The organism is Bradyrhizobium sp. Bra78 (genome assembly GCF_024519855.1).
Taxonomy (GTDB): domain Bacteria; phylum Pseudomonadota; class Alphaproteobacteria; order Rhizobiales; family Xanthobacteraceae; genus Bradyrhizobium; species Bradyrhizobium japonicum_G.
The window spans coordinates 514,578-572,248 of the sequence record NZ_JALJRE010000003.1 but is presented as its reverse complement, the minus strand read 5'-3'; the positions used below and the strand labels follow the sequence as shown (position 1 = coordinate 572,248).

Annotated in this window: 47 protein-coding genes and 1 pseudogene (2 of these 48 cut by a window edge); 31 read left to right on the top strand and 17 right to left on the bottom strand. The window is 64.1% G+C overall.

The features are described from left to right. The 3 genes from OC450_RS09990 to OC450_RS09980 form a co-directional block, all read left to right on the top strand. Positions 1 to 1,867, top strand: the 3' portion of a protein-coding gene (locus tag OC450_RS09990) for a circularly permuted type 2 ATP-grasp protein (RefSeq protein WP_262047780.1). The gene continues 659 nt to the left of window position 1, outside the view; only the last 1,867 of its 2,526 coding nucleotides appear in the window; the start codon falls outside the window, past its left edge; its stop codon occupies positions 1,865 to 1,867. Beyond that, positions 1,864 to 2,742, top strand: coding sequence for a transglutaminase N-terminal domain-containing protein (locus tag OC450_RS09985; RefSeq protein WP_211382829.1), 879 nt, complete (start codon positions 1,864 to 1,866; stop codon positions 2,740 to 2,742). Before OC450_RS09990 ends, OC450_RS09985 begins: the two co-directional genes overlap by 4 nt. Before the next feature lie 325 nt (positions 2,743 to 3,067). Further along, positions 3,068 to 3,895, top strand: coding sequence for an HD domain-containing protein (locus OC450_RS09980; protein ID WP_211382830.1), 828 nt, complete (start codon positions 3,068 to 3,070; stop codon positions 3,893 to 3,895). 38 nt (positions 3,896 to 3,933) lie between these two features. On the opposite strand, the gene OC450_RS09975 is transcribed toward OC450_RS09980, so the two are convergent. Continuing rightward, a complete protein-coding gene (locus OC450_RS09975) occupies positions 3,934 to 4,266 on the bottom strand; it encodes a hypothetical protein (protein WP_262047779.1) in 333 nt (110 codons plus the stop codon). 105 nt (positions 4,267 to 4,371) lie between these two features. Between OC450_RS09975 and OC450_RS09970 the strand changes: the two genes are divergently transcribed. From OC450_RS09970 to OC450_RS09950, 5 genes and pseudogenes are all read left to right on the top strand, one after another. Then, the gene (locus tag OC450_RS09970; protein WP_262047778.1) at positions 4,372 to 5,271 is read left to right on the top strand and encodes an alpha/beta fold hydrolase; all 900 of its coding nucleotides are present in this window, start codon (positions 4,372 to 4,374) and stop codon (positions 5,269 to 5,271) included. Between the two features lie 79 nt (positions 5,272 to 5,350). Then, positions 5,351 to 6,874, top strand: coding sequence for an FAD-dependent oxidoreductase (locus OC450_RS09965; protein ID WP_256806384.1), 1,524 nt, complete (start codon positions 5,351 to 5,353; stop codon positions 6,872 to 6,874). A gap of 124 nt (positions 6,875 to 6,998) precedes the next feature. After that, positions 6,999 to 7,574 (top strand): HdeD family acid-resistance protein, encoded by a 576-nt coding sequence (locus OC450_RS09960; RefSeq protein WP_211382833.1) that lies wholly within the window; start codon positions 6,999 to 7,001, stop codon positions 7,572 to 7,574. Positions 7,575 to 7,684: 110 nt separating this feature from the next. Beyond that, positions 7,685 to 7,900 (top strand): annotated as a pseudogene (locus OC450_RS09955) (branched-chain amino acid ABC transporter substrate-binding protein); the annotation flags it as partial. 228 nt (positions 7,901 to 8,128) lie between these two features. Continuing rightward, the gene (locus tag OC450_RS09950) at positions 8,129 to 9,346 is read left to right on the top strand and encodes an acyl-CoA dehydrogenase family protein (protein WP_262047777.1); all 1,218 of its coding nucleotides are present in this window, start codon (positions 8,129 to 8,131) and stop codon (positions 9,344 to 9,346) included. Between the two features lie 32 nt (positions 9,347 to 9,378). Here OC450_RS09950 and OC450_RS09945 read toward each other — a convergent pair whose 3' ends face one another. Further along, positions 9,379 to 9,558 carry a hypothetical protein gene (locus OC450_RS09945; RefSeq protein WP_211382835.1) on the bottom strand — a complete coding sequence of 60 codons (180 nt, stop codon included), beginning with the start codon at positions 9,556 to 9,558 and terminating at the stop codon, positions 9,379 to 9,381. Between the two features lie 359 nt (positions 9,559 to 9,917). On the opposite strand from OC450_RS09945, the gene OC450_RS09940 reads away from it, so the two are divergent. Continuing rightward, complete coding sequence (locus OC450_RS09940) at positions 9,918 to 10,880, top strand: alpha/beta fold hydrolase (protein ID WP_262047831.1); 963 nt, start codon at positions 9,918 to 9,920, stop codon at positions 10,878 to 10,880. A 44-nt stretch (positions 10,881 to 10,924) separates the two neighbouring features. Here the strand turns inward: OC450_RS09940 and OC450_RS09935 are convergent, their stop codons facing one another. Together OC450_RS09935 and OC450_RS09930 are read right to left on the bottom strand one after the other, a co-directional pair. Then, the gene (locus OC450_RS09935) at positions 10,925 to 13,480 is read right to left on the bottom strand and encodes a tetratricopeptide repeat protein (protein ID WP_249128940.1); all 2,556 of its coding nucleotides are present in this window, start codon (positions 13,478 to 13,480) and stop codon (positions 10,925 to 10,927) included. Positions 13,481 to 13,536: 56 nt separating this feature from the next. Continuing rightward, on the bottom strand, positions 13,537 to 13,905 hold the full coding sequence (locus OC450_RS09930; RefSeq protein WP_211382836.1) for a hypothetical protein: 369 nt from the start codon (positions 13,903 to 13,905) through the stop codon (positions 13,537 to 13,539). 176 nt (positions 13,906 to 14,081) lie between these two features. On the opposite strand from OC450_RS09930, the gene OC450_RS09925 reads away from it, so the two are divergent. The 6 genes from OC450_RS09925 (at position 14,082) to OC450_RS09900 (ending at position 21,481) form a co-directional block, all read left to right on the top strand. Next, the gene (locus OC450_RS09925) at positions 14,082 to 16,583 is read left to right on the top strand and encodes an arylsulfatase (protein WP_211382837.1); all 2,502 of its coding nucleotides are present in this window, start codon (positions 14,082 to 14,084) and stop codon (positions 16,581 to 16,583) included. Between the two features lie 85 nt (positions 16,584 to 16,668). Next, complete coding sequence (locus OC450_RS09920; protein WP_211382838.1) at positions 16,669 to 16,812, top strand: hypothetical protein; 144 nt, start codon at positions 16,669 to 16,671, stop codon at positions 16,810 to 16,812. Positions 16,813 to 16,847: 35 nt separating this feature from the next. Further along, positions 16,848 to 17,207 carry a hypothetical protein gene (locus tag OC450_RS09915; RefSeq protein ID WP_256806378.1) on the top strand — a complete coding sequence of 120 codons (360 nt, stop codon included), beginning with the start codon at positions 16,848 to 16,850 and terminating at the stop codon, positions 17,205 to 17,207. Between the two features lie 112 nt (positions 17,208 to 17,319). Then, complete coding sequence (locus OC450_RS09910) at positions 17,320 to 17,559, top strand: hypothetical protein (protein ID WP_256806377.1); 240 nt, start codon at positions 17,320 to 17,322, stop codon at positions 17,557 to 17,559. Positions 17,560 to 17,837: 278 nt separating this feature from the next. Continuing rightward, on the top strand, positions 17,838 to 20,348 hold the full coding sequence (locus tag OC450_RS09905) for an arylsulfatase (RefSeq protein ID WP_211382840.1): 2,511 nt from the start codon (positions 17,838 to 17,840) through the stop codon (positions 20,346 to 20,348). 134 nt (positions 20,349 to 20,482) lie between these two features. Then, positions 20,483 to 21,481, top strand: a complete 999-nt coding sequence (locus OC450_RS09900; RefSeq protein WP_249128942.1) for a transporter — start codon at positions 20,483 to 20,485, stop codon at positions 21,479 to 21,481. Between the two features lie 207 nt (positions 21,482 to 21,688). On the opposite strand, the gene OC450_RS09895 is transcribed toward OC450_RS09900, so the two are convergent. Next, entirely contained in the window at positions 21,689 to 23,419 is a 1,731-nt protein-coding gene (locus OC450_RS09895) for a methyl-accepting chemotaxis protein (RefSeq protein ID WP_211382842.1), read from the bottom strand. A gap of 331 nt (positions 23,420 to 23,750) precedes the next feature. Between OC450_RS09895 and OC450_RS09890 the strand changes: the two genes are divergently transcribed. The 4 genes from OC450_RS09890 to OC450_RS09875 all read left to right on the top strand — a co-directional run bounded on the left by OC450_RS09890 (position 23,751) and on the right by OC450_RS09875 (position 30,242). Then, the gene (locus tag OC450_RS09890) at positions 23,751 to 25,133 is read left to right on the top strand and encodes an ethanolamine ammonia-lyase subunit EutB (RefSeq protein WP_262047830.1); all 1,383 of its coding nucleotides are present in this window, start codon (positions 23,751 to 23,753) and stop codon (positions 25,131 to 25,133) included. A 158-nt stretch (positions 25,134 to 25,291) separates the two neighbouring features. After that, a complete protein-coding gene (locus OC450_RS09885) occupies positions 25,292 to 26,878 on the top strand; it encodes a B12-binding domain-containing radical SAM protein (protein WP_211382843.1) in 1,587 nt (528 codons plus the stop codon). A gap of 6 nt (positions 26,879 to 26,884) precedes the next feature. Beyond that, entirely contained in the window at positions 26,885 to 27,670 is a 786-nt protein-coding gene (gene eutC / locus OC450_RS09880; protein WP_262047776.1) for an ethanolamine ammonia-lyase subunit EutC, read from the top strand. A gap of 205 nt (positions 27,671 to 27,875) precedes the next feature. After that, entirely contained in the window at positions 27,876 to 30,242 is a 2,367-nt protein-coding gene (locus tag OC450_RS09875; protein ID WP_262047775.1) for an efflux RND transporter permease subunit, read from the top strand. A 123-nt stretch (positions 30,243 to 30,365) separates the two neighbouring features. On the opposite strand, the gene OC450_RS09870 is transcribed toward OC450_RS09875, so the two are convergent. Next, the gene (locus OC450_RS09870; RefSeq protein ID WP_211382846.1) at positions 30,366 to 30,863 is read right to left on the bottom strand and encodes a hypothetical protein; all 498 of its coding nucleotides are present in this window, start codon (positions 30,861 to 30,863) and stop codon (positions 30,366 to 30,368) included. Between the two features lie 457 nt (positions 30,864 to 31,320). On the opposite strand from OC450_RS09870, the gene OC450_RS09865 reads away from it, so the two are divergent. The 7 genes from OC450_RS09865 (at position 31,321) to OC450_RS09835 (ending at position 38,019) form a co-directional block, all read left to right on the top strand. Continuing rightward, entirely contained in the window at positions 31,321 to 31,554 is a 234-nt protein-coding gene (locus OC450_RS09865) for a hypothetical protein (protein ID WP_211382847.1), read from the top strand. 183 nt (positions 31,555 to 31,737) lie between these two features. Next, positions 31,738 to 32,622, top strand: coding sequence for a squalene synthase HpnC (hpnC, locus tag OC450_RS09860; RefSeq protein ID WP_256806375.1), 885 nt, complete (start codon positions 31,738 to 31,740; stop codon positions 32,620 to 32,622). Next, positions 32,612 to 33,451, top strand: coding sequence for a presqualene diphosphate synthase HpnD (hpnD, locus tag OC450_RS09855; protein WP_256806374.1), 840 nt, complete (start codon positions 32,612 to 32,614; stop codon positions 33,449 to 33,451). The genes hpnC and hpnD overlap by 11 nt, the downstream gene beginning before the upstream one ends. Further along, complete coding sequence (gene hpnE, locus OC450_RS09850) at positions 33,451 to 34,707, top strand: hydroxysqualene dehydroxylase HpnE (protein WP_211382850.1); 1,257 nt, start codon at positions 33,451 to 33,453, stop codon at positions 34,705 to 34,707. Before hpnD ends, hpnE begins: the two co-directional genes overlap by 1 nt. Before the next feature lie 64 nt (positions 34,708 to 34,771). Beyond that, positions 34,772 to 36,754, top strand: a complete 1,983-nt coding sequence (shc, locus tag OC450_RS09845; RefSeq protein WP_262047774.1) for a squalene--hopene cyclase — start codon at positions 34,772 to 34,774, stop codon at positions 36,752 to 36,754. Beyond that, complete coding sequence (locus OC450_RS09840; RefSeq protein WP_262047773.1) at positions 36,751 to 37,500, top strand: phosphorylase; 750 nt, start codon at positions 36,751 to 36,753, stop codon at positions 37,498 to 37,500. Before shc ends, OC450_RS09840 begins: the two co-directional genes overlap by 4 nt. Before the next feature lie 315 nt (positions 37,501 to 37,815). Further along, the gene (locus OC450_RS09835) at positions 37,816 to 38,019 is read left to right on the top strand and encodes a hypothetical protein (RefSeq protein WP_262047772.1); all 204 of its coding nucleotides are present in this window, start codon (positions 37,816 to 37,818) and stop codon (positions 38,017 to 38,019) included. A 554-nt stretch (positions 38,020 to 38,573) separates the two neighbouring features. On the opposite strand, the gene hpnH is transcribed toward OC450_RS09835, so the two are convergent. Both hpnH and ispH read right to left on the bottom strand, forming a co-directional pair. After that, positions 38,574 to 39,734 (bottom strand): adenosyl-hopene transferase HpnH, encoded by a 1,161-nt coding sequence (hpnH, locus tag OC450_RS09830; protein WP_211382854.1) that lies wholly within the window; start codon positions 39,732 to 39,734, stop codon positions 38,574 to 38,576. 35 nt (positions 39,735 to 39,769) lie between these two features. Next, on the bottom strand, positions 39,770 to 40,696 hold the full coding sequence (gene ispH / locus OC450_RS09825) for a 4-hydroxy-3-methylbut-2-enyl diphosphate reductase (protein ID WP_211382855.1): 927 nt from the start codon (positions 40,694 to 40,696) through the stop codon (positions 39,770 to 39,772). 465 nt (positions 40,697 to 41,161) lie between these two features. Between ispH and OC450_RS09820 the strand changes: the two genes are divergently transcribed. Then, on the top strand, positions 41,162 to 43,750 hold the full coding sequence (locus tag OC450_RS09820) for an MMPL family transporter (RefSeq protein WP_211382856.1): 2,589 nt from the start codon (positions 41,162 to 41,164) through the stop codon (positions 43,748 to 43,750). Here OC450_RS09820 and OC450_RS09815 read toward each other — a convergent pair. Beyond that, complete coding sequence (locus tag OC450_RS09815) at positions 43,718 to 44,350, bottom strand: DUF2147 domain-containing protein (protein WP_256806373.1); 633 nt, start codon at positions 44,348 to 44,350, stop codon at positions 43,718 to 43,720. The two genes, OC450_RS09820 and OC450_RS09815, sit on opposite strands and share 33 nt — an antisense overlap. A gap of 141 nt (positions 44,351 to 44,491) precedes the next feature. Between OC450_RS09815 and hpnO the strand changes: the two genes are divergently transcribed. Next, positions 44,492 to 45,883: an aminobacteriohopanetriol synthase HpnO gene (gene hpnO, locus OC450_RS09810; RefSeq protein ID WP_256806372.1), complete on the top strand. Its 1,392-nt coding sequence runs from the start codon at positions 44,492 to 44,494 to the stop codon at positions 45,881 to 45,883. 155 nt (positions 45,884 to 46,038) lie between these two features. Here hpnO and OC450_RS09805 read toward each other — a convergent pair whose 3' ends face one another. From OC450_RS09805 to OC450_RS09785, 5 genes are all read right to left on the bottom strand, one after another. Continuing rightward, positions 46,039 to 46,806 carry an anti-sigma factor family protein gene (locus OC450_RS09805; protein WP_256806371.1) on the bottom strand — a complete coding sequence of 256 codons (768 nt, stop codon included), beginning with the start codon at positions 46,804 to 46,806 and terminating at the stop codon, positions 46,039 to 46,041. After that, positions 46,803 to 47,351: a sigma-70 family RNA polymerase sigma factor gene (locus tag OC450_RS09800; RefSeq protein WP_262047771.1), complete on the bottom strand. Its 549-nt coding sequence runs from the start codon at positions 47,349 to 47,351 to the stop codon at positions 46,803 to 46,805. Before OC450_RS09800 ends, OC450_RS09805 begins: the two co-directional genes overlap by 4 nt. A 127-nt stretch (positions 47,352 to 47,478) precedes the next feature. Further along, a complete protein-coding gene (locus OC450_RS09795; RefSeq protein WP_211382861.1) occupies positions 47,479 to 47,802 on the bottom strand; it encodes a cupredoxin family copper-binding protein in 324 nt (107 codons plus the stop codon). 25 nt (positions 47,803 to 47,827) lie between these two features. Next, the gene (locus OC450_RS09790) at positions 47,828 to 48,772 is read right to left on the bottom strand and encodes a metallophosphoesterase family protein (RefSeq protein ID WP_211382862.1); all 945 of its coding nucleotides are present in this window, start codon (positions 48,770 to 48,772) and stop codon (positions 47,828 to 47,830) included. Between the two features lie 139 nt (positions 48,773 to 48,911). Next, the gene (locus OC450_RS09785) at positions 48,912 to 50,531 is read right to left on the bottom strand and encodes a GMC family oxidoreductase (RefSeq protein WP_262047770.1); all 1,620 of its coding nucleotides are present in this window, start codon (positions 50,529 to 50,531) and stop codon (positions 48,912 to 48,914) included. A gap of 202 nt (positions 50,532 to 50,733) precedes the next feature. Here OC450_RS09785 and OC450_RS09780 point away from each other — a divergent pair, with 202 nt between their 5' ends. Continuing rightward, a complete protein-coding gene (locus tag OC450_RS09780; protein ID WP_211382864.1) occupies positions 50,734 to 51,906 on the top strand; it encodes a M20 aminoacylase family protein in 1,173 nt (390 codons plus the stop codon). A 77-nt stretch (positions 51,907 to 51,983) separates the two neighbouring features. Here the strand turns inward: OC450_RS09780 and OC450_RS09775 are convergent, their stop codons facing one another. The 3 genes from OC450_RS09775 to OC450_RS09765 all read right to left on the bottom strand — a co-directional run bounded on the left by OC450_RS09775 (position 51,984) and on the right by OC450_RS09765 (position 56,404). Beyond that, positions 51,984 to 53,606: an inorganic phosphate transporter gene (locus OC450_RS09775; RefSeq protein ID WP_262047769.1), complete on the bottom strand. Its 1,623-nt coding sequence runs from the start codon at positions 53,604 to 53,606 to the stop codon at positions 51,984 to 51,986. Between the two features lie 120 nt (positions 53,607 to 53,726). Further along, on the bottom strand, positions 53,727 to 55,169 hold the full coding sequence (locus OC450_RS09770; protein ID WP_262047768.1) for a UdgX family uracil-DNA binding protein: 1,443 nt from the start codon (positions 55,167 to 55,169) through the stop codon (positions 53,727 to 53,729). Continuing rightward, complete coding sequence (locus tag OC450_RS09765; protein WP_262047767.1) at positions 55,169 to 56,404, bottom strand: putative DNA modification/repair radical SAM protein; 1,236 nt, start codon at positions 56,402 to 56,404, stop codon at positions 55,169 to 55,171. The genes OC450_RS09770 and OC450_RS09765 overlap by 1 nt, the downstream gene beginning before the upstream one ends. A 164-nt stretch (positions 56,405 to 56,568) precedes the next feature. Between OC450_RS09765 and OC450_RS09760 the strand changes: the two genes are divergently transcribed. Continuing rightward, the gene (locus OC450_RS09760) at positions 56,569 to 57,357 is read left to right on the top strand and encodes an ImuA family protein (protein ID WP_211382868.1); all 789 of its coding nucleotides are present in this window, start codon (positions 56,569 to 56,571) and stop codon (positions 57,355 to 57,357) included. Beyond that, positions 57,254 to 57,671, top strand: partial view of a Y-family DNA polymerase gene (locus tag OC450_RS09755; protein ID WP_262047766.1) — the 5' end (the start) only. Its footprint extends 1,235 nt past the window's final position; only the first 418 of its 1,653 coding nucleotides appear in the window; its start codon is at positions 57,254 to 57,256; its stop codon lies beyond the right edge, outside the window. The genes OC450_RS09760 and OC450_RS09755 overlap by 104 nt, the downstream gene beginning before the upstream one ends.

Below are 57,671 nucleotides of genomic sequence, written 5' to 3'. Positions count from 1 at the left end.
CGTGCCGCGCGTCGCGCCGTTCTTCGAGGCGTTTCGCGACAGCTTGCGTGCGCGCGCCGACCGCGACGAGCCGCGCATCGGCGTGCTGACGCCGGGCGCCTTCAGCGAGACTTTTTTCGAGCACGCGACGCTCGCGCGCTATCTCGGCTTCCTGCTGGTCGAGGGCGACGATCTCGCCGTCAGCGACAACCATATCCACATCCGCACCGTCGCGGGCCTCAAGCGCCTCGACGTGCTCTTGCGCCGGGTCGATTCCAATTCGCTCGATCCGCTCGAGCTCGAAGCCTCGTCGCGGTTGGGGGTGCCCGGCCTGATCGACGTGCTGCGCAAGGACGGCGTCGTCGTCGCCAACATGCCGGGCTCCGGCGTCCTCGAAGCGCGCGCGCTGCTCGGCTTCCTGCCGGCGCTCAGCCGCCGCCTGCTCGGCGAAGAGCTGAAGATGCCGCACATCGCGACCTGGTGGTGCGGCCAGCGCTCGGCGCGCGACGAGGTGCTGTCGCGGCTCGACGAGGTCGCGATCGAGGGTGCCTATCGGCGTGGCGTGCCCGGCTTCGACAGCAACGGTCCGGTGCTCGCGAGCGAGCTCGACGCCGGCGGACGCAAGCGCCTGATCGACGCCATCGCCGCGCGCGGCATGGACTATGTCGGCCAGGAGGTGGTGCGGCTCTCGACGATGCCGGTGTGGGAGCAGGGCCAGATCACGCCGCGTCCCTTCGTGCTGCGGGTGTTCGCGGCTGCGACGCCCGACGGCTGGGCCATCATGCCCGGCGGCTTCTGCCGGATCGCCGAGCAGCCGGATGCGCGCGCGGTGTCGATGGGCGACGGCGCGCGCTCCGCAGACGTCTGGGTGGTCTCGGGCAAACAGGTGCCGACCGCGACGCTGCTGCCTGCGACCGACAAGGTGCGCATCCGCCGCATCGCAGGGGTGCTGCCGAGCCGTGCCGCCGACAATCTGTTCTGGCTCGGCCGCTATCTCGAACGCGCCGAGGCGACGCTGCGGCTGGTGCGGGCGCTCGGCTCGCCGAGCGGGCCCAACAAGGGCACCGCGGCCTCGCTGCAATCGGCCGAACGCATCCAGCGCCTGCTGGTGGCCTGGGGCGCGATCTCGCAAACCTCGCGCGCGGCGCCCGGCCGCATCGTCGCCGAAGCGCTGCAGAGCCCGGAGCGTTTCGGCTCGGCGCTGTCGCTGGTCCGCGCGGCGCAGCGCACGGCGACCTCCTTGCGCGAGCGGCTGTCGCCCGATGCCTGGCAGGTCATCACCGAGATGGCCGAGCGGCTGGCCTGGGAGGTCGAGGACGACGACAGCGTGCTGAGCGCGGCCGAGCTGACCTTGCAGGAGCTGGCGAGCTTTGCAGGCCTGGCGCACGAGAACATGAACCGCGCCGCCGGCTGGCGCTTCCTCGACATCGGCCGCCGCACCGAGCGCGCCATCAACACCACGCGCTTTGCCCGCCAGTTTGCCTATGACGAGGCCGGCGACGAGGATCTCGACATCCTGCTCACGCTGGTGGATTGCCAGATCACCTATCGCTCGCGCTATCTGCTGGCGCCGATCCTGGCGCCGGTGCGCGACCTCGCCGTGCTCGACCCCTACAATCCGCGTTCGGTGGCGTTCCAGGTGGCGACGCTGAACGAGCACATCGCGGCGCTGCCGAGCCTGAAGGAGCACGGTCTGATCGAGAAGCCGCAACGGGTCGCGGTCGCGATGCAGGCGATGCTCGCCACCGCGGAAGCCGAGAAGCTCGAGGTCAAGACGCTGTTTTCGCTGGAGCAGGATCTGCTCAGCCTCGCCGAGGCGGTCGGGCAGCACTACTTCCCGCACGGCCCCAATGCCAGCCGGCCGGAAAAGCTGACGGGGCTGGCGTGATCTACGACATCCGGCACGTCACCACCTACGAATACGAGAGCGCGGTCAGCTTCGCACGCTGCACGCTGCGGCTGGAGCCGCGGAGCGGAGGCGGCCAGGAGCTGATCTCGCACAGCGTCGAGATCCGTCCGCGGCCCGCCGAGCGCCATGTTCGCCGCGATTTCTTCGGCACGCTGACCGAGAGCATCGTGATCGAGGCCGCGCATCGCAATTTGCGGATCGACTCGCGCTCGCGCGTCTCGGTCTCGCGCCGGCCGCCGGCGCGTGATGCCGTCAGCCCGCCATGGGAAAGCATTCGCGACATCGCGTTTGAAGCAACCAGCCTGGGGCCGTCCTCGCCGGTCGGCTATGTCTTCGCGAGTCCGCTGGTGCCCGTGCTGGGTCCGGTCAGCGCCTATGCGGCGGCGAGCTTTGCGCCTGACACCGGCATCCTCGCCGGTGCGGTCGATCTCATGCATCGCATCCGCGACCAGTTTCGCTACGACCCCAAGGCCACCGTGATCTCGACGCCGCTCGACGAGGTCTTCGCCAAGCGCCACGGCGTCTGTCAGGATTTTGCCCATGTGATGATCGCAGGGCTTCGCGGCCTCGGCCTGCCTGCGGCCTATGTCAGCGGATATTTGCGCACCATTCCGCCGGCGGGCCAGCCGCGCCTGCAGGGCGCCGACGCCACCCATGCCTGGGTGTCGCTGTGGTGCGGAGCGGAGCTTGGCTGGGTCGATTTCGATCCGACCAACGACCTTATGGTCGCTGGCGACCATATCGTGCTGGCGGTCGGCCGCGACTTTTCCGACGTCTCGCCGGTCGACGGCATCATCGTCGGCTCGCCGAAGCAGAAGCTCGACGTCGCCGTGGACGTGCTGCTGGTGGAGTGACCGTAGTTTCACGGTCCAGGGCGCACGAGACGATGCAGGCGCATGCGTCCGGCTGCGGTCCGTTCCGGTGATCTCTCATCGAAGTCCGACGAAGCGGATTTGATTTGTGTCCGGCGGCCGCAACCCTGCCCGGTCCGCCCGGGCGGTGTATCGCGCGGTCACCTCAACCGCGATGCCGCAGCACGCAACTGCAACATAATTCCGTATTTTTGTTCCGGGGTTTGGTCACCCGGCCCAAGATGGGCTATGCTGATGCCTGCGTCGAGGACAACAATGAGACGTCGGGAGTTGGCATGGGACACCACCGACAGACGGGGCTGCATCCATGATGACGTTACCGAGACTGGCGGCGGAAACCCTGGAGAAGATGCTGGGCTCGTTCATGCGTCGCCGGTACGACGAGTCCTCTGCCAGGGTGCTGGAGGGCTCGACGCGCACCGCGATGGAATGCATCGGCAACAGCGACGCGTTGTACCACAACATCGAGCATACGATGTTGGTGACTCTGGCCGCTCAGGCCATCCTCACGGGACGTAATCTCCATGCCCATCTTGCGGCGGAGGACTACCTCCATATCCTGATCGCCTGCCTTGCGCACGACATCGGCTATGTCCGCGGCCTGTTTCCGGAGGATGACGAAGACGGTTTCATCATCGACGAGGCGGGGACCAAGGTGTCGCTGCCGCGGGGCGCGTCGGATGCCAGCCTGATGATGTATCACGTTGATCGCTCGAAACTTTTTGTGCGGCGGCGGCTGCCGCCGATCCGTGGTATCGACAGCGAGCGCGTCGCCCGCGCCATCGAGGGCACGCGCTTCCCTGCGCGCGAGGGGCAGGACTACGACGACGAAGCCTCGATCCTGCGCGCCGCCGATTTCATCGGCCAGCTCGGCGATCCCAACTATCTGCGCAAGGCCAATGCGCTCTACTACGAGTTCGAGGAGGTCGGCATCAACCGGCAGCTCGGCTACGACTCGCCCGCCGACATCGTGAACCGCTATCCCCAATTCTACTGGAATAGCGTCGCACCGCACATCCAGACCGAGATCGGCTATCTCAACAAGACCGAGATCGGCCGGCAGTGGATCGCCAATCTCTACAGCAACGTTTTCCGTGCCGAGCGCGACATCACGCTGTCCGGGCCGCAGAAATAAGTCAGCGCCGCGGGCTTCGCAATCGAACGAACGGTCTGTCATACCTCCCGGCCGTGCAGTTTCCAGAGTTCGTAAACACTTTCCCAGTCGGGAATCTCGTCGCAGGCATAGCCGAAAACCCGCCCGGTTCCGAGTTTCCGGGAGTTCTTCATGGCCTGGAGATGCGCGCCGTTCGAAACGAAGCGGCGCATGCTGGCCGGATCCGCCCATGCCGTCAGGGTGAGATAGATACCCCCTGACACTCTGCCTGCGGTGAGCAGATTGCCGGGCGCGCGCCGGGCCTGCACGAAGGACCACGTCGTTCTCCACCAGAACATCGGCAGCTGCACGACGCCTTTCGGGCGAAAGCCGGTCATGGAGACGTAGACCATATCGATCCCCGCGATTCATTCGATTGCAGGCAAAACGAAAATCGCGAGGGGATGGATCACCGCCATCGTTGCCTTTATGCTGGCGCGGTCAACCAGGTGCGCGGCATGCGAGAAAAATCAGTTAGCACCGACGTCCTCGACATCGCCTATCGCGAATACGGCGCACCGGAGGGCTGGCCCTGCATCATGGGTCACGGCTTTCCCTACGATGCGAACGCCTATTCCGAGACCGCGCCGATGATTGCGCAAGCCGGCGCGCGGGTGCTGGTGCCCTGGCTGCGCGGCTACGGGCCGACACGGTTTCGTTCCGCGCAGACGTTGCGCTCCGGCGAGCAGGCGGCGCTCGGTGCCGATCTCCTCGCTTTCATGGATGCGCTTCACATCGCGCGCGCGGTCGTCGGCGGTTATGACTGGGGCGGGCGCGCGGCCTGCGTGGTCTCGGCGCTGTATCCGGAGCGGGTGATCGCCCTCGTCTCCGGCAATTCCTACAACATCCAGAACATCGCCCGATCGATGGAGCCGGCCTCGCCGCCGGAAGAGGCGGCGCTCTGGTATCAATATCTCTTCCACAATGAGCGCGGCCGCCGCGCGCTGGAGCGCAACCGGCGCGGCTTCGCGCGCCAGCTCTGGGCGATGTGGTCGCCGACATGGGCATTCGACGACGCGACGTTCGAGACAAGTGCAATGTCGTTCGACAATCCTGATTTCGTCGATGTCGTGATCCACTCCTACCGCCACCGCTACGCGCTGGTCGCGGGCGATCCGGCCTGTGCGGCGATCGAGGCGAAGCTCGCCGCGCAGCCGCCGATCCGCGTTCCGACCATCGCGATCGACGGCGACAGCGACGGCGTCAATCCCGGCACCGCCCACCATGCGCGCAAGTTCGAAGGCTTTTTCGAGCGGCGCGTGTTCACGGGCGCGGGCCACAATCTGCCGCAGGAGCGGCCGGCCGAATGGGCGCAGGCCGTGCTTGATGGACGGAAGGCTGCGGCCGAACCATCCTGATTTTCGCCGATCGTGGGAACTTTTCGCTGACAACGCCGTCCGAATCCTGAGCTGAGCGTGAGCTGCGAGGGAGATGACCATGAGCCAGGACAGCAAGCCGAGCAGGCCCGACCTGACCAAAGGTGTGCCGCTGACCGGATTCAAGGACGGCAAGCTGCTTGGCCATGTCGGCGACGAGGATGTGCTGCTGGTGCAGGCGGGCAGCGAGATCTTTGCGATCGAGCCCGCCTGCAGCCATTACCACGGCCCGCTCGCCGAAGGCCTGGTGGTGGGCGAAACCATCCGCTGCCCCTGGCATCACGCCTGCTTCTCCCTGCGCACCGGCGAGGCCACCCGCCCGCCGGCGCTGAGCGCGCTGGCGGTCTGGGAGGTGACGCGGGATCGGGACAGGATTTTGGTCCAGCGCAAGCGCGAGATGCCGAAACCCTCGGCGCCTCACCGCACGGCGCCGACGCCGGAAAGATTCGTCATCGTCGGCGGCGGTGCGGCGGGCTTCGCGGCGGCCGTGACGCTCCGGCGCGAGGGCTTTGCCGGCGCCATCACCATGCTGAGCAATGAAGGTGCGATGCCGGTCGACCGGCCGAACCTCTCCAAGGACTATCTCGCCGGCAACGCGCCGGAAGACTGGCTGCCGTTGCGAAGCGAGGATGACTATCGGGATGCCGGCATCGACCTCGTGCTCAACACCAACGTTTCAGCCGTCGATCCGAACGCACGCAGCGTGACGGTGGGCAACGGCGACAGATTGCCGTTCGACCGGCTGTTGCTGGCGACCGGCGCCGAGCCGGTCAAATTGCAAATTCCGGGTGCCGACCAGCCGCACGTCCACACCTTGCGGTCCGTCGCCGACAGCCGTGCCATCATCAGCGCGGCGGGCAGCGCGAAGCGCGCGCTGGTGATCGGCGCCAGCTTCATCGGCCTCGAAGTCGCGGCCTCCTTGCGGGCCCGCAAGCTCGAGGTGCACGTGGTCGCTCCCGACGAGCGGCCGATGCAGCGCATTCTCGGCTCCGACATGGGCGACTTCATTCGCGCCCTCCACGAGGAGAACGGCGTCAATTTCCATCTCAGGGACACGGTGGAGAAGCTCGACGGCACGCGCGCGACGCTGAAGAGCGGCGCCGTGATCGAGGCCGAACTCGTCGTGGTCGGCATCGGCGTCAAGCCGCGCCTTGCACTGGCCGAGCAGGCCGGGATTGCGACCGATCGCGGCGTGTGCGTGAATGAATATCTCGAAACCAGCGTGTCGGGCATCTTCGCCGCCGGCGACATCGCGCGCTGGCCCGATCCGCATTCCGGGCAGAACATCCGTGTCGAGCACTGGGTGGTGGCGGAGCGGCAAGGCCAGTCCGCGGCACGCAACATGCTCGGCAAGCGCGAGCGCTTCGACGCCGTGCCGTTCTTCTGGTCGCAGCATTACGACGTGCCGATCAACTATGTCGGCCACGCCGAGAGCTTTGACGACATCGCGGTCGACGGCAGCATTGCCGGCAAGGACTGCCTGCTGAAGTACCGCAAGGGTGGACGCGTGCTGGCGGTCGCGTCGATCTATCGCGATCTCGACAATCTCAAGGCCGAGCTCGACATGGAGCGGTCGCGCGCCTGAGGCGCCGCATTCGACCTTGATTTGCGTCAATGTTGCTGCAGGCGGGGGCTGCTCTGCTGGCTGTTGTCCCGGCGCGGCCCGTGCTATCGTGGGCGGGCGGGCTTCGCATGCAGGAGTGGCCGCCATGACGAGTGCTTCGGATACGTCCCATCATTCCAGCCTGGGCTCTGGCATCGCGGCGCTGCATGCCAAATGGGGCTGGATCGTCGCTCTCGGCGTCGTCTATCTCATCGCGGGTTTCGTCGCGCTCGGCAGCGTGGTGATGGCAACGGTGGCGAGTGTGATCGTGGTCGGCGCGATGATGATCGTCGCCGGCATCGCCGAGATCATCGGCGCGTTCCAGATGAAGAGCTGGGGCAAATTCGTGATCTGGGCGTTGCTCGGCGTGCTCTATGTCATCGCAGGCTTTCTGACCTTCGAGAATCCGCTGTTCGCGGCAGTGTTGCTGACGCTGTTCCTGGGTGCCTCGCTGCTCGCCTCGGGCGCCGTGAGATTGTTTCTCGCTTTCAGCATGAAGCGCGAAAGCCCGTGGGTGTGGGTGGCGCTGTCGGGTGCGATCACCCTGCTGCTCGGCCTGTTGATCATGGCGCGCTGGCCGGTCAACAGCGTCTACATTCTCGGCCTGTTTCTCGGCATCGACCTGATCATGGCGGGTGCGGGCTGGGTCAGCCTGGGCTTCAGCCTGAAGCGGCGCCACTGACCAGCAACTCGACGCAAGACCATTTTGCGGAACTCCGCTGATCTGACGCGCTGACAAAAGCAGCACGCCGCGTGTCTGCCGCGAGGACGATCATCACCGGGGAGACGCCATTGGTGGTCCTGCTCAAGCAGTGCAAGGACAATCTGACGCGCGGGAACATCATGGCGCAGGCCGCCAATCTGAAGAGTGTGCCGCTGTCGCTGCTGATGCCCGGCATCACGCTCAACACCACCCCGCAGGATTTCCGCCCGATCAAGGACGGCTATATGCTGCAGTTCGACGGCAACGACTGGATCGTGGCAAGCGAGCTGTTGGGCGGGACGTGATGGTGCGGTCGGCTGTCGCGGTTGATGACGGCGCATCCTTCGAGACGCCCGCTTTCGCGGGCTCCTCAGGATGAGGGCGGAATGCGCAGCGGCAGGCTCAACAGGCGCGCATGCCGCTTAGCCTCACCCTGAGGAGACCGCGGAGCGGTCGTCTTGAAGCGCGAGGCGTGCGCTCCACCTACCACGGAAAGCAAAGCGCGATCACCCTCGGCGCACAGGAGAGCAAAAATGGACTTTCAACACTCCGCCCGTTCGCTCGAGCTGCAGGAACGCGTCCACCAGTTCATGCGCACGCATGTCGAGCCGGTCGAGGAGCTCTATTACGAGCAGGTGAAGCCTGAAGCGTCTCGTTACAAGACGCCGCCATTGCTGCAGGACCTGAAACGCCTGGCGCGCGAGCAGGGGCTCTGGAACCTGTTTCTCTCCGGCGAGCACGGTCCCGGGCTGACCAACCTCGAATATGCGCCGGTGAAGGAGATCATGGGCCGCATCCTCTGGGCGCCCGAGGTGTTCAACTGCTCGGCGCCCGACGTCGGCAACATGGAGGTGCTCGCAAATTACGGCACCAAGGCGCAGCAGGAGCGCTGGCTGAAGCCATTGCTGGAGGGCCGCATCCGCTCCGGCTTCTCGATGACGGAGCCGCAGGTCGCTTCCAGCGATGCCACCAACATCCAGTGCGAGATCAGGCGCGACGGCGCCGACTACGTCATCAATGGGCGCAAATGGTTCACGTCAGGCGCGATGAACGAGGATTGCGAGATCCTGATCGTGATGGGCAAGACCGCGCCCGACGATCCCGACCGCCATCGCCAGCAATCCATGATCCTGGTGCCGAAGGCGACGCCCGGCGTGCGCATCGTCCGCGACATGCTCACCTACGGCTATGACGACGCGCCGGCCGGACACCCCGAGATCGTCTACGACAACGTCCGCGCGCCCGCGGAGAACATCCTGCTCGGCGAGGGCCGCGGCTTCGAGATCGCGCAAGGCCGGCTCGGCCCCGGCCGCATCCACCATTGCATGCGGCTGATCGGCTGCGCCCAGCGCGCGCTGGAATTGATGTGCCGGCGGTCGGTCTCCCGTGTCGCCTTCGGCAAGCCGCTCGCCGAGCAGGGCTCGGTGCGCGAGGACATCGCAAACTCCTTCTGCGAGATCGCGCAGGCGCGGCTCTTGACGCTGCAGGCCGCCGACAGAATGGACCGCGAAGGCAACAAGGCCGCGCGCGACCTGATCGCCGCCGCCAAGATCGTGGTGCCCGGCATGGCCGCCCGCGTCATCGACCGCGCCATCCAGATCCACGGCGCCGCCGGCGTCTCGCAGGATACGTTCCTTGCCCGCGCCTACGTCTATGCCCGCTTCATCCGCATCGGCGATGGCCCGGATCAGGTGCATCTCGCCGCCGTCGGCAAGGAGCTGATCAAGCGCGGCGGGGTGATGGCGGGGTAGTGCTGCCAAGGGAAGAGGCCAGGTTGGGGTCTTCAGTCAGATTTGCTGCCAAACTTCGCAACTCTGCGGGCGTGTTCCCACAGCTCGACCTGACTGAAGTCCGTCAGCTGCTCAGCGCGTCTCTTGGCCGCGTCATCGTCGACGCAATCAAGGTCGACAGCTTTAATATGGTGACCGTCCGGAGAGATAAGGTAGGCTTTATAGTTTGACATAACCAATGCTCCTTGATGAGGCGGGAGCATGCAGCACTCTCTGTCACCGATAATAGCCAATAACGGACGGTGATGAGGTCAATGTGCTCCGGCTTTATGTTCAGAACGCGACCGAGCCCGATCGCGGCGCGGCCTGTGGGAGGTTCCCAAGGACGAGCGGAAGATTACCTTCGAAATACTGTCCAGGAATATTCACCCCGCCGATCTCGAGAGGGGTCAGGACGGCCATTGACAAGGCCGTGCAAAAATTGGTGCTCGCATCTGGTCAAAAGGTAGCGTGGTATGCTTTGGTGGACAGGGTTATTTGGTGCGTCTCTGCCGACGTTGTTGCGCTCGGCACATCAGCGAGCAGGTCAACAATGTACAGTTTCGCCCCGAGCAGCCGGACTTCCGGCGCGCGGTCCATCGCGGCAATTTTCGCCTCCATCCTGGCGATCCTGATCATCTGTAGCGGCCGATCCGCGCTCGCGGCAGTCGAGCCCTTTCCCGCGGATTTCAGAATCGAGCGCATTTCTGTCAACGGCGTCACCCTGCATGTCCGCGTTGGCGGACGTGGACCGGCGGTCGTACTCCTGCACGGCTTCGCAGACACAGGCGATATGTGGGCCCCGCTTGCCAAGGCCCTTTACAAGGACCACACCGTGATCGTTCCAGACCTGCGCGGTATGGGGCTGTCGTCCCAGGCCGCAGGCGGTTACGACAAGAAAAACCAGGGCGTCGACATCGCCATGGTCATGGACAAGCTCAATGTCCAGAAGGCCGATCTGGTGACTCACGACATCGGCAACATGGTGGGCTATGCGCTCGCGGCGCAGTTTTCCGATCGCATCACCAAATGGGTCGTCATCGACGCACCGCTGCCCGGCATCGGGCCCTGGGACGAAATCCTGAAAAGCCCCATGCTATGGCATTTCAATTTCCGCGGCCCTGACGTCGATCGCCTGGTCAAGGGCCGCGAGCGCATCTATCTCGACCGGTTCTACAACGAGCTGTCGGCCGATCCCAAGGCCATCGACGAAGCGACTCGCAACCATTATGCGAAACTGTACGCCCGGCCCGGCAACATGCATTACGCCTTCGAGCAGTTCGCCGCATTCGGGAAGGACGCCACCGACAACAAGGTTTTTGCCGGTACCAAGCTGAATATGCCGATCCTTGCCCTTGGCGCCGAAAAGTCCTTTGGCAGTCAGCAAGCGGCGATCATGCGCGAGGTCGGCACCAAGGTCGGCGGCGGCATCATCACCGGCTCCGGACATTGGATCATGGAAGAGCAGCCGGCGCAGACCGTGAGCAAGGTGCGCGCTTTCCTCGACGGGAAATGACCGGCAAGCGCTTCATCCGCATCGGTGACGCTGATCCGAAGCGGTCAAGGCTGCCGAGACTTGGCAGCGTCCCGCAGATCGAGAATCAGCTTTGCAAGGTCACGATCTTCCGGCTCGAGGATCGCAAGCCGCTCTGCGTAGCCGATCGCCGCCGTTCTGTCTCCGGCCATCCGACTGAATGAGACGAGGGCCTGAAGGATCTCGCGATTGTTCGGATGGTCGCGCAACGCTTCCCTCAAGACCGTCATGGCGTCGTCTGGCCGGCCGCCGGAATGCAGGGCGATGGCATAGACATAGGCATAGCGCGGCAGGTCCGGCTCGAGTTCCGTCGCTCGACGCAATTCAACGAGCGCGTCCTGCGCACGCCTCAACCTCGTGAGGGCCAGCCCGAGTGCATGATGAAGAGCTGCATCGCGTGGCGAAGCCGCAATCGCGGTACGAAGGGTGGCTTCGCCTTTGTCGTCCCGGCTGGTTTGCCGATAGAGGTCGGCCAGGTTTGTTGCTGCCGCCGCATTTGTCGGGCTGAGCCTGATGGCGGCCTGGTATTCGGTTTCGGCCGCCTGCATCAGTCTACGCTGTGCCAGGAAATTCCCGAGCGAGATGTGCGCCTCGGGCCGCTCGGCATTGGCATGCTGGGCAGCGATGAACTCGGCCGCCGCTTGATCAAAAGACGCGCGGTCCTGTGGAGGCTGGCTTGCGGTTGGCAGGGCGGCCAGCAGCGAAGCAGCCCTGATGCGAACGCCGCGGACGGGGTCGGATAACAGCCGGGATGCGAACGGCCAGGCCTGATCGGCGGGCACGCTCTCCAGCATGTCGAGCGCGCCGATCCGCACCATCGGATCGGGATCGGCGAGGGCGATGCGGGCTGTTGCGATATTGGCGGGAGTCACGCGCGAGGCAAGTTCGCCGAGCGCGCTGGCGCGCGCCACCGCCGGCGCTTGGCGATCCGACGCAAGACCGGAAAGAAGCGCGGCGGCATCGGCTCGATCGGTGCGGGCGGCATCAAACGCCGGCCCAAAGGTCTGAAAACCCTTTCGGGCAGGCCCGAACCATTCCTCGATCGCCTTGGCCGCCCATTGGGACGGTTTGTCGCGGTGACAGTCGTTGCAAGCGTTCGGCGTTGCCAGTGCGGCGGAAAGGTCAGGCCTCGGAACTCGAAAGGTGTGGTCATGCCTGGTGTCGACCACCATGTAGGTTCGCTGCTGCATATGGCACGACATGCAAGTCGGCGCCGGATCGACACCTGCATGGTGGCGATGCTGCACATCGGCATACTTGTCCCCTGCGTGGCATTGCAGGCAAACGCCCTCGCCCGGGCTGCGCAGTCTTGCGCTATGCGGCTCGTGGCAGTCGCTACAGGTAACGCCGGCCGCAAACATCTTGCCCTGCTTGAACGGCGTATAGTTATATGGCTCCTCGACATCGCGGATCTGACCGTCGGCGTAATAGGTGTGACGCGCCAGCGCTTCGACCGCATGGGTCTGCGACAACGACTGTCCGGGTATCCAGTCTTCATGGAATGCCTCCCGCCGCGCGTGGCAGAGGCCGCAGGTCTCGACTTCCTTGCGCAACGTTGCCGGTGCCGCGGAGCGTTGGGCATTTCCCCTCCTTGGATCGATCGGCCAAGTGACGCCCCGGCGTTCGTCAAAACGCACCAGCAAGCCCTTGCTGTCGTCTTCGCGGCGGCCAAAGGGCCACCAGCTCTGCTGCTCGCGCGCCCAGGCGGTGTGGCGCGAGCCTTGCCCATGACAGCCCTCGCATCCGACACTGATTTCCGCCCAACGCGTCGCGAAGCGATCGGCCTCGGCATCGTAGTTCTTGCGCAGGCCGGTCGAGTGGCATTCCGCGCACATGAAATTCCAGTTCTGGTTCAGTTTCGTCCAATGAAGGATATCGTCGTGCCTGATCTCTTCATTGGGTGAGAGATGAAACCAGCGCTGGCCGCCCCTCTCTGCCGGCCGGCTGTCCCACGCGAGCGACAACGCCTGAACGCGGCCGTCGGGAAATTCCACAAGGTATTGTTGCAGCGGATCGACGCCGAATGTGTACTTCACCTCGAACACGGCAAGCTTGCCGTCGGCGCCATCGGTCTCGACCAAGAACCTGCCGTCCTTGCGGAAGAAGCGGGACCTTACGCCATAATAGTCGAAGCCCGCGTCGTCGAAATTCCCGAGCACGGTCTTGTCGGTGGCGTGCTGCATCGCCGCCTTGTGCTGCGAGGAATTCCACAGCTTTGCTTCGGCTTGGTGGCAGCCAGCGCAAGTCTCGCTGCCGACGAAGCTTACCGCGGACGAGGGCCGCGCCGTCGGCGCCGACGGGCTGCGATTGAGGAGCTGAAAGGCGAGACCAAAGGCAAAGACGGCGATCCCCATGATCGAGGCCATCGCCCAGAGCCGACGCTTCGACAGCGATGCGGCTTCCACATTGCGGTTGGCGGGCTCCCGTGCGGACATAACTTGGGGAATGCCGTCCGCGGAATCCCTCCGTGGCATGGCCTTGCTGCCGGATTTCCGTCGCTTGCGTGCCAACGGATCGCCCCTCAGCGCTGAAATCGCCCAACCACAATCGAGCGAGCCTCGATCGGGCGATTTGCGCATCATCGGCTCGACTTCCATCAAGTCAAGTGCAGCCGGCCAGTAGGAGCGGTGATGGGGACCTATTTGTTGCGGTTCTTGCTCGCGCCTCTCAGCTTGGGCGCGGTCGAAGACGATTTTGCCCAATCGGCCATCTGTATGCAGGTGAGCAGGTCGACGTAACCGTCGCTCCCACCCGCAGTCGCCTCGCCTTCGCATCTGTTCTTGAGTTCGGCCGAATTCGAGAACCAGATGGTGCCGAGTTGCTGCTGAGCGGCGCTCTCGTCGCGCAGGCAATCATCGAAGCTCTGGGAAAGTTTCAGCCCCATCGCCTTGCCGGTTGCCACCGTCGCCTTGCATGTCGCTTCGACATCGAGCTGGGGCACGCGATCGCCGATGGGGATCACCAGTTGACTTCCAAGCATTGCCATCGATGGCAGCGCGATCTTCATTGGGAAGCTCCCCGTGAACGGCTTCTCGTGGAATTCAACTGCTGATCTTCAGCGCAGTCTGACGTTGGGAGATCGAGGCCTCCCGCCGGAGTACGTTGACATGGATCAACGCGAGACCTGCTCGATGCCGAGAGGCTGGCGGTTTCCAGTGCGTACCATCCCACCGGGAGTTCGCCATGAAAGCAATTTGCAGCGCACTCGCGGGTGCATGTCTGATCGCCCTGAATTTTGGCACGGCATCGGCTCAGCAGGTTACCGGCACCCCCGGTTCGGCCGGCGCCACCACCACGATCGACGGCAAGCAGCTCCCGCCGCCAGATCCGAAATTCGGTGGCGTGATCAAGGAGAAAGCCTCGGAGTCGAAGCCCTGGTGGGCCCCACGCGTGGTGCCGCCGAAGGGCGCACCGAACGTGCTGTTGATCATGACGGACGACCAGGGTTTCGGTGCGCCGGGCACGTTCGGCGGCGTTATCCCGACGCCTGCCATGGATCGCATCGCAAAAGCCGGTTTGCGCTTCACGAATTTTCACTCGACTGCACTCTGCTCACCGACGCGGGCGGCACTCATCACGGGACGCAACCATCATTCGGTAGGCTTCGGAGTGGTCGGCGAAATCGCGACGGGATTCCCGGGGTACGACTCGATCATCCCAATCGAGAAAGGCACGGTCGGTACGGTCCTGAAGGCGAACGGGTACGCGACCTCATGGTTCGGCAAGAACCACAACACACCTTCTTACCAGTCGAGCCAGGCCGGACCATTCACTCAATGGCCCAACGGCATGGGGTTCGATTATTTCTACGGCTTTGTCGGCGGTGACGCCAGCCAGTGGCAGCCGAACCTGTTCCGCAACACGACGGCCATCTATCCGTTCGAGGGTAACCCCAAGTGGAATCTCGAGACGGCGATGGCGGACGACGCGATCCAGTACATGAAGCAGCTCAAGGAGATCGCACCGGACAAGCCGTTCTTCGTTTACTACGTCCCGGGGGCAACCCACGCGCCCCATCATCCAACGCCCGAGTGGATCAAGAAGATCAGCGACATGCACCTGTTCGACGACGGATGGAACAAAGTGCGTGAGACCATCTTCGCCAACCAGAAGCGATTGGGCATCATGCCCGAGAACGCCGATCTGACGCCATGGCCGAAAGAGCTGCCGCAGTGGGATACCCTCAGCCTCGAAGAGAAGAAGCTCTTCATCAAGCAAGCTGATGTTTACGGCGCTTACCTCGCCTACGCCGACCATGAGATCGGACGGGTTATCCAGGCCGTCGAAGACCTCGGCGAGCTCGACAACACCTTGATTATCTATATCGGCGGCGACAACGGCGCGAGCGCCGAAGGTATGCTCAACGGCACACCGAACGAGTTCACGACATTCAATGGCATTCCCGTGCCGGTCAAGGATCAGTTCCTCTGGTATCCGTTCTGGGGATCGGAACGGACATTCCCGCACTTTGCGGCACCGTGGGCCTGGGCGCTGGACACGCCATTCAAGTGGGTCAAGCAGGTGCCATCGCACTTCGGCGGCACATCGCAGGGCATGGTCATGTCCTGGCCCGGCCACATCAACGATTTGGGCGGTATCCGCCGCCAGTTCCATCACGTGATTGACATCGTGCCGACCATCCTCGATGCAACCGGCATTCCGCAACCCGACACGATCAACGGCATCAAGCAGATCCCGATCGAGGGGGGCAGCATGACGTACACGTGGGACAAGGCAAACGCCAACGCCCCGACCAGGCACACGACGCAATATTTCGAAATGCTCGGCAATCGGGCGATCTACCAGGACGGGTGGGTGGCGGCGACGACGCCGGCGACGCTCCCCTGGGAGCTCAGCTCGGCCACGCCGCCGGATGTGATCAGCGGCTACAGCTGGGAGCTCTACAACGTCGACCAGGACCCGACCCAGTCCAGCGACCTGGCGGCCAAAATGCCGGACAAGCTCAAGCAGATGCAGGCTCTCTTCTATTCGGAGGCCGCCAAATATAACGTGCTGCCGCTCGACAACTCGTCGCTCGCCCGTTGGAATACGCCGCGACCGAGCCTCACGGCGGGACGGACGCTGTTCACCTATTCGGGCGAACTGAGTGGCGTGCCCGCAAGTGCGGCTCCGAGCATCCTGGGCAAGTCCTACACCATCACCGCCGAGGTGACGATTCCCGACGGCGGTGCCGAGGGCATGATCGTCACGGAAGGCGGGCGCTTTGGCGGTTACGGCCTGTTTCTGAGCAAGGGCGACTTTGGTATCGACCGCGGCAAGGTGGTGTTCCTCTACAACCTGCTCGACCTCAAGCGCACGATCTGGGAAGGCCCGGAGCTGGCAGCCGGCAAGCACACCATCGTCTTCGATTTCAAATCCGACGGTCCGGGTTTGGGAAAAGGCGGGACGGGTGCCCTCTCTGTGGACGGAAAGGAAGTGGCCAGGAATTCGATGGAGCACACCATCCCTGTCACCTTCCCGGAGGACGAAACCTTTGACGTCGGCCTGGACACGCGCACCGGCGTCGCAATGGTCGAGTATCGCTACGAGCCTCCGTTCAAGTTCACCGGAAAGATCGACAAGCTGACCTTCAAGCTCGAACCCTTCACACCGGAGCAGGAGGCGAAGGCAGCAGCGGCCGACCAACCAGTAGGGTCCGCCCCATCGGTGGGGAAGGCGAAATGACGTGGAGGGCCGTCGGCGGCTCTCCGCCGGCACCGTCCACGACCTGGAATGACCAATTGGCCGTCTTGATCGATAGGAGACTTCGATGACCACGAAGGACGACCCCGGCGCATTGCTGTGTCGGCCTTGCGTTGGTGCGCTCGCATTCGGCGCAAGCGCCTTTCTGCCGAGCCCGCTCGGCCAATTCAATCTCACGATTGATGTAACCGTTGGGAAGGGAGTGCGCTGACGAGTGCGTTGCAGGTTGCCCTGAGGTAAAATGTGATGAAGTGGGTTACCACAGCCGTCGCAGTTGAAATCGCCGCTACGGGGTTGATCCTGCTGATCGGACCGGGGCTGTTCGGGCGGCTGATTTTCGGAACCGAATTGTCCGAGCCAGGCCAGGCGCTCGGCAGACTCACGGGCATTGCACTGCTGGGCTTTGCGTTGACGTCCTGGCCGCCCCCCTCCGCGCGACCCGTCGCGAAAGCCATGCTCACCTACAATCTGCTCGCGACCGTCTATCTTGGCTGTATCGGCCTGGCGGGACAGTTGGTCGGTGCGCTGCTCTGGCCCGCTGTTGCTCTGCACTTCCTCTTCACGGGTCTGCTGGCTGCAGAGCGGATCACGGGCGGAGGAGCCTGACGATTGGCGAGCGGAGCCGGTACACGACGCTCCGACCGCGACGCATGATCCATATCAATGTGAGGGGCGCGATTGAGCATAGCGTCGGAACCAAACAAGGGAGGGAAATGAGATGAAAATGTCGATCGCAATGTCGGCGCTTCTCGTCGCTGGCTTCGTTGCCATGAGCACTGAAAAAGCGGCCGCGATAGTTTACTGCCAGTATGTCGAATATCCCGTCGGATGCGTCGCCCGGGCCGGCGTCGTCCTGCGGCCCCGGCCAGTGGCACGCGCCGTCGCAACGCCCGGCGTCGGCGTCGCCGGAACGCCGATGAATCGAGGCGGCCCGGTCAATCGCGTTGGCAGGCGCTAACTGAATTCTTTTCATCGATATTCGCCACACAGAGCAGAAGAAGCCAATGACGATTATCCTGGCGCTCTAGTTCTCGTGGTGTCGCTTCGCTGACATTGTTTTCAACTTTGGAAGGGGGGCCAAATGGCGAAGTTCGAGTCGGAAATTGAAGACGTGACCAGTGATGTTGGTCAATCGCGTGCCGCCCGCGACGGCGGCGGATGCAGCTTTTTTTGGCGCGGAATGAGTCGCACGTTTTCTCAAGGTTGCCGATCGCAGCAACGCCAGGGAGTGTCTCCATGAAAGCGCATTTGTCCGCCTTGATCGTCTCAGGCGCCGCGTTGCTGGTTTCGGTTTCTGCGCCCGCTCAGCAGGTCAATGGCGTCCTCGGTTCTCCCAGCGCCAGCTCCACCATCATTGGAAAGCAACTCCCGCCGCCCGACCCGAAATTCGGCGGCGTCATCAAGGATGATTCACTGCAGTCGAAGCCGTGGTGGGCCCCGCGGGTCGTGCCGCCGAAGGGTGCGCCCAACGTATTGCTCATCATTACCGATGACGCTGGCTTCGGCGTCCCCAGCACTTTCGGCGGCGTGATCCCGACCCCGACGATGGATCGTCTTGCGAGCGAGGGCTTGCGCTATAACCGGACCTTCTCCACCGCGCTGTGCTCGCCGACGCGGGCAGCCTTGATCACCGGGCGCAATCATCATTCCGCGGGCTTCGGCGTCATTTCGGAGCAATCGACAGGCTACCCCGGCTACAACAGCATTCTCGAGAAGGACAAGGCCACGATCGGCCGTATCCTGCTCGACAACGGCTACGCGACGTCGTGGTTCGGCAAGGACCACAATGTGCCGGCCTTCGCGGCCAGCCAGGCCGGGCCCTTCGACAAGTGGCCAAACGGCATGGGATTCGAATACTTCTATGGCTTCATCGGTGGCGACGCCAATCAATGGCAGCCGAACCTGTTCCGCAACACGACCCAGATTTATCCGTTCGAGGGCAAGGAGGCGGGAAGCTGGAATCTGGTGACGGCGATGGCCGACGATGCCATCGACTACATGACGCGAATGCACCAGATCCAGCCGGACAAGCCCATCTTCATCAAGTATGCGCCCGGTGCCACGCACGCGCCGCATCACCCGACGAAGGAGTGGGTCGACAAGATCAGCAAGTTGAAGCTGTTCGACGAAGGCTGGAACAAGGTGCGCGAGCGCATCTTCGACAACCAGAAGCGGCTCGGCGTGATTCCAATGGACACCAAGCTGGCGCCATGGCCGAAGGATGTCCTGAAGGAATGGGACCAGCTGAGCGCAGATGAAAAGAAGCTGTTCATTCGACAGGCTGAAATCTTCGCCGCCTACGCTGCCTATAGCGACCATGAGATCGGGCGCGTCATCAAGGGCTTCGACGATCTCGGCAGGCTCGATAACACGCTGATCATCTATATCAACGGCGACAACGGCACCAGTGCCGAGGGTGGCCCGATGGGCACACCGAACGAGGTCGCCTTCTTCAACGGTCTCAGCGAGTTGCCGATCGACGTGCAGATGAAGTTCTACGATGTCTGGGGCACCGACCTGACCTACAACCACATGTCCGCCGGCTGGTCCTGGGCGTTCGATGCACCGTTCCGCTGGTTCAAGCAGAACGCCTCGGCGCTCGGCGGCATCAACCAGAACATGGTGGTGTCGTGGCCGGCGCGGATCAAGGACAAGGGCGGCCTGCGCGAGCAGTTCGTTCACGTCATCGATGTCGTGCCCACCATATTGGAAGCCGCGGGCATCAGTGCCCCTGACGTCGTCGACGGCATCAAGCAGAAGCCGATCGAGGGTATCAGCTTCGCCTACACTTTCGACGCCAAGAACGCCAAGGTGCCGACGCGGCACAAGACGCAGTATTTCGAAATGATGGGTCAGTGGGCGCTGTACGACGACGGCTGGTTCTTGAGCACCAAGGTCAACCGCGCGCCCTGGGAAGCATTCGGTCCCGCCAACACCGATCCCCTGAACAATCAGAAGCTTGAACTCTTCAACCTGAACCAGGATTTCAGCCAGACCGACGATCTTGCGGCGAAGAACCCGGAGAAGGTCAAGGAGATGAAGCAGAAGTTCATCGCCGAGGCCAGGAAGTACCAGGTGTTCCCGATGGATGCCTCTGTGGCGGCTCGAGTCATTGCGCCGCGGCCCAATATCACCGCCGGACGCAGCGAGTTCGTCTACAAGCGACCGATGGTGGGTCTGCCACAGGGCGATTCGCCGCTGCTTCTGAACACGTCCTACACGATCACTGCCGATATCGAGGTGCCCGATGGCGGCGCCGAGGGCATGATCCTCACGTCAGGTGGACGGTTCGCTGGCTACGGCTTCTACCTGCTGAAGGGCAAGCCTGTATTCCTTTGGAATATGGTCGATCTGGAACGCATTAAGTGGGAAGGCGCGGACGCGCTATCGCCGGGTCGGCACACCGTCGAATTCGACTTCAAGTATGAGGGAATCGGGGTTGGTACGCTTCAGTACAACAACTTCAGCGGCCTCGGCCAACCCGGCACCGGTACCCTGAAGGTGGACGGCAAGGAGGTCGCGACCAAGCGAATGCCGAAGACGCTGCCCATGATCCTGCAATGGGACGAAAGCTTCGACATCGGCTCCGACACCCTGACCGGCGTCAACGACGCCGACTACACGCCGCCGTTTACGCTCACCGCCAAGCTCAACAAGCTGACGGTCAAGGTGGATCGGCCGCAACTGTCGCCCGCCGACGTCAAGAAGCTGGAGGCGGCGATGAACGCGAAGATAAAGGCCGATTGATTGCGGCCTCGGTGCAAGACTTCAGGGCTGAAGAAACAGTCCGAGTGCAACGCCTTGCGTGACGGGATGTTTGGGAGGAGCGGATGGCTCGAGAAAGGTCTAACTGGATCTGCCTTTTGGCAGCAACCGCGGGTATGGCATTCTTGCCTCAGGTATCCCGCGCGGACGAAAGCGGCATCTCGTTCTGGCTGCCCGGTTTATACGGCAGCCTCGCCGCAACGCCCGCCACGCCAGGCTGGTCGATCGCTGCGATCTACTATCATACGAGCGTGAACGCGTCCGGCGCAGCCGCAGCGTCGCGGGAATTCCAGGTCGGGCGCTTCTCTCCGACGGTCAACATCGATCTCAACCTGGCGCTCGGCGGCCAGGCCGATCTGATGTTCATCGCGCCGACCTACACGTTTGCGACGCCGGTCCTCGGCGGCCAGTTGTCGGCGACGCTTGCCAGCGTTTACGGCAGAAATTCCGCGAGCCTTGCCGGCACCTTGACGGCCGCGGCGGGGCCGATCGTAACCACGCGTAACGGGTTTCTCGAAGACGCGCTGGTCTCCTATGGCGACCTCTACCCGACGTTGAAGCTGAAGTGGAACAACGGCGTCCACAACACCATGGTCTATGCCGCGGGCGACATTCCGGTGGGCGACTACAACCCGAACCGGCTCGCGAATATCGGCATCGGTCATGGCGCCATCGATCTCGGCGGCGGCTACACTTATCTGAACCCAGCGACCGGTACGGAATTCTCCGGCGTTGCCGGCTTCACCTACAATTTCAAGAACCCCGATACGCAGTACCAGAGCGGCGTCGATTTCCATCTCGACTGGGGCGTGTCGCAGTTCCTGTCAAAGCAGGTGTTTGCCGGATTCGTCGGCTACGCCTATCAGCAGGTCACCGACGATTTCGGCCAGCCAGCTGTACTCGGTGGCTTCCGTTCGCGCGTCCTCGGTGTCGGTCCGCAGATCGGTTATATCTTTCCGATCGGGAGCAATCAGGCCTTTCTTGGCCTGAAGGGATACGGCGAGTTCGACGCTGCCAACCGACCTTCGGGTTGGAATACCTGGCTGACGTTTTCGATCTCGGAGGCGGTGCCCGCCAGCACGGTGACGCCAACCAAGCACCTGATGCGGAAGTAGAGGTCTGTCCGGCGACGTCTACTCCGCCATGATGACATCATGCCGGTGTTTTGCCCGACGTGTCAAATTTAATTCGTAAAATCCGCAGATTCCGCGCCGGCAGCCAAGCCATTGAGATCGCTGCACCCGGCTACTGTGCATGGGGTTGTTTTCGCGTTTCTTGCCTGCAGCGTGCCTGCCGCCAGCTTCGCAGCAGTGAACGCGCTGCTATCCCGCCTTGGCGGCGCGGGAATCCGACCGCAGGTTCTGGAAGAACTTCTCCACCTCGCGCGACAGCGTGTCCGCCGTCGCGGTCAGGCTGCTTGCCGCCGTCAGCACCGAGGATGCCGCCGTGTCGGTCTCGCCGATGGCGTCGCGCAGCGAGGTGATGTTCGCCACGAGCGTCTCGTTGCCCTGCGCGGCCGATTGCGCGTTGGAGGAGATCTCGCGGGTGGCGGCGTCCTGCTGGCCGACGGCGCCGGCGATCGCCGAGGTGACGTCGTTGATCTCGCGGACCGCGCCGCCGATCTCGCGCACGGCGTCGACCGCATTGCGGGTGGAGGCCTGGATCTGGCCGACGTTCTCGCCGATCTCGGCCGTCGCCTTGGCGGTCTGGCCGGCGAGCGCCTTCACTTCATGAGCGACGACGGCGAAGCCGCGGCCGGCATCGCCGGCGCGCGCAGCCTCGATCGTGGCGTTGAGCGCGAGCAGATTGGTTTGCTCGGCGATGGCCTGGATCAGGCCGAGCACGCCGTCGATGCGCTGCGTGGCCGCGGCAAGGCTCTCGATCTCGGCGATCGATTTCTCGGTGCGCTGGCCGGTCTGCTCGACCGCGCTTGCGCTCTGCCGCACCTGCCGGCCGATCTCAACCACCGACGCCGACAGCTCCTCGGCCGCGCCCGCCACCGCCGTGACGTTGTGGGAGGCCTGCTCGGTGGCGTTCGCCGCCGTGCCGGCGCGGCTGCTTGCGTCCGCGGTGACGCGCGTGATGGTCTGCGCGGTCTCGCGCATGGTCGAGGCGTTGTCGGCGAGGCCGCGCATGACCGCGCCGATCGCATCGCGAAACTGCTCGACGGATTGTTCGATGTGGCGGGCGCGCTCCTCGCGCGCGGCGGAGTCCTGCGAGACCTGCGAGGCGAGGTTGCGGTTGCGCCCCATCGCGTCCTGGAAGATCTGGATGGCGCGGGCCAGCGCGCCGATCTCGTCGGCGCGGTGGCTGTGCGGCACCACGACGTTCTCGGCGCCGTCGGCGACCTGCTTGATGGTCGCGGTGATGGCCGAGAGGGGGCGGGCGATCGAGCGGGCGATGATGACGATGCCGATCACGACGAGGACGAGCGCCACGCCGGCGAGGCATGTCAGGACGAAGGACAGAATGCGATTGGTCTCGGTCTCATGCGCGATTTGCCTCGCGCGCTCGGTATAGACCTTGGACAGCGCCTCGAGATCCTTGTTCAGTGCCGAGCGGACGGCGCGATTGGCGTCGTTGTCGCCCCATTCGCGGCCCGCGGCCGCGTTGATCTCGACGCCGCGGCGTACCAGCTCCTTGCGGAACTCGACGAACTGCTCGATGCGCTTCTTGAAGGTGGCGAACTGCTCGGCATCGTCGGCCTTGACGATGGTCTCCCAGCGCTTCACGACGCCGAGGATCTGTGCGTTGAACTTGAGCAGGCCGTCGCCGAATTTCTTCACGACGGCGGGCTCGGTCGACATGTAGACGCCGCGCGATTCCATCACGACCGCGTAGACCAGCGAGTTGACCCGCTCGACGTTCAGCGCGGCGGCGTTCGCCGTCTCGATCGCGCTGGTCAGTTCGGCGCCGCGACGGCTGTTGTAATTGGACAGCATCGCGATCGCCGCCGTCAGCAGCGCGAACAGCGCGAAGATCGCGTAGAGCTTGGTCGCAAGCGTGAAGCGGCCCGACAGGCCGGCGGCATTCCCAGATTGGTCGGTTGTCATGGTTTTCAGGAGTCCGAATGGCCGGGAGCGGCCGGAAAGCGCGGTCTTGTAAAAATCTATGCAAAACTATGCAGAAGGAAGATGGACACAGCGTTAACGGGCCGGTCCGCGGCGCCTGCTGCGGGCCGAAGGAAAGCCGTGCTATCTCAGCTATTTGGAGCAGTGCTATCGGTTTCCAGCGGCTCGCCAGCGAGGGACGGGCGGGATGCCCCAAACATCGGCGTGCACCGGGGCCGCCAAGCGCGTATTCCCTGATGCCGGGATCGCCTTCAAGATGGCCTTCAAGATCGCCCTGGACTCGGCCTCTGGCCGACGAGACCCGGAGAGACCCTTGCTCTACCGCCACACCATCGACGCCACGACCTACGCATTCCCGGATCTGCGCGACCTGCTCGCTAAGGCGACGCCGCCGCGCTCCGGCGACCGGCTGGCCGGGATCGCCGCCGCCAGCGCCGAGCAGATGATCGCGGCGCGGATGGCGCTCGCCGACGTCCCGCTGGGGCAGTTCTTGCAGGAGGCCGTCATCCCCTACGAGGCCGACGAGGTCACCCGTCTCGTCATCGACAGCCACGACACAAGAGCCTTCGCACCGGTGGCCTCGCTGACCGTCGGCGCCTTCCGCGACTGGTTGCTGTCGGATGCCGCGACGCCCGACGTCCTGCGCAAGCTGGCAGGCGGCATCACGCCGGAGATGGCGGCCGCGGTCTCGAAGCTGATGCGCAACCAGGACCTGATCCTGGCCGCGCGAAAATGCGAGGTCGCCACCGCTTTTCGCAACAGCATCGGCCTGAAGGGCCGGATGAGCACGCGGCTCCAGCCCAACCACCCCTTCGACGACGCGAGGGGCATCACCGCCTCCATCCTCGACGGCATCCTGCTCGGCGCCGGCGACGCCTGCATCGGCATCAACCCGGCCAGCGACGATCCGGCTGTGATCGGGCAATTGCTGCGCCTGCTCGACGAGATCATCGCGCGGCTGAAGATCCCGACACAGGCGTGCGTGCTGACCCATGTCACCACGACGCTGTCGCTGATCGGGCAGGGCGTGCCGGTCGACCTCGTCTTCCAGTCGGTCGCGGGCACCGAAGCCGCCAACCGCAGCTTCGGCATCGACCTCGCGCTGCTGAGGGAGGCGCAGGAGGCCGGCCTGTCGCAGAAGCGCGGCACGGTCGGCGAGAACGTGATGTATTTCGAGACCGGGCAGGGCTCGGCGCTGTCCGCCAACGCCCATCACGGCGTCGACCAGCAGACCTGCGAGGCCCGCGCCTATGCGGTCGCCCGCGCCTTTGCGCCATTGCTGGTCAACAGCGTGGTCGGCTTCATCGGCCCGGAATATCTCTACGACGGCAAGGAAATCATCCGTGCCGGGCTGGAGGACCACTTTTGCGGCAAGCTGCTCGGCCTGCCGCTCGGGATCGACATCTGCTATACCAACCATGCCGAGGCGGACCAGGACGACATGGACAACCTCCTGACGCTGCTCGCCGCCGCCGGCGTCACCTTCATCATGGGCGTCCCCGGCGCCGATGACGTCATGCTGAACTACCAGTCGACGTCTTTTCACGACGCGCTCTATGTCCGTGACGTCTTCGGTCTGCGCCGCGCGCCGGAATTCGACGACTGGCTGGCGCAGTCGGGCATTGTGGGCGCTGACTTCCGTCTTGCCGCCGATGCAGGCCTGCTGCCCGATTTTGCCTCCCGGCTGATTGCCTGACGGGCTGCAGGCGCTCAGCCTCGGTAGAAGTCAAGGAAACCATTGGCCCCCTTCGTGAATTAGAATGATGCCACAATGTTGAGAAATTTCGGCGGCAGCGTTACGCTATATGTCCGGCTATTCCGCACCATATACCGAACGTGGCTGGGGGAGCTTTGATGCGAGCTGAATGCAACGGTACGTCCCGGCGGATCCTCTGCGTGTTTCCGCGTTACACGTCTTCGTTCGGTACATTCGAACATTCCTATCCGCTGACCGATGGCGTCCGGGCCTTCATGCCTCCGCAGGGGCTTTTGCTGCTCGCGGCCTATCTGCCCAGGGAATGGCAGGTCAAATTCGTCGACGAGAACCTTCGCCGCACGACGAGGGAAGAGTTCGAATGGGCCGAGGCGGTCTTCGTCAGCGGCATGCATATCCAGCGCCAGCAGATGAACGACATCTGCCGCCGTGCCCATGAACTCGACCTTCCGGTCGCGCTCGGCGGTCCCTCGGTCAGCGCCTGCCCGGACTATTATCCGTCGTTCGACTATCTCCATGTCGGCGAACTCGGCGACGCCACCCATCAGCTGTTCGAGATCCTGTCGCGCGACACATCGCGTCCGGAACAGCAGGTCATCCTCACGACCAAAGACCGCGTGCCGATGACGGAGTTTCCGATCCCGGCCTACGAACTCGCCGACGTGAAGAAATACTTCCTCGGCAGCATCCAGTATTCCAGCGGCTGCCCTTACCAGTGTGAGTTCTGCGACATCCCCGGCCTCTACGGCCGTAATCCGCGCATCAAGTCGCCGGAGCAGATCATCGCCGAGCTCGACCGCCTGCGCGAATGCGGCATGACCGACACGGTCTATTTCGTCGACGACAATTTCATCGGCAACCGCAAGGCGGCGATGGACCTGTTGCCGCACCTGATCGAATGGCAGAAAAAGACCGGCTACGTGGTCCGGCTCGCCTGCGAGGCGACGCTCAACATCGCCAAGCGGCCCGAAATCCTCGAGAAGATGCGCGAGGCCTATTTCATCACCATCTTCTGCGGCATCGAGACGCCCGATCCCGACGCGCTGAAGGCGATGCACAAGGACCACAACATGATGGTCCCGATCCTCGAAGGTGTGCGTACCATCAACTCCTACGGCATGGAGGTCGTGTCCGGCATCATCATGGGGCTCGACACCGACAAGCCGAAGACATCCGATGCGCTGCTCGCCTTCGTCGACGAATCCCAGATACCGCTGCTCACTATCAATCTGCTCCAGGCGCTGCCGAAGACGCCGCTATGGGACCGGCTGGAGCGCGAGGGCCGCCTGATCGAGGACGACGGCCGCGATTCCAACGTCGACTTCCTGTTGCCCTATGACGATGTCGTTGCGTCCTGGAAGCATTGCATGGGCGCCGCCTACGAGCCCGAGAAGGTATTTGCCCGCTTCCAGTACCAATGCGACCACACCTATCCCCACCGCCTCAAGATGCCGGTGCCGGACGAGATGAAGACCTGGGCCAATATCAGGCGCGGCCTCGTCATGCTGCGCAACATCTTCTGGAAGGTCGGCGTGCTCGGCGACTATAAGCGCGTGTTCTGGAAGTTCGCGCTGGGCCGCATCAAGCGCGGCGATCTCGAAGGGCTGATCGGCTGTACCCTGATCGCGCACCATCTCATCACCTTTGCGCGCGCGGCTTCGACCGGCCAGCAGAACGCCTCGAACTATTCGATCCGGCTGCGCGAGGCTTCCGTTCCCGCCGAATGATGCGACATGTCTGATCCGGCCGTCCCGCGCCGCCCGACCCTCGATCTGCGGTCGCTCACGCCCGCGCGCGTCGCGCTCGGGCGTAGCGGCGCGAGCGTGCCGACGCGCGCGCTGCTCGATTTCACGCTGGACCAGGCCCGCGCCCGCGATGCCGTGCATGCCGTCTTCGACGCGCCGCGACTGGCCGCCGATCTCCGCGAGCTTGGCCTCGTCGTCACCGAGGTCAGGAGCCAGGCAGTCGACCGCAGGGACTATCTGCGCCGGCCGGATCTCGGACGACAGCTCGATGGTGGTTCGGCCGAACTGCTGGCACGCAGTGCCGTGGCGCCGTGCCAGCTTGCGGTCGTGATCGGCGACGGCCTGTCGGCGGCCGCGGTCCACGCCCATACGGCGGCGCTGGTGACGCGCCTGCTGACGTTGCTCGCAGCCGACGACGGTGTCGCGATCGGCCACGTCGTCGTCGCCTCAGGCGCGCGCGTCGCGCTCGGCGACGAGATCGGCGCCATTCTCGGTGCGCGCATGGTCGTGATGCTGGTCGGCGAGCGGCCGGGCCTATCGGCACCCGACAGTCTCGGTGCCTATCTGACCTTCGCGCCGAAGCCGGGCCGCACCGATGCCGAGCGCAATTGCGTGTCGAACATCCACAAGGCCGGCTTGAGCCATGACGAGGCCGCCTTCAAGATCGCCTGGCTGGTCCGTGAGGGTCTGGCGCGAGAGGCAACCGGCGTGGCGCTGAAGGACGAGAGCGCGGACCGTGCACCGCGTCGAATTGGCACGGCTCTGCCCGAATGACGGGCATTCCGGCAAAATCGCCGCATCTTGATCGGTTTGGCCACCTTCCGCCTGCTTGCGAAAAGGGTGATTGACCTGCTAAACCCCTCGCGGCGATTTTCCACACATTTTCAAAGGACAAGCCTCCCATTGGTATGGCGTTTTCAAGCCGTTCGCGGGGCGCAATAAGCTCACAGACCGAGCCGATTTAGGAACTGGACAAGGCATGCTCGAAAAGCACAGCGAGAGTGAGGTTCATGTCGACAAGGTCGAGCAGGGACCTGCGTCTTCCATCGCCTTCGGGCTGGAGCGCATCGGGCTGATCGCCGTCCGGGCGCCGATTGTGTCCTGCATCGTCCTGCTCGTGCTGATCGTCGGCGCCGTGTTCGGCATCCACCGGATCAAGATCGACGATTCGCTGTCGCAGCTGTTCCGCTCGAACACGCCGGAATTTCGCCAGTATGAAGCGGTGACCAAGAAGTTCCCGGCCGAGGAATTCGACGTTCTCGTCGTGGTCGAGGGCAAGAATCTGCTGGCGAGGAACAACCTCGAGAAGCTGCGCGACTTCGTCACCGACATGCAGCTCGTCGAAGGCACGCGCGGCCTGGTCTCGCTGTTCTCGGCGCGTCAGGCGCCGGCGCCGGGCAAGCTGCCGGCGGCACTGTTCCCGCCCGATCTGCCCGAAGGCGCCGCCTACGACAAGTTCATCGAGACCGTCAAAAACAACGAGATCATCCGCGGCAAGCTGCTGTCGGAGGACGGCACGCTCGCGCTGATCGTGCTCTCGCTCGATCCGGAGGTCGTCGCGTCCAGCAAGCTGACCAAGACCGTCGGCGACATCCGCGCCCTGATGAAGGAAGACCTCGGCGATACCGGACTCAACGTGCAGCTCTCCGGCGTGCCGGTGATGCAGCTCGAGATCCGCAACGCGGTGGAGCGCGACGGGCTCACCTACAACATCCTCGGCATTCTCGCCGGCTGTGTCATCGCCATCATCTTCTTCAGAAAGATCTCGTTCATGGTGGCGGCGGCGTTCCCGCCGATGATCGCGATCCTGCTGGCGCTCGGCGCGCTCGGCTGGGCCAATTTCAATCTCAACATGTTCCTGAACGTGATGACGCCGCTCATCATGGTCATCAGCTTCTCGGACTCGATGCAGCTCACCTTCGCCGCGCGTGACCGGCTGATCGCAGGCCAGGACAAGTTCACCGCATTCAAGAACGCGGTGCTGGTGGTGGGACCGGCCTGCGTGCTGACGCACGGCACCGCCGGCATTTCCTTCATCGCGCTCCAGTTCTCCGACTCCGACCTGATCCGAAAGTTCGGCGAGGCTGGTCTCGCCGCCACCATCATCGCGCTGGTCGCGGTGCTGTCGCTGGTGCCGGTGTTCGGCGTGCTGCTGGTGCGCAACGAGAAGGTCTTTGCGACCAAGTTCCAGAGCGCGGATGCCGGCGTCCAGGCGCTGCGCAATTTCTGCTATTGGATCGCGGTGCGCATGGTGGGCCGTCCCGGCCTGTTCAGCCTGATCGCGGTGGTGTTCGTCGCCGGCCTCGGCGTCATCTACGCCAATCTGGAGCCGCGCTACCGGCTCGCAGACCAGGTGCCGGACAAGCGCCAGGCGGTCGCCGCCAGCGACCGGCTCGATGCCAAGCTCACCGGCGCCAATCCGGTCAACGTGCTGGTCGAGTTCCCCAAGGGTGAGACGCTCTATTCGCCGGAGACGCTGCAGACGATTGCGGACGTGCACGCGACCGTGGAGAAGGCGGCCGGTGTCGGCAACGTCTGGTCGCTTGAGACTCTGCGCCGCTGGCTCGCGGAAAAGGCCGGCGGCGCCGACGTCGCGACGCTTAAAGAGTATGTCAGCGTCATTCCCGAGCATCTGGTGCGGCGCTTCATCGATGCCGAGCAGGATGCGGTCGTGGTCGCAGGCCGCGTGCCGGACAAGGATTCCAGTCAGCTGCTGCCGATCGTCGACAAGCTCGATTCCGAGCTTGACGCCGTCCGCAAGAAGCATCCCGGCTACGAGATCGCCGTGACGGGCCTTGCCGCAATCGCCGCGCGCAATTCGGCCGGCATGATCGAGAAGCTCAATCGCGGGCTGACCGTCGAGTTCGCGCTGGTCGCGATCTTCATCGGCCTGGCCTTCCGCTCCTGGGTCGTGATGTTCGCCTGCATCCTGCCGGGCATTTTCCCCGTGGTGATGTCGGGAACGGTGCTGTGGGCGATGGGCGAGGGACTGCAATTCGCCAGCGTTGTCGCGCTGACCGTCTCGTTCGGCCTGGGCTTGAGCGCCACCATCCACTTCCTCAATCGCCTCAGGCTGGAGAGCAAGCCGGGCGTCGGCTCGGCGCTTGCGGTGGAGCGCGCGACCGTTCTGGTCGGCCCGGCGTTGATCCTGACCACGCTGGTGCTGGCCTGCGGCCTCGTCGTCACCGTGTTCTCCGACCTGCCGTCACTGCGGCTGTTCGGCTGGCTCAGCGCCTTCTCGATGGTGATGGCTCTCGTCGCCGACCTCTTCATCCTGCGGCCGACGGCGATGTGGCTGATCAATCTGCACGCCAGGCTGCAGGGTACCGACAAGCCGGCGATCTGAGCAGCGCGGCTTGATCCGCGTGGAGCATGGACCCGACGCAGGCGTTTGCCGGTAGATCCAATCAGCAAAAAGCCCCCGGCTCGCGAGAACCGGGGGCTGTGTTGCTTTCGATCGAGGAGGGAATCAGCTCTTCGTCATCGTGATGTTGACGCCGCGGATCTCGCCCTTCGAGGAGATCTGCACGGTCTGCTTGGTGCCATTGGTGCGCAGCGACAAATTGGCGGCAAAGCCGTTGGCCTCGACGAACACTTCGATCTGGCCGCCGCCGGCGGTGCCTTGCAAATTGCCGAAGATGTTGCGGCTGGCCTCGCTCCAGTTGCCGGAAATGCGCTCGCCCTGGCTCGTCACGTCGCTGGTGAGGTCGAACTTGTAGCTGTCGGACGCGCAGTGCAGGGCCTGCTTGAGGCTGAGACCGCTGCCGGCGACCTTGTAGTCCGCCTTGCAGCGGATGCGCTCGGTGGAGCCGTCGGACAGCGACACGGTGCCGGTGCCGGTCCACGCGCCGTCGAAACCTGCAAACGGTCCGGACGACTGAGCCTGACTTGCCGAAACTGAGAACAGCAGCATAGCCCCGATGCCGGCCGCCTTGATTGCCAGTTCAGATCGCCCAAAGAATTTCATCTCAAATATCCCGTTTTGGAACGACGTCCGCTGATCATCAAGAACGTCTCGCCACATCGAAGGTTTAGTGCTTCGAGCCCCTGTCAGGTTCAAAGCGTGAGTGCCAGAGATGGCGGTTCACAGCCCCTCGCGCCATGTTCCGGGCTCGCGATTTGCCGTGTTTCGATATGTTTCTGGCGGGAAAAGCGGGCTTCAGCGATGCAGCGCTGCAACAGGTGGGCAGCAAAACGCGGCCTGTCTAAATTATGGCGTAGTATCAAGCTCTTACATCTGCCAATGAAGGCCCAGGGAAGACCTGATTTGGTGGGTGCGGCGCCAATTTGGCCGCATTTTCCAGTGCTTGTGCCTTCTCCGAGGCCGCACGTTCCGCGGCGACTTGCCATCAGACCAATCCGTTCCCGTCTGCCCTGTGTTGTCCGGGATCGGTGCGATTCTGCCGTCAGAATGAAGGAATACAATGCGTAAGCTTCTCGTCGCTCTCACCCTGCTGTCGGCATCCCTCTCCACGGCTGCGTTCGCCCAGCAAGGCCGCGGCACGGATTCCGAGCAGAAGGCCTGCACGCGCGACGTGCAGAAGTTCTGCCGTCCGGTCATCGATCAGGGCGATTTCACGATCCTGGCCTGCCTCAAGGAGAACCGGGCCAAGATCTCCCAGGCCTGCGACCAGGTCCTGAAGAACCACAGCCAGTAAGCTCGGCCACTGGCCCACAAGGGCGGCCCCCCGGGCCGCCTTTTCGGGTCCGATCCGCGAAGGGCAGCCATCGAGAGACAGGATTGGTTTTGCGGCCGTATTCCCCTATATGGGGGCCGCGGCGGCATGAGCCCGCGCGAGCGAAAAGCCCTTCCTGTCCAAACGATTGTAGACCAGCCCTCGATGACCTCTGCGAGCGAATTGCGATCCGGCAAGGGTGACCGCGACGAGAATTTTCCCGTTGCGTCCTGGATCATCCATCCGCGTCATCGCGCCCTGATCCTGGCGTACTACAATTTCGTCCGCACCGCCGACGACATTGCCGATCACGCCACGCTGCCGGGCGACGAGAAGCTCGCTTATCTCGATCTGCTGGAGGCGGAACTGCTCGGCACCGGCGACACCCAGGCCGAAGCCGTCAGCTTGCGGCGCGCGCTGGCCGAGCGCGGCATGGCGCCGCGACACGCGCTCGACGTCCTGGTCGCCTTCCGCATGGACGTGACCAAGCTGCGCTACGAGAATTGGGACGAGGTCATCCACTATTGCCGTTACTCGGCGATGCCGGTCGGCCGCTTCATGCTCGACGTCCATGGCGAGAGCACCTCGACCTGGGCCGCATCGGACGCGCTCTGCGCGGGCCTGCAGATCAACAATCACCTCCAGGATTGCGGCAAGGATTTTCGCGAGCTCAATCGCGTCTACCTGCCGCGCGACGCGCTGGCCGCGAGCGGCGCATCGGTCGAGCAGCTCGGGCTCGCGCAGTCGCCGCCGGCGATGCTGGCCTGCCTGCAGGGGCTCGCAATCCGCAACGAGGCGCTGCTGGGCGAGGGCAGGTCGCTGGCTGCGGAGATCAGGGATTTCCGGCTCGGCCTCGACGTCTCGGTGATCCAGGCCTACGCCGACCGTATCGTGCGCCTGTTGAAGGTGCGCGATCCCCTGCGCGAGCGCGTGCACCTGAACAAGTTCGAGCTTCTCACCTTCAGCGTCGCCGGCATGATCGGCGAAGTCGGCCGCCGCGCGATCGGACGCAAGGCCATTTCCAGACCGGGGACTGCACATGACGCTTGAGGCGGCCGCGCCCGGCGCCAGTTATGGCTCGACCGCATCCGGCAGCTCGTTCTACGCCGCGATGCGCATCCTGCCGCGCGACCAGCGCGAAGCGATGTTCCAGATCTACAGCTTCTGCCGTCAGGTCGACGACATCGCCGATTCCGATGGCCCGCGCGACGAGCGGCTCGCCGCACTTCAGCAATGGCGCAACGACATCGACGCGCTCTACCAGGGCCATCCGCCGCCGCGGCTGAAGGACTACGTCGCCTCCGTCAAGACCTTCGGGCTGAAGCGCGAGGATTTCCTCGCCATCGTCGACGGCATGGAGATGGACGTGCCGCAGGACATCCGCGCGCCCGACATGGCGACGCTGGATCTGTATTGCGATCGCGTCGCCAGCGCCGTGGGGCGGTTGTCGGTGCGGGTGTTCGGGCTGCCGGAAGAGGATGGCATCCAGCTCGCCCATCATCTCGGCCGCGCGCTCCAGCTCACCAACATCCTGCGCGACATCGACGAGGACGCCGGCCTCGGCCGGCTCTATCTGCCGCGCGAGGCGCTGCTGCATGCCGGCATCACCTCCGACGATCCGAACCGCGTGATCGCCGAGCGCGCGCTGCCGAAGGTCTGCCTGCCGCTGGCGCAGCGCGCGAAGGCGCATTTCGAGACGTCGGACGAGATCATGAACCGCAACAGGCGCCGCGCCGTGCGCGCGCCGCGGATCATGTCGAAATACTATCATTCGATTCTGGACCTCCTGATCGCGCGCGGGTTCAACGCGCCGCGCGAGCCGGTGCGTGTGTCGAAGATCACACGCATCCTGATCCTGCTCCGCTACGCTTTCATCTGATGCAAAACACAGCTCACATCATCGGCGCTGGAATTTCCGGCCTCTCTGCCGCCGTGCGGCTCGCCAATGCCGGGTTCAAGGTCGCCGTGCACGAGGCGACGCACCAGGCCGGCGGCCGCTGCCGCTCCTATTTCGACGGCGCCACCAATCTCACCATCGACAACGGCAATCATCTGCTGCTGTCCGGCAACAGCCATGCGCGCGCCTATGCGCGCTCGATCGGCACCGAGGCCGGCCTCGTCGGCCCCGATCGCGCGCAGTTTCCCTTCGTCGACATCACGACCGGGCAGCGCTGGCAGATCGATCTCGGCGATGGCCGGCTGCCGACCTGGGTGCTCGACGAGAGCCGTCGCGTTCCCGACACCGGGCTCACCGATTATCTCAAGCTGGCGCCGCTGATCTGGGCCTCGGAGCAGACGCTGGTTGGCAAGTCCATTCCCTGCGAAGGCGTCCTCTACCAGCGTCTGGTGCAGCCGCTGCTGCTGGCTGCGCTCAACGTCGATCCGCCCGAGGGCTCGGCCGGGCTCGCTGGCGCGATCGTGCGCGAGACGCTGCTTGCAGGCGGACAGGCGTGCCGTCCACTGATCGCGCGCGACGGCCTCAGCGCCGTGCTGATCGAGCCGGCCGTCAAATTCCTGACCGAGCGCGGCCACACCGTTCAGCTCGGCCATGAGCTGCGCTCGTTTACGGCCGCGGACGGCAAGGCCGGCGCGCTGAATTTCGGCGGCGAGGACGTGATCCAGCTCGCCGACGGCGACGTCGTCGTGATGGCGGTGCCGCCGCGCGCCGCCTCCAGCCTGCTGCCGGGTCTGAAGACGCCGACTGAATTCCGCGCCATCGTGAATGCGCATTTCCGCACTGAACCGCCGCCGGGCTCGGCGCCGATCCTGGGCGTGATCGGCGGCGTCGTGGAATGGCTGTTCGCGTTTCCGAACCGGCTCTCCGTCACCATCAGCAACGGCGACCGTCTGGTCGACATGCCGCGCGAGGAACTCGCGCAGGCGATCTGGAACGACGTCTGCAAGGCCGGCGGCGTGTCCGGCGATCTGCCACCGTGGCAGATCGTGCGCGAGCGCCGGGCCACTTTCGCCGCCACGCCGGCGCAGAATGCGCTGCGTCCGGGGCCGGTCACCGCGCTGAAAAACCTGTTTCTCGCCGGCGACTGGACTGCTACGGGATTGCCGGCAACCATCGAGGGATCGGTCCGGTCCGGTGATCGCGCCGCCGATCTGGTTCTGGCCGCCAAAGGATCCTGAAGAGCGGCCCTGACGGGCAAATGTCCCGGTCAATTTCAATCGACTATCGGAGCAATCGAGCGAGATGGATTCCGTGAACGCAACCAGCCGCGAAGCCCAAGAACCCGGGATCCTGGAATCAAGGACCTTGGAATCGAGCATTGCGTCGGCCACGGAAGGCGTCATCGGCTTCCAGCAACCGGACGGCCATTGGGTGTTCGAGCTCGAGGCCGACTGCACGATTCCGGCCGAATACATCCTGCTGCGCCATTACCTCGCCGAGCCCGTCGATACCGCGCTCGAAGCCAAGATCGGCAACTATCTGCGCCGCATCCAGGGCGCCCATGGCGGCTGGCCGCTGGTGCATGACGGCGAGTTCGACATGAGCGCCAGCGTGAAGGCCTATTTCGCGCTGAAGATGATCGGCGATTCCGTCGACGCGCCGCACATGGTGCGCGCGCGCGAGGCGATGCACGCACGCGGCGGCGCCATCAACAGCAATGTCTTCACGCGCTTCATGCTGGCGATGTTCGGCGTGGTGACCTGGCGCGCGGTACCGGTGCTGCCGATCGAGATCGTTCTGCTGCCGTTCTGGTCGCCGTTCCACCTCAATAAGATCTCCTACTGGGCGCGCACCACCATGGTGCCGCTGATGGTTCTCGCTGCGCTCAAGCCGCGCGCGAAGAATCCGAAGAGCGTCGGCATCGACGAATTGTTCCTGCAGGATCCGCGTTCGATCGGCATGACCGCCAAGGCGCCGCACCAGAGCATGGCCTGGTTCGTGCTGTTTCGCGCGCTCGACGGCATCCTGCGCGTGGTCGAGCCGATGTTTCCGAAGAGCCTGCGCAAGCGCGCGATCGACGCGGCACTCGCCTTCACCGAGGAGCGCCTCAACGGCGAGGACGGCATGGGCGCGATCTATCCGCCCATGGCCAACATCGTCATGATGTACGACGCGCTCGGCAAGGACGAGAATTTTCCGCCCCGCGCGGTCACGCGCCGGGGCATCGACAAGCTGCTCGTGATCAAGGACGACGAAGCCTATTGCCAGCCCTGCGTCTCGCCGGTGTGGGACACGACGCTGACCGCCCACGCGCTGCTCGAGGCCGGCGGCGACAAGGCGGTGCCGGCGGCCAGGCAGGGCCTCGACTGGCTGATCCCGAAGCAGGAGCTCGAGGTGAAGGGCGACTGGGCGGTGAAGCGGCCCGACGTGCGCCCGGGCGGCTGGGCCTTCCAGTACAACAATGCCCATTACCCCGACCTCGACGACACCGCCGTGGTGGTGATGTCGATGGACCGGATGCGCCGGGAGCACGGCGTGACCGGCTATGACGCCGCGATCGACCGCGGCCGGGAGTGGATCGAGGGGATGCAGAGCGACGACGGCGGCTGGGCCGCCTTCGACGTGAACAACCTCGAATATTACCTGAACAACATCCCGTTTTCCGACCATGGCGCGCTGCTCGACCCGCCGACCGAGGACGTCACCGCCCGCTGCATCTCGATGCTGGCCCAGCTCGGCGAGACCGCCAGGACCAGCAAGCACGTCGCCGAGGGCGTTGCCTACCTCCGCAAGACCCAGCACCCGGAAGGGTCCTGGTACGGCCGCTGGGGCATGAACTTCATCTATGGAACCTGGTCGGTGCTCTGCGCCCTGAACATGGCCGGCGTCAGCCACGACGACCCGATGATGCGCAAGGCCGCCGCCTGGCTGGCCTCGATCCAGAACAAGGACGGGGGCTGGGGCGAGGACGCCGTCAGCTATCGCCTGGACTACCGGGGATGGGAAGCCGCCCCCTCGACCGCCTCGCAAACGGCATGGGCCTTGCTTGCCCTGATGGCTGCAGGCGAGGTTGATCACCCGGCCGTCGCCCGCGGGGTGGAGTACCTGATTGCAACACAGAACGAAAAAGGACTGTGGGACGAGCAGCGGTACACCGCCACGGGCTTTCCCCGTGTATTCTATCTACGTTATCATGGTTACCCAAAGTTCTTCCCGCTGTGGGCGTTGGCGCGGTATCGGAACTTGCGGAACACCAACAGCAGGGTGGTAGGGGTCGGAATGTGACTTTGGGGATGGGGGACTATCTTACCGCGGGCAATGCCATTGATCCGCGACCGATACTCATTGTGACCGGTCTGGTTCAGGAGGCCCGCATCGCGGCCGGGCCCGGAATGGCGGTCATCTGCTCGTCCAGCAGCCCGACCCAGTTGCGGGCGCTGCTGACCGTGGTGGACCCCGAGACGATTCGCGGCGTGATCTCGTTCGGCGTGGCCGGCGGGCTCGACCCGACCTTGCGCTCCGGCGACGTCGTGCTGGCGACCGAGGTGCTTTCAGGCGACACCCGCTGGGCCGCCGGCCTGTCGCTCGGCGACGATTTGATCGACCGCCTGACGTCGGGACGTCGCCGCGTGGTGCGCGGCAGCCTTGCCGGCGCCGAGGAAGTGGTCACCGGGCGCTCCTGCAAGGCGGCGCTGCATTCGGAGACGGGAGCGGCCGCCGTCGACATGGAAAGCCACATCGCGGCCGCGTACGCCGCCGAGGCCGGGCTGCCCTTTGCCGCGGTCCGCGTCATCAGCGATCCCGCCCACCGCGCGCTGCCCGCGCTCGCCCGCGCCGCCATCAAGCCGAACGGCCAGATCGACCTTGCCGCCGTGCTGCGCGGCATCGTCCGCAATCCGGCCGCGCTGCATGGACTGGTCTCGACCGGCATCGACTTCAACCGCGCGCTGCGCTCGCTGCGCGGCTGCCGCGACTTCCTGATCGGGACGGAGCTCGTGGGCAGCGAGGCGCTGGTGTCCGAGACGGCCTGAGCGGTTTCCTCGAGCTGACAAAAGAAAAGGCCCGGTCGCGATGGTGACCGGGCCTTTTCTTTTCGACCGGTAGAGCTTGGATGGAGCGGACCGCAATCCGGGTTCATCACCCAGCACGGTCACTGCAATTACCGTTGGCTCACTTAAGGGGGCGGTCCAGCACTGTCACCGTAATTCTGTCACCGTAATTCACCAGCGGTATTTGTCCCTTAGGATGAGGACGATCCGTGCCGAAGAAGACTCGTTCAAGACAGTGTCATGCGGAGGTCCGATCACGAAAGACAGCTACAGGATATGTGGAGATGCGAGAGGAAATTGGCTGAAAACGAGGCCGATATCCACGCAAGTGAAATGGTGCGAGGGAAAGGACACTCGTTTGACGAAGGAGAGCGTTACTCGTTTTTCAAAGCCATTATGGAACGCGATGCGGCAACATTTGGCTTTCATTTTGACAAGGCCAGATCGCGAAGCGATCGTCCGGTATTTTCGAAGGCAGTCGCAGGCGACTGGAGTCTTTAGTGAGTCAGGCGCGACGCGATACGACACGGCGCGGTCACAGCGGTTTCGGCCGTCGTCGGAGGTGAGCACACGCGAGCTCCCGGCGATCAGGTCAAACCGTCCGCGGACGGAGAAGTCGTGTGGTCCCGACGCCCGGGGTTCTGGCGTCAAACTTCGCGGTGATGCGGCGGCCGACCGGCACGCGCATCGATCAGCGAATTAGTGGACTTGCACAATTGCGAGCGCAGCGAAGCAATCCAGAATCTTTCCGCGGAAGGATTTTGGATTGCTTCGTCGCAAGAGCTCCTCGCAATGACGACGTGGAGAGAGCGAGCAACACACTCGCGCCTCGTACCCCGGACGCAGCGCAGCGCTTCTTCAGCGGTGCGCTGCAGAGCCGGGGCCCATTTATCGACACGGCGCGTGGCTGCTGGGTCCCGGCTCTGCGCAGCAACGCAAAGAGCGCTGCAGAGCGTCCGGGACACGGGCCGCTCCTCTGGCGGCACAACGGCGCAAAGAAAAGGCCCGGTCGCGATCGCGGCCGGGCCTTCGTCGTGAGAGTTGATTGCGTCCGATTACGCGGCGGTCGAAGCCTTCCGCGCGGCCTTCTCCTGCGCGGCGTCGGCCTCGTCCTTGCGGATCTCCGACAGGCGCTTCTGCACTTCGGCCGAGAAGATGTACTGCGCCGGACGCTGCTTGCTCATGTCGATCTCCGGCGCCATCGGGCCGGTGGTCCTGATGCCGCGCAGCGACACCCACATCGCCTTGATCGGGTTGTTGAGGGCTGCGGTCGCCGCGGTCGGCTCGTAGCCGCAATGGGCCATGCAGTCGGCGCACTTCTCGTACTTGCCGGTGCCGTAGGTTTCCCAGTCGGTGGTGTCCATCAGCTCCTTGAAGGTTTTTGCGTAGCCTTCACCGAGCAGGTAGCAGGGCTTCTGCCAACCAAAAATGTTGCGCGCGGGCATGCCCCACGGCGTGCACTCGTATTCCTGGTTGCCGGCGAGGAAGTCGAGGAACAGGCCGGAATGCATGAAGTTCCACTTCTTGCCCTTGCCCATCGCAAAGACGTCGCGGAACAGCTTCTTGGTCTTGGTGCGGTTGAGAAAGTGCTCCTGGTCCGGCGCGCGCTCATAGGCGTAGCCGGGCGACATCGAGACGCCGACGCCGAGCTCGACGGTGAGGTCCAAGAACTTCGCGATCTCCTCGGCCGGATGGCCGTCGAAGATGGTGGCGTTGACGTTGACGGTGAAGCCGCGCGCCTTGGCCGCCTTGATCGCGGAGACCGCGCGGTCGAACACGCCCTTCTGCGACACGGCCTTGTCGTGATGCTCCTTCAGGCCGTCCAGATGCACCGAGAAGAACAGGTAGGGCGAGGGCTCGAACAGGTCGAGCTTCTTCTCGAGCAGCAGCGCGTTGGTGCAGAGCGAGACGAACTTCTTGCGCGCGACGAGGCCGCGCACGATCTCGCCGATCTCCTTGTGGATCAGTGGCTCGCCGCCGGGAATCGCCACCATCGGCGCGCCGCATTCGTCGGCGGCGTCCCAGCACTCCTGCGCCGTCATGCGGCGGTTCAGGATCGCATCGGGATAGTCGATCTTGCCGCAGCCGACGCAGGCGAGGTTGCAGCGGAACAGCGGCTCCAGCATCAGCACGAGCGGATAGCGTTTGCGGCCAAGCAGTTTCTGCTTGAGCAAATAGCCGCCGATACGCATTTCCTTGAAGAAGGGGATAGCCATTACGAGTTTCTTTCTGGGCTTGGAATTGGGGTGGGTCAGCTCGCAGCCAATTGGGCCGGAAGCCGGAATTCGATGTTTTCCTCGCGGCCCGGCAGCACCTGGACCTTGACCGGTCCGATCCGCCGCATCGCTTCGATCACGTCATCCACGAGTACCTCGGGCGCCGAGGCGCCGGCCGTGACGCCGACGGTCCTGGCATCTTTCAACCACTCCGGATTGAGCTTGCTGCCGTCGGCAATCAAATAACTCGCGACACCGGCTTCAGTGCCGATTTCGCGGAGCCGGTTCGAGTTCGAGCTGTTGGCAGCGCCCACCACCAAGATCACGTCGACCAGCTTGCTCAAGTCCCTTACCGCAGATTGGCGGTTCTGTGTCGCATAGCAGATATCCCGGATATCCGGGCCTTGAATATCTGTAAAGCGGGCCTGGAGGGCCGCAATGATGTCCCTTGTGTCGTCGACCGACAGGGTGGTCTGGGTAATGTAGGCCACTGGCGTATCCGCCTGCAGCGTCAAGGCGTTAACCTCTTCGACGCTCTGGACCAGCAGCACGGAGGCGGGAACCTGGCCCATCGTGCCCTCGACCTCGGGGTGGCCGGCATGGCCGATCAGGATCAGGGTACGGCCCTTGGTGATGTAGCGCTTCCCCTGATTGTGAACTTTCGTGACCAGGGGACAGGTGGCATTGAGCACCGGAAGGTCGCGCGCGGCGGCCTCTTCCTCGACGCTGCGGGCGACACCATGGGCGCTGAACACGGTCACCGCCTTCGGCGGAACCTCGGACAGCTCCTCGACGAAGATCGCGCCCTTGTTCTTCAGGCTCTCGACGACGTACTTGTTGTGCACGATCTCATGGCGCACGTAGACGGGCGGGCCGTACTTCTCCAGCGCCCGTTCCACGATCTCGATCGCACGCACCACGCCCGCGCAGAAACCGCGCGGTTGCGCCAGATAAACTTCCATTGGACGCCCATCACGCAAGTTGCACCAATCCGCTTCTCAAGTCCCCGGCGGCACCCCGATACTGACCAATGAGTTGCAATATCCGCACCATCGGCTTCTCGCACGCGGTAACTGCCCACCCCTGTCGGGGCTCCGGTGCATGGAGGCGCAATACTTTGTGTCAAAAAATCGGCAGCAAGGAAAGACCGAATGAACTTTGGTTCCCTGCTGGATCAATTTATCGGTATCATAGTAGAGGGCATCTCCGTGAGCAAATGGGCGTCATTTGTGCCCACTCCTTCGTCACGTTCCCGCCTCAACTGACCGGCTATACCGACCGACCCGCATGATTTTGCCGCAGTCTGTCGCTGTTTACCTCGAACCTCCTTGCGGCGAGAACCACTCAAAACAGCAATAGGTTTCGCCCGGGAACTCCGATAAACAGCGGGCGTTTCCGGCAAGCCGTTAACCGCAGAAAGAAAAGAAGTGCTGCAAAGCGTAGTCGTTGCCGTCGTCAGGGCCTGCACCCGGTTTGCCTCCCTCGTCGTCATTCTCGGGCTCCTGCTGGCGGTGGGGGCGGGCTACTACACGTCCCAGCACTTCGCCATCAATACCGACATCAATTCGCTGATTGCCCAGAATCTGGACTGGCGCCAGCGCGACCAGCAGTTCGATCGCGCCTTCGACCGCGATGCGACGATTACGGCGGTCGTCGAGGCCAAGACGCCGGAGATGGCGACCGCGGCTTCGGACGCGCTCTTTGCCAAGCTGAAGGACGACAAGACCAACTTCCAGTCGATGCAGCAACTCGGCACCGGCGAGTTTTTCGAGAAGAACGGCCTGTTGTTCCTGCCGACCGAGGAAGTCAGCAAGATCACCGGCCAGTTCCAATCCGCAGCGCCCCTCATCGAGATCATGGCGGGCGATCCCTCGATCCGCGGCCTGACCGGTGCCCTTGAAACGGGACTCGCCGGCGTCAAGCGCGGCCAGGTCAAGCTCGACAATACCGAGCGACCCTTCAACCTGATCGCGCAGACGGTCGAGACCGTGCTCAACAAGGGCAATGCGAGCTTCTCCTGGCGCGAGCTCGTCAGCGACGAGCCGCTGACGGATTCGGACAAGCGTGCCTTCATCGAATTCAAACCGGTCCTCGACTACAACGCGCTGGAGCCCGGCAAGGGCGCCACCGACGCGATCCGCAAGGCCGCGATCGATCTCGATTTTCCGACCAAATACCAGGCGCGGGTGCGGCTGACCGGTCCGGTCCCGATCGCCAACGAGGAATACGCCACCGTGCAGGAAGGCGCCGTCGTCAACGGCATCGGCACGGTTCTCGTCGTGCTCCTGATCCTGTGGCTGGCGCTGCATTCGGCGAAGATCATCTTCGCGGTGTTTATCAATCTCTTCGTGGGCCTTGCCTTGACGACCGCAGCCGGCCTGATGATGGTCGGCTCGCTCAATCTCTTGTCGATCGCATTCGCGGTGCTGTTCGTCGGCCTCGGCGTCGACTTCGGCATCCAGTACAGCGTCCGCTACCGTTCGGAGCGCTACAAGCACAACGATCTCTCGGGCGCGCTGGTGCTGGCGGCCAAGCGCTCGGCGATCCCGTTGTCGCTGGCGGCGATGGCGACCGCGGCCGGCTTCCTCTGCTTCATCCCGACCGACTACAAGGGTATTGCCGAACTCGGCCAGATCGCGGGCGTCGGCATGCTGGTCGCCTTCGTCTCCTCGATCACCATCCTCCCGGCGCTGCTGAAGCTGTTGAATCCGCCCGGCGAGAAGGAGCCGGTCGGTTACGCCTTCCTGGCGCCGCTCGACTATTTTCTGGAAAAGCACCGCGTGCTGGTGGTGGGCGGCACGCTGCTGCTGGCGGTCGCCGGCCTGCCGCTGCTCTACTTCATGAAGTTCGACTTCAACCCGATGAACCTGCGCAACCCGAAGGCCGAATCGATCGCGACTTTCCTCGACCTGCGCAAGGATCCCAACACCGGCGCCAACGCTATCAACGTGATGACAACGTCCGAGGAGCAGGCGAGGCAGGTCGAGACGAAGCTGGAGAAGGTCCCCGAGGTGCTGCGGGTGATGTCGCTCAACAGCTTCGTGCCGGAGGACCAGCCGCCGAAGCTGAAGCTGCTTGCGCAGGGCGCCAAGGTGCTGAACCCCGCGCTCAATCCCGACCAGATCGACGCTGCGCCTTCGGACCAGGAAAACGTCGATGCGCTGAAATCCTCGGTCGACAATCTGCGCCGCACCGCGGGTGATGCGAAGGGCGCGGGTGCGGTCGCCTCGCGCCGGCTGGCGGACGCGCTCGAAAAGCTCGCCAATGGCGACGAGGCCACGCGCAACAAGGCGCAGGACGTGTTCATCACGCCGCTGAAGATCGCGTTCGACCAGCTCAGGAATGCGATGCAGGCCGACACGGTGACCCTGAAGTCATTGCCGCCCGACCTCGTCAACGCCTGGAAGAGCAAGGACGGCATCATCCGCGTCGAGGCGCTGCCCAAAGGCGATCCCAACGACAACGACACGCTGCGCAAATTTGCGGCGGCAGTGCTCGTTGCCGAGCCGACCGCGATCGGCGGGCCGGTCTCGATCCTGAAATCCGGCGACACCGTGGTGAGGGCGTTCATCCATGCCGGCATCTATGCCCTGCTGGTGATCGGCCTGTTGCTGTGGATCACGCTGCGCAGGTTCGTTGACGTGCTGATGACGCTGGTGCCGCTCCTGGTCGCCGGCGCGGTGACGCTCGAGATCTGCGTGCTGATCGGCCTGCCGCTCAACTTCGCCAATATCGTCGCGTTTCCGCTGCTGCTCGGCGTCGGCGTCGCCTTCAAGATCTATTATGTCGTGGCCTGGCGCTCGGGCAGGACAAACCTGCTCCAGACCAGCCTGACACGCGCGATCTTTTTCAGCGCGCTGACGACGGCGACCGCGTTCGGCAGTCTGTGGCTGTCGAGCCATCCTGGAACGTCCAGCATGGGCAAGCTGCTCGCTCTCTCGCTGGTGACGACGCTTGCCGCAGTGCTGCTGTTCCAGCCGGCCCTAATGGGCAAACCCCGCAATCTCAGGGAGTAGGCAGATGTCGCCGACCGGGTCGGGGGCACTCTTCTGACCGGGCTTGGCTGCGCCGGCGGCCTTCGGGGCTGCTGACGCAGGCGCCGCGGCCATGGCACCCGTCGTTGCCTGGGCTTTCGGCGCCGCGCCGGTGGACTTCGGCATACCCTTGGCCATGGCGTTGGCGGGGCTCAGGGGAATCGGCGGCCCGACCCGGGTCCAGGTCTCGCCGCCGCAGAGGAAGCCCATCACGCAGCCCTTGATCTCGAGCTGATCGGTCCCGGCCGGCGTGATGGTTGCGCTGTAGAGCTGGCCGTCCTTGGCGTTGTAGACCTGTCCTTCCCACTGATCGACGCCGGGCTTCTTCTTCATGTCGATCAAGGTCGGCATGCCCAGCGTCGGCCTGTTCTTTTTCGAGGCATCCGGGTTGTTCTCGTCGCGGCCGCCTGGCTGTTTCTCCCAGGAAACCGCGCCCCACATGCTGCCATTGCATTGGGCGACACGAATGTTGGCGACGCCGTCGGCGACCCGCCAGTCGCCGGTAGGATCGGCGGCGAGCGCCGGGGTCAGGCCGGTGAAACCGCCAACCAGTATTAGTCCGGTGTAAAGGGCTAAACGCATGATAGTTCCTTGGCAGTGCAACATGTCCTAAAGCTGTGCTTGCGAAGATGGTCCGAAAAAGGGCAAAAGGCCGCACAGACCGTTTTCAGCAACGGTCCCTTTTCAGTTGACGAGACTGCCCTCAACCGAAGTATGTAGCGGATGCCCAGCCCAAATCCAGACATGTCTCAGCTATTCGCGGACCGTCAGGCCCAGCGCAGCGCCCTGCATAATCGGCATCTGAACGAGCAGTTCGTTCGGGTCCTCAAGACCATCGGTTACGACGTCGGCTTCCAGAAGGGGCAGGGGCAGTACCTCTACGACCGCGACGGGGCACGCTATCTCGACCTGTTGTCCGGCTTTGGCGTGTTTGCGATCGGGCGTAATCATCCCGTCATGCGCGAGGCGCTCAAGAGCGTGCTCGATGCCGACCTGCCCAACCTCGTCCAGTTCGACGTCTCGGTGCTCGCCGGCGTGCTCGCCGAGCGGCTTCTGAAGTACGTCCCCTATCTCGACAAGGCGTTCTTCGCCAATTCCGGCGCCGAATGCGTCGAAGCCGCGATCAAGTTCGCCCGCGGCGCCACCGGCCGGCCCGGCATCGTCTATTGCGCCCACGGCTATCATGGCCTGACCTATGGCGCGCTGTCGCTGACTGGGGATTCGAACTTCCGCACCGGCTTCGAGCCGCTGCTGCCGGGCTGCACCTCGATCCCGTTCAACGATCTGGCCGCGCTGGAAAAGGCGCTGGCCTCGCGCGAAGTCGCAGCCTTCGTCGTCGAGCCGATCCAGGGCAAGGGCGTCAACATGCCCACCGACGATTTCCTGCCGGGGGCGGCGGCGCTCTGCAAGAAATACGGCACGCTGTTCGTCGCCGACGAGATCCAGACCGGCATGGGCCGTACCGGCCGCTTCCTCGCGGTCGAGCACTGGAACGTCGAGCCCGACATGGTGCTGCTGTCGAAGTCGCTGTCCGGCGGCCACGTGCCGGTCGGCGCGGTACTGACGCGCAAGAGCATCTTCGACAAGATTTTTAATCAGATGGACCGCGCGGTTGTGCACGGCTCCACCTTCTCCAAGAACGACCTCGCGATGGCCGCCGGCATCGCCACGCTCGACGTCATGGAATCCGAGAAGCTGATCGAGTCCGCCGCCAAGCGCGGCGCCGAGCTGCGCCTGGCGCTGACGCGCATGGTGCCCGGCTACGAGCTGATGAAGGAAGTGCGCGGCAAGGGCCTGATGATCGGCGTCGAGTTCGGCCCGCCGAAATCGCTGAGGCTGCGGGCTTCCTGGAACGTGCTGGAGGCCGCCAACAAGGGCCTGTTCTGCCAGCTCATCACCGTGCCGCTGTTCAAGGATCACAAGATCCTGACCCAGGTGGCCGGTCACGGCAGCCATACCATCAAGCTGTTGCCGCCGCTGACCATCACCGAGGAAGATTGCGGCTGGATCGAGCGCGCCTTCGACGACGTCATCGCCGGCAGCCACAAGGTCCCCGGCGCGATCTGGTCGCTCGGCAAGACGCTGGTGGACAACGCGGTGAGACGTTCGGCCTGATTTTTTGCCGAGACGTTTCCGCAATCGTCATTGCGAGCGAAGCGACTTGTCCGCCGAAGCCTTTGGCGAAGGCGGAAGCAATCCAGACTCTGTTCGCGGAGGCAGCCTGGATTGCTTCGTCGCTTCGCTCCTCGCAATGATGTTGTGGGGTAGAGCTATCCCTCCACATTCGCCTTCATCGCCGCGTCGAACTTGTCGACGAACTCGGCGAGTTCGTCGTTGCCGATGTCGCTGACGGCCCAGAAGTTCAGGCCGCGCTCGCCCCAGCGGCGGCAGTTGAAGCCCTGCATGGTCTGGGTCTTCGGCGGCCGGTGTTCGGTGCTCGAGGTCTGCGATACGAACAGGTTGATCACGTGCTGCCGGCGCTTGTAGACGACGGCGCCGATGGCGCGGGCGTCGATATAGTCGAGCCGGCCGCCGACAAGCGTAAAGCCCTGCGCGGTGAGATCGATCACGGGCGGGGCGACATCGAGCTTGCCGTTGAACCACGGCTTGACTGTGTGCTGGTCCGTGGAAACCACGTCGATGAGATGACCGGCCTGGAGCGAGCGCAGATGCGCGGAGACGACTTCCGACAGGATGCGCTGCTGGTCGTCCTGGCGCAACACCACGGCGAAGACGCCGGAGGCGGCGAGCGCGGAGACCGCCGAACCCATCGCAAAGCCGCGCAGCACGGAGCGGCGGGTCGGCTGACGGCGCTCAGGCTGCGGCATCGAGGCCTCGATGCGGGCGCGCAGGCTCGCGGGTGCGGCGTAGCGTAAATTCGTATCGGCGAGCACGCGCTGCATGTCGCGCTGTGCTGCGAGCTCGGCGGCGCAGGCCGGGCAGCTGGCGACATGTGCTTCGACCTCGCGCGCGTGGCCGGCATCGAGCTCGTTGTCGAGCAGCGCGTGAAGCAGGATCCTTGCTTCGTCGCAATTCATCTTGCTTGCTCCTCTTCCGCCGTCCAGGCCGCGCGCAGCATGGCGCGGGCGCGGGCGAGGCGGGACATCACGGTGCCGACGGGCGCGCCGACTGCCTCGGCGATTTCACGATAGGACAGGTTGTTGATCTCGCGCAGCACGAATGTCTCCTTGAACGGCTCGGCCAGCGCGTCGATCAATTTGCGGATCGTGCCGGCATCGCGGCTGCGCAGCACTTCGGTTTCCGGGCTTGCCTCGGTCTCCTGCCATATCGGCGTCTGCTCGGCGGCACCGGGCATATCCTCGATCGCGCTGGGCCTGTGCGCGCGCCGCGCATATTCCGCGTTGCAGACGTTGCGCAGGATCGCGAACAGCCAGGGCTTCATCGCCGGCCCACGATAGCTGTCAAAGTGCTTCAGCGCGCGCAGATAGCACTCCTGCACCGCATCTTCGGCGTCGGAGGTATCGCGCAGCAGATAGCGCGCGAGCGTGTAGACGTCGTCGAGATAGGGCAGCGCCGCCTCGCGGAAGCGCTGCGCCTTCTGCAAATCTTCGTTGGCGGGCATCGCTCCTCGCTTTGCCTCTTGTTCTGCTCGTCGCGTTGTTTCGTCCCTGAGCGTGACCGAAGGCACACGCGCCCGGCCGGCGTGGGACCACCGGCCGGGCAGGACGTTGATGCCTTGGTTTGAGATGTTACTCAACCTTGATCATCCCCGTCATGTGCGGGTGCAGCGAACAAAAATACTTGTAGTCGCCCGCATTGGTGAAGGTGAACGAGAACTTGTCGTCGGTGTCCAGGGTCTTGGACCTGAACTTGCCGGCCGACACCACGGTGTGGGGAATGTCGTCCCGGTTGGTCCAGGTCACGGTGGTGCCGACCTTGATCTTGAGTTCGGCCGGCTGGAAAACGAAATTGTCGATATGCACGTCCATGTCGTCGGCACGGGCAGCTGTTGCGGGCAACAGGATGGCCGCGGCCACAGCGACACCGAAGTCGCGGCGATTGAGTGTCTTCATTGTCAGCTTCCGTTCAGCCCTGGACTCAGCCCTGCAGCGGCGTGTCGATGATCGCGAGCCGCTGCTCGTTCTGCTTGAAGTTGACGCTGGCAACGCCGAGCATCGAGCGGAGCCTGGCGTCCTCGACCTTCATCGGCCCGGGCGAGGGAGCCGCCCCGGGCGCCGGCTGCGGGAAGGCCGTTGAGCGCGCGGTGTGGAAGGTCACGTTGCCCTCGACCTTCTGCATCACTTGATGGATGTGGCCGTTCAGCACGGTGACCGAACCGAAGCCTTTCACCTGTTCCAATGCGCGGCCGCCGTCCTCGGTGCCCCAGCCCCATTCGGGATAGACCGTCCAGAGCGGGATGTGGGCGAACAGCACGATCGGGGTGGATTTCGACTTGCCCCGCAGATCGTCTTCGAGCCAGGCGAGCTGCTCGGCGCCGAGATTGCCGAGGCCGCCGGCCTTGAGATCGACGACGTTGACGAGGCCGATGAAGTGCACGCCGCCGGCGTCGAAGGAGTACCAGCCCGCACCCTTGGTGCCGCGGCCGTAGCGCTCGCGATAGAACTTCACCTCCTCGTCGAGGAAGTCATGCTCGCCGGGCACGTAATGCACGTCGAGCTTGCTCTGCGAGATGATGCGTTCGGCATTGTCGAACTCGGCGGCCTTCGACAGGTGCGTGATGTCACCGGTGTGGATCATGAATGACGGCTTGACCGGCATCGCGTTGATCTTGCCCACGGCTTCCTCCAGCGTGCCGAGCGCATTGGGATTGGCTGGCTTGTCGAAGCCGACATGGCTGTCGCTGATCTGGAGGAAGGTCATGCCGGGCGCGGCCGCGGTCGCGGCTTGCGCGGAATCGATGATGCCGAGCGAGCGCGGCACCCCGCCGGTGATGGTCCAGAGCACGCCAGTGCCGGCCCAGGTCATGCATTCCAGCACCTTGCGGCGACTCAAGCCGTCGTCGCCGTGATCGTGTCCGCTCATCGCGTATCTCCACTTCGCCCGGAATTGGGCTTCGGAGAGGTGATTGAGGGAGGGGTGGGTTTATTCGCGGGAGGCGATGACGTTTTCGTGAAGTGGTGGGAGCGGAGCCCGGATTTCGCTGCGAGACTGGGCTACGCGTTCAACGCGCATCCTCCAAAATCATCGCGGCGCCTTTCTCCGCAATCATCGCCGTCGGCGTGTTGGTGTTGCCCGAGGTGATGGTTGGCATAATCGAGGCATCGACGATACGCAGGCCGTCGAGCCCGTAGAAGCGCAGGCGCTCGTCGACCACCGCCATTGGATCGTTTGCCGCGCCCATCTTCGCGGTGCCGACGGGATGGAAGATGGTGGTGCCGATATCGCCGGCGGCTTTGGCAAGCGAGGCGTCGTCATCGCCGACGGAGGGGCCGGGCAGATACTCGCTCGGGCGGTACTTTGCGAGCGCCTTCTGCTGCATCAGGCGGCGGGTGGTACGGATGGCATCGGCGCCGACCTGGCGGTCGTCGTTGGTCGACAGATAGTTCGGCGCGATGATCGGCTTTTCGTCTGGGCTAGCTGCGCGCAGGCGCACGGTGCCGCGCGAGGTCGGCTGGAGATTGCAGGCGCTGACCGTGATCGCCGGGAAGCGGTGCAGGGGATCGCCGAACTTGTCGAGCGACAGCGGCTGCACGTGGAACTGGATATTGGCGCGCGCGCGAGTCGCATCGGAGCGTGTGAAGATGCCGAGCTGCGACGGCGCCATGGTCAGCGGGCCGCGGCGGCGGAAGGCGTAGTCGAGCCCCATCAGGCCGCGGCGGAACAGATTGTAATAGGTTTCGTTCAACGTGCGCACGCCGTCGACCTTGTAGATCGCGCGCTGCTGGAGGTGATCCTGAAGATTGCGACCGACACCGGGCTTGTCCATGACGATGTCGATCCCGAGCGGCGACAGCCAGTCGGCGGGCCCGATGCCGGAGCGATGCAGCACCTGCACCGAGCCGATCGCACCCGCGGAGAGGATTACCTCACGTTTTGCACGCACTTCCATGACCTCGCCATTCTGGATGAAGCGTACGCCGACGGCGCGACCCTGCTCGATGATGAGGCGCTCGACCAGCACGTGCTTCTCGAGCCGCAGGTTGGGGCGGTTCAGCGCGGGCTTGAGGAAGCCGCGGGCCGACGACCAGCGCCGGCCGCGCTTCTGGTTGACGTGGAAATAGCTGGTGCCTTCGTTGTCGCCCGTGTTGAAATCCGGGATGCGCTTGATGCCCATCTCCTCGGCGGCGTCGCCGACGGCATCGAGAACGTCCCACGACAGCCGCGGCGCCTCGATGCGCCAGCCGCCGCCCGTGCCGTGATGTTCGCTGGCGCCGAGGAAGTGATCCTCTAGCCGCCTGAACAGCGGCAGCACGTCGTCATAGCCCCAACCGGTCATGCCGAGCTGGCGCCAGTGATCGTAGTCGGCGGCCTGTCCTCGCATCGAGATCATGGCGTTGATCGCGGAGCAGCCGCCGATCACCTTGCCGCGGGGATAGGCAAGCGAGCGGCCGTTCAGGCCCGGCTCGGCCTCGGTCTTGAACATCCAGTCAGAGCGCGGATTGCCGATGGCGAAGAGATAGCCGACCGGAATGTGGAACCAGATCCAGTTGTCGTCGCCGCCGGCTTCGAGAATGAGGACGCGGTTTTTCGGATCGGCCGAGAGCCGGTTGGCGAGGATGCACCCCGCCGTGCCTGCCCCGACGACAATGTAGTCAAACTCACCTTCGAGCCGGCTTGGCATTCTGTTTCCACCCAATAAGCGCATCATGTCCGGGCTTGTCCCGGGCATCCACGCACTTTCCGTCCTAATAGTCAGACGCGGACGGCCGGGACAAGCCCGGCCATGACGAGAGGACAGGGTTACCCTCGGCCCGCGGCAGTTGGGTGGACTGGCGCTTGCATGGTAGACAGTCCTGCATTTTCAACAAAGCTTGAGACCCTCCATGCCCATCGTGAACCGCGTCGCCGACCTTCAACCCGATATTCAGGCCTGGCGCCGGGACATCCATGAGCATCCTGAGCTGCTGTATGACGTCCACCGCACCGCAGCATTCGTCGCGGACCGGCTGCGCGAATTCGGCTGCGACGAGGTCGTGACCGGCCTTGGCCAGACCGGCGTGGTCGGCGTGATCAAGGGCAACAAGCCGGCCGGCGAAGGGCTCAAGACCATCGGCCTGCGCGCCGACATGGATGCGCTGCCGGTCGAGGAACAGACCAACCTGCCTTACGCCTCGAAGATTCCGGGCAAGATGCACGCCTGCGGCCATGACGGCCACACCGCGATGCTGCTTGGGGCGGCCCGCTACCTCGCCGAGACCCGCAATTTTGCCGGCGATGCTGTCGTGATCTTCCAGCCGGCCGAGGAGGGCGGCGCCGGCGGCGCGGCCATGGTCAAGGACGGGCTGATGGAGCGCTTCGGCATCGAGCAGGTCTACGGCATGCACAACGGCCCGGGCATCCCGATCGGCTCGTTCGCGATCCGCCCGGGTCCGATCATGGCAGCGACCGACGAGGTCGACATCATGATCGAGGGCCTCGGCGGTCATGCCGCGCGTCCGCACAAATGCATCGATTCCGTGCTGGTCGGCGCACAGGTGATCACTGCATTGCAGTCGATCGTGGCGCGTAGCGTCGATCCGCTGGAATCGGCCGTGATCTCGATCTGCGAGTTCCACGCGGGAAATGCCCGCAACGTCATTCCGCAAACTGCGACGCTGAGGGGCACCATCCGCACATTGTCGCCGGAGGTGCGCAAGCTCGTCGAGAAGCGCGTGCACGAGGTTGTCGCTGGCGTGGCGCAGATCACCGGTGCCAAGATCGACCTGCACTACAAGCGCAACTATCCGGTCGTGAACAACCACGCCGCGGAGACCGAGGTGGCGCGGCGTATCGCCAGGCAAGTTGCGGGAGATGCCAATGTGCACGAGATGCCGCCGCTGATGGGCGGCGAGGATTTCGCCTACATGCTGGAAGCGCGCCCCGGCGCCTTCATCTTCTGCGGCAATGGCGACAGCGCCGGTCTGCATCACCCCGCCTACAATTTCAACGACGAGGCGATCGTGTTCGGCACGTCCTACTGGGTCAAGCTGGTCGAGGAATCGCTGGCTGCGTCGTAGGGCTGAATCCGAGCACAAATGAAATGATAAGGGCCCGTGCATCGCACGGGCCCTTTGTCCTCGAGTGATACGATTGTTCAGAACACCCGCGAGAACATGTAGTACAACGCTCCCGAGATGATCATCGCAGCCGGCAGGGTGAGCACCCAGGCCATCGCAATGTTGCGGATCGTCGCCCATTGCAGCCCCGAGCCGTTGGCGGCCATGGTGCCGGCGATGCCTGACGACAGCACGTGCGTTGTCGAGACCGGCAGACCGTAGCCGTCGGCCGCGGCGATGGTGGCGGCTGCGGTGATCTCGGCGCAGGCCCCTTGCGCGTAAGTCAGGTGCGTCTTGCCGATCTTCTCGCCGACCGTGACGACGATGCGCTTCCAGCCGACCATGGTGCCGAGGCCGAGCGCAATGGCGACCGCGATCTTCACCCAGCCCGGGATGAATTTCGTGGCGCTATCGAGCGAACCCTTGTAGGCGTTGAGCACGCTTACTTCGTCGGCGCTGAGTTCGGCTTCCTTGTCCTTCATCAGAAAGCGGAGCGCTTCCGAGGCGAGGTACATGTCGTTGCGGGTGTTGCCGACTGCTTCTGCCGGTACCTTCGCGAGCGAGCCATAGGTGGTGACCTGCTTGGCGATATCACGCACGAGAACGGCAAGTGACGGGAAGGTTCCACCGTTGACCTCGTGCTGAGCCACATAATTGGTGACGGCCGGCCGCGGGTTGCCGATCACGTTGTAGCCGGCGGCTTTGGCTTCGATCACCTTGCTGGCAGCGGCCGAGTTATTGACGAACGCCTCGATCTGTGTTTCCGGCAGCGCGCGGTTGAGCGCATAAGCCGTCGGCACGGTACCGATCAGGATCAGCATGATCAGGCCCATGCCCTTCTGGCCGTCATTGGAGCCGTGGAAGAAGCTGACCAGCGTGCAGGTGAGTATCAGGATGCCGCGGATCCACAACGGCGGCGGTTGGTCACCTTTGGGTTCACCGAACAGGGCAGGCGTGGCGCCCAGGAGCACGCTGCGTAGGATCAACAGCAGGACGGCAGCAAGCGCGAAGCCGAATAGCGGCGAAAGCAGGAGTGCCTTGCCGATATTGGTTGCCTGCGACCAGTCGACACCCGATGTGCCGCTACGGCCGTGCAGCAGCGCGTTCATGATGCCCACGCCCATGATCGAGCCGATCAGCGTGTGCGAGCTTGAGGCCGGCAGTCCAAAGTACCAGGTACCGACGTTCCAGATGATGGCCGCGATCAACAGCGCGAACACCATGGCGAAACCGGCGCTGGAGCCGACCTGGAGGATCAACTCGACCGGCAGCAGCGAGACGATGCCGAACGCGACCGCACCGCTCGAGAGCAGCACGCCGAACAGGTTGAACATGCCGGACCACACCACGGCGACATGGGCGGGCAGCGAGCGCGTGTAAATCACGGTCGCGACCGCATTGGCCGTGTCATGGAAGCCGTTGACGAACTCGAAGCCGAGCGCGATCAACAGCGCGACGAACAGAAGGATGAAGGGCGCGTAGGTCTTAACCTGTGTACCGGTGGCATCGACGTCGACCCAGATGCTGTAAGCAACGAACAGCAGCGCCGCAGCGATGACGCCCAGGTACACGATACCGGTGAGCGGATGAAAGCCGCGATCGAGGTCCGGGCCCCTGCCCAAGGCCGGTTCGATGGAGCCGGGCAAAGCAACGTCACTCATTGAAAATTTCTCCTGTCCCTGTGCTTCGATTTTGCGCGAGGCATGTGACAGGCGGTTGAAATGGGCGACTTGAAATGAGGGGACTTCTCGGTCGCATGGCGCCCTGCAGCAGGGCGCAGGTCAGGCCGCGCGTACGGCTTTCTTCTGCAACGACCCGGCGATCTTCAGATCTTCGACAAAGAGCTGATATTCCAGCGCTTTGTCTTCCGGATCGGGCAGCCGCAGCAAGTAAGATGGGTGCACCGTCACCAGCGCTTTGCGTCCGTCGGGAAGGTCGATGAGCCGGCCGCGGGTCTTGCCGATGGGGGTGATCCTGCCGAACACGCTTTGCGCGGCGGTAGCGCCCATCGCCACGATCAGATCGGGCTGGATTGCCGAGACTTCCCGTTCGAACCATTGCCGGCACGCTTTGATTTCAGGCGTATTCGGCTTCTGGTGCAGGCGGATCTTTCCGCGCGGCACGAATTTGAAGTGCTTCACCGCGTTGGTGACATAGACCTTCTTGCGATCGACACCGGCCTCCTCCAGCGCACGGTCGAGCATCTGGCCGGCCGGGCCGACGAAGGGATGACCGGCGAGGTCTTCCTTGTCGCCGGGCTGTTCGCCGACCAGCATGATGTTGGCGTGCTTCGGGCCCTCGCCGAACACGGTCTGGGTCGCGTCCTTGTAGAGATGGCAGGCGCGGCAATGCGCGGCTTCCTCACGGAGAGCTTCGAGATCGTTTGCGGAAGTCTTGCGAGTCATCGGAGCCTCCGGCCGCTTTTGGGGCTTGTGCGGATCGGTTGCGGCATTGGCGATCATGGCGCCGGTCATGCGCTCGGCGTCCTCGATCAGAGGCTTAATGATCGAAGCCTCGGGCAGGTTCCTCCAGTATTTCTTCGGCATCTCGGCCTGCATCGCCTTCACCTTGAGCCGGGCGGGATTGAAGATGCTGGCGTAGTAGCGCCGCCAGGTTTCCTCGAGCCGGTCTTCGCCCGGTGCCTCGCTCTTGCTGACTCCCGGCGTGAACGAGAGCGCATGGCCGTCCCAATGCGCACAGAGGTCCGGCGTCAGGATCGACCAGGGCATGTCGGCAAAGCGCTTGGCGAAGAATGGCGCGGCGAGTTCGACGATGTGATGCTCCGGCTCGAACCAGGCGACATAATGCGCTTCGCGTTCGCGGCCGATCTCGCGAAAGCGCACGAAGGCATGCATCTTGTGCTCGTCGCGATGGACGGCTCGGGCCATCGCAGTGACCAGCGCGACGTCAGGATCGATCGCGACCTCGATCAGATCGTGATGGTCTTTCAGGCGCCAGAGCAGGCGATAGAGGATCGCAAAGCGTTCGGGATCGCGATGCAGGATCGCGGCCTTGGCGAGATCGACGAATTTGCCTGATACGTTGAAGGTGCCGTCGTTCACCGCGAGGATCGGAGACGGCGCTTGCGGCGCGAATAATTCCGCTTCGCGGCCTTGCACGGTCCAGGCGACATCGGTGGGCTGCACATGATGAAGCACGAGGCTGCGCGCGGCTTTGCGCCAGCCTTCGAAATCGGTTTCGTGATCGAGGATGATGTAGTGCATCAGAAGCCAAACCCCAGTTGTGTTGCCTTCGGCCTGAACCGTTCGATCAACCCGGCGGCATCGAGGCGATGCGGCGAGGGGCGGTGGTCGCTGAGAACGATGAACGGCAGCGCCTTGTTGCGGGGCACGTGCAGCCGGGCGAGATCGGCGAGGCGGATCGTGGTGGTGCGCCGCGTCGCGATGATGCGTTCGACCGCCTTGGTGCCGAAGCCCGGCACGCGCAGCAACTCCTCGCGGCTGGCGCGGTTGATGTCGAGCGGGAAGCGCTCGCGATGGCGCAGCGCCCAGGCGAGCTTCGGATCGATGTCGAGCGGCAGCATCGCGCTGTCGTCGACGATCTCGCCAACATCGAAGCCGTAGAATCGCATCAGCCAGTCGGCCTGGTAGAGCCGGTGCTCGCGCAGCAGCGGCGGCTGCACCAGAGGCAAGGCGCGGCTGGCGTCGGGGATCGGGCTGAAGGCGGAATAATAGACGCGCCTTAACTTGTATGAGCCGTAGAGATTGGAACTGGTGTGGAGAATGGTGTGGTCGGAGGCGCTATCGGCGCCGACGATCATCTGCGTGCTTTGGCCGGCGGGCGCGAAGCGTTGCGGCCTGGCCTTCGTCTTTGCTTTGCGGCAGTCCTCGGCCTCGTCCAGCTTGAGCCGCAGCCGGCCCATGGTGCGGCGGATCGCGCGCACGTCTTTCTCCGGCGCGAATTGCTGCAGGCTCGTCTCATCCGGCATCTCGATGTTGATCGAGAGACGATCGGCATATTTGCCGGCCTCCGCGATCAGCGCGTCGTCGGCCTCCGGAATGGTCTTGAGATGGATGTAGCCGCGGAAGTGATGTTCCTCGCGCAGTTTGCGCGCGACGCTCACCACCTGCTCCATGGTGTAGTCGGGGCTCCGGATGATGCCGGAGGAGAGAAACAGCCCTTCGATGTAATTGCGCCGGTAGAAGTCGAGCGTGAGCTTGACCACCTCCTCGACGGTGAAGCGGGCGCGCGGCACGTTGGAGGAGGCGCGGTTGACGCAATAGAGGCAATCGTAATTGCAGGCGTTGGTCAGCAGCACCTTCAGCAGCGAGATGCAGCGTCCGTCAGGCGCGTAGGAATGGCAGATGCCCATGCCGGGCGCGGTCGAGCCCATGCCCTTGCCGTCGCTGGAGTCCCGCTTCTCGGTGCCGCTGGAGGCGCAGGACGCGTCGTACTTGGCAGCGTCCGCCAGGATTTCCAGCTTGCGTTGCACGTCCATGTTTGAATCCCTTTGATTCCGCTCATGAATCCGACAGAGCGCCAATTCGATTGACTCCAGGGGCGCCGTTAGTTTTATATTAGAACATATCATGAACAATTGAGCCAGCCGCGGGTTCTTATTTTTGAGAGCCACCGGCAATCACCCCTGAAGGAGCGGCGACCATGAGCGGCGCACGCATCAGCGCGCTTGCGACCTTGCGCGGCCAGATCGAGCGCATCGAGACCGCGGAGGTCGTCCATCAGCGCGATCGCGTCGCGCTCGGCCATGGCGAGGTCGACAGCGCGCTGAAAGGCGGGCTCGCGCGCGCGGTGATCCACGAGGTGTTTTGCGAGGGGCGCCAGGGGACGGCCGCGACGGGTTTTGTCAGCGGGCTTGCGGGGCGCGTGACCGCGCGCAAACCGCTGCTGTGGGTGCGGCAGGATTTTTCGGAAATTGAAACCGGCGCGCTGTCGATGAGCGGGCTCGCCGAGCTCGGCCTCGATCCGCGCCGCGTGGTGATGGTGCGCGCCGCCGATGTCGAGAGCGCGCTACGCACGTCGGCCGATGCGCTCGCCTGCGATGCGCTGGGCGCCGTCGTGCTCGAGCTCTGGGGCGAGACGAGACAGTTCGATCTCGTGGCGAGCCGCAAGCTGACGCTGGCTGCGCAAGGCTCCGGTGTCACCGGCCTGCTGCTGCGGATGGCCGCGCAACCGCTGCCGTCGACCGCCGAGACCCGATGGATGCTGCGGGCGGCGCATTCGCCGCCGGGGGTCGCGTGGAGCGCCTGGGGCGCGCCGCGTTTCGATGTTGAACTCTTGCGCAATCGTCACGGCCCATGCGGCCGGTGGATCATGGAATGGAAATGTGATGAGTGCCAGTTCTCTGAACCGTCGACGTATCCTCAGCCTGTGGCTGCCGCGCCTGCCCATCGACCGGATCCAGCGGTTCTTCAACGACGTCGGACTGGGTAATGACAAAGCGTTTTCAAGCGAAGTGGGTACCGGTTTGCGTGAAGAAAACGCGTCAAAACAAAAAGACGATCCCAGCATCGTCGTCATCAAGGACAACAATGCGCTGGTGATCCATGCGCTGGACGAGGCCGCCGAGCGCCTCGGCCTGCATATCGGCCAGCCCCTGGCCAATGCCCGGGCGATGTGCCCGGACCTGCGGGTGTTCGACGCCGATGTCGTGGCCGATGCGAAGACGCTCAGCGACATCGCCGACTGGTGCGACCGCTTCACGCCGCTGGTGGCGCTCGATCCGCCGCATGGGCTGTTTCTGGACA

Excerpts from the sequence above, each read along its gene's own strand:
- hpnD (WP_256806374.1), top strand. The coding sequence starts at position 32,612 with ATGACGCTTGAGGCGGCCGCGCCCGGCGCCAGTTATGGCTCGACCGCA.
- OC450_RS09930 (WP_211382836.1), bottom strand. The coding sequence starts at position 13,905 with ATGAAGATCGCGCTGCCATCGATGGCAATGCTTGGAAGTCAACTGGTG.
- OC450_RS09785 (WP_262047770.1), bottom strand. The coding sequence starts at position 50,531 with ATGCCAAGCCGGCTCGAAGGTGAGTTTGACTACATTGTCGTCGGGGCA.
- OC450_RS09935 (WP_249128940.1), bottom strand. The coding sequence starts at position 13,480 with ATGATGCGCAAATCGCCCGATCGAGGCTCGCTCGATTGTGGTTGGGCG.
- OC450_RS09905 (WP_211382840.1), top strand. The coding sequence starts at position 17,838 with ATGAAAGCGCATTTGTCCGCCTTGATCGTCTCAGGCGCCGCGTTGCTG.
- ispH (WP_211382855.1), bottom strand. The coding sequence starts at position 40,696 with ATGGAAGTTTATCTGGCGCAACCGCGCGGTTTCTGCGCGGGCGTGGTG.
- OC450_RS09760 (WP_211382868.1), top strand. The coding sequence starts at position 56,569 with ATGAGCGGCGCACGCATCAGCGCGCTTGCGACCTTGCGCGGCCAGATC.
- OC450_RS09970 (WP_262047778.1), top strand. The coding sequence starts at position 4,372 with ATGCGAGAAAAATCAGTTAGCACCGACGTCCTCGACATCGCCTATCGC.
- hpnE (WP_211382850.1), top strand. The coding sequence starts at position 33,451 with ATGCAAAACACAGCTCACATCATCGGCGCTGGAATTTCCGGCCTCTCT.
- hpnH (WP_211382854.1), bottom strand. The coding sequence starts at position 39,734 with ATGGCTATCCCCTTCTTCAAGGAAATGCGTATCGGCGGCTATTTGCTC.
- OC450_RS09800 (WP_262047771.1), bottom strand. The coding sequence starts at position 47,351 with ATGCCCGCCAACGAAGATTTGCAGAAGGCGCAGCGCTTCCGCGAGGCG.
- OC450_RS09925 (WP_211382837.1), top strand. The coding sequence starts at position 14,082 with ATGAAAGCAATTTGCAGCGCACTCGCGGGTGCATGTCTGATCGCCCTG.
- OC450_RS09980 (WP_211382830.1), top strand. The coding sequence starts at position 3,068 with ATGATGACGTTACCGAGACTGGCGGCGGAAACCCTGGAGAAGATGCTG.
- shc (WP_262047774.1), top strand. The coding sequence starts at position 34,772 with ATGGATTCCGTGAACGCAACCAGCCGCGAAGCCCAAGAACCCGGGATC.
- OC450_RS09965 (WP_256806384.1), top strand. The coding sequence starts at position 5,351 with ATGAGCCAGGACAGCAAGCCGAGCAGGCCCGACCTGACCAAAGGTGTG.
- OC450_RS09815 (WP_256806373.1), bottom strand. The coding sequence starts at position 44,350 with ATGCGTTTAGCCCTTTACACCGGACTAATACTGGTTGGCGGTTTCACC.
- OC450_RS09945 (WP_211382835.1), bottom strand. The coding sequence starts at position 9,558 with ATGTCAAACTATAAAGCCTACCTTATCTCTCCGGACGGTCACCATATT.
- hpnC (WP_256806375.1), top strand. The coding sequence starts at position 31,738 with ATGACCTCTGCGAGCGAATTGCGATCCGGCAAGGGTGACCGCGACGAG.
- OC450_RS09775 (WP_262047769.1), bottom strand. The coding sequence starts at position 53,606 with ATGAGTGACGTTGCTTTGCCCGGCTCCATCGAACCGGCCTTGGGCAGG.
- OC450_RS09900 (WP_249128942.1), top strand. The coding sequence starts at position 20,483 with ATGGCATTCTTGCCTCAGGTATCCCGCGCGGACGAAAGCGGCATCTCG.
- OC450_RS09915 (WP_256806378.1), top strand. The coding sequence starts at position 16,848 with ATGAAGTGGGTTACCACAGCCGTCGCAGTTGAAATCGCCGCTACGGGG.
- OC450_RS09910 (WP_256806377.1), top strand. The coding sequence starts at position 17,320 with ATGAAAATGTCGATCGCAATGTCGGCGCTTCTCGTCGCTGGCTTCGTT.
- OC450_RS09805 (WP_256806371.1), bottom strand. The coding sequence starts at position 46,806 with ATGAATTGCGACGAAGCAAGGATCCTGCTTCACGCGCTGCTCGACAAC.
- OC450_RS09770 (WP_262047768.1), bottom strand. The coding sequence starts at position 55,169 with ATGCACTACATCATCCTCGATCACGAAACCGATTTCGAAGGCTGGCGC.
- OC450_RS09950 (WP_262047777.1), top strand. The coding sequence starts at position 8,129 with ATGGACTTTCAACACTCCGCCCGTTCGCTCGAGCTGCAGGAACGCGTC.
- OC450_RS09795 (WP_211382861.1), bottom strand. The coding sequence starts at position 47,802 with ATGAAGACACTCAATCGCCGCGACTTCGGTGTCGCTGTGGCCGCGGCC.
- OC450_RS09870 (WP_211382846.1), bottom strand. The coding sequence starts at position 30,863 with ATGAAATTCTTTGGGCGATCTGAACTGGCAATCAAGGCGGCCGGCATC.
- OC450_RS09920 (WP_211382838.1), top strand. The coding sequence starts at position 16,669 with ATGACCACGAAGGACGACCCCGGCGCATTGCTGTGTCGGCCTTGCGTT.
- OC450_RS09895 (WP_211382842.1), bottom strand. The coding sequence starts at position 23,419 with ATGACAACCGACCAATCTGGGAATGCCGCCGGCCTGTCGGGCCGCTTC.
- OC450_RS09865 (WP_211382847.1), top strand. The coding sequence starts at position 31,321 with ATGCGTAAGCTTCTCGTCGCTCTCACCCTGCTGTCGGCATCCCTCTCC.
- OC450_RS09940 (WP_262047831.1), top strand. The coding sequence starts at position 9,918 with ATGTACAGTTTCGCCCCGAGCAGCCGGACTTCCGGCGCGCGGTCCATC.
- eutC (WP_262047776.1), top strand. The coding sequence starts at position 26,885 with ATGTCTGATCCGGCCGTCCCGCGCCGCCCGACCCTCGATCTGCGGTCG.
- OC450_RS09765 (WP_262047767.1), bottom strand. The coding sequence starts at position 56,404 with ATGGACGTGCAACGCAAGCTGGAAATCCTGGCGGACGCTGCCAAGTAC.
- OC450_RS09975 (WP_262047779.1), bottom strand. The coding sequence starts at position 4,266 with ATGGTCTACGTCTCCATGACCGGCTTTCGCCCGAAAGGCGTCGTGCAG.
- OC450_RS09790 (WP_211382862.1), bottom strand. The coding sequence starts at position 48,772 with ATGAGCGGACACGATCACGGCGACGACGGCTTGAGTCGCCGCAAGGTG.
- OC450_RS09960 (WP_211382833.1), top strand. The coding sequence starts at position 6,999 with ATGACGAGTGCTTCGGATACGTCCCATCATTCCAGCCTGGGCTCTGGC.
- OC450_RS09885 (WP_211382843.1), top strand. The coding sequence starts at position 25,292 with ATGCGAGCTGAATGCAACGGTACGTCCCGGCGGATCCTCTGCGTGTTT.
- hpnO (WP_256806372.1), top strand. The coding sequence starts at position 44,492 with ATGCCCAGCCCAAATCCAGACATGTCTCAGCTATTCGCGGACCGTCAG.
- OC450_RS09780 (WP_211382864.1), top strand. The coding sequence starts at position 50,734 with ATGCCCATCGTGAACCGCGTCGCCGACCTTCAACCCGATATTCAGGCC.
- OC450_RS09875 (WP_262047775.1), top strand. The coding sequence starts at position 27,876 with ATGCTCGAAAAGCACAGCGAGAGTGAGGTTCATGTCGACAAGGTCGAG.